We start from the raw sequence: 57,671 nt of genomic DNA on the forward strand, positions 1-57,671 counted from the left end.
AGATCCCGTAGGCGGGCAGGGTGCCATTGAGGAACCCTTCCGGCCCGGTCATCCCATGTGCTGCAGGCTGCGCCATCGCCAGTGCGACATCGCTCAACGCAACCTCACGGTGCACTCCCTCGCCGGTGCGTGCCGTGTGCAGCAGCGCCGCCAGACCGTCTGCGACGGCGCGCTCGGCCCCCGCGAGATCAGCGACCAGGACGGTCGGCATGGCCGGTGGGCTCAAGGTACCGACCGCAGCCTGATAGGTCAGGTCGTGCCCGGCGATCTCGGCGTCTGCGCCGGGGTGGCCGACGATGGAGACCTGACACAACGCGGGCAGCCTGGCATGCACGGTGGTCCAGTCCAGCCCGAGACGGGCCAGCGCTGACGGGCGGCTGGAGGTGACCATCAGGTCGGTCTCCTCCAGCAGCGTCCACAACGGCGCAAGGTCCGCCTTGAGATCGAGCTGTACGACGCGCTGCCCGGCCACCAGTTGTCGGTAATAGGCATCCGCGCCGAACTCCAACGGGTCGCCGCTGGGTGGCTCAACCTTGGTGACCGTGGCCCCGAGGGCGTGCAGCCGTGCTGCGGCGGCCGGACCGGGCAGGTTGACCGCTAGGCTCACCACCCGCACGCCGACCAGCGGCAGCTCGCTCACTGCAGAATCCAGCACTGTCAGAAGCTCGTGCCGGACTCGGCCTTCGCCACCAGCCAGGCGCTCGGTTCGAAGCGGGGGCCGTACGCGGCAGCCAACTCGCGGGCGCGGGTGACGAACCCACCGAGCCCACCGGCATACCCCTGCATGAACTGGACGGTGCCGCCGTACAGAGGCGGGTAACCGATGCCGAAGATCGAGCCGACATTGGCTGCTGCTGCCGACTCGATGACGCCTTCTTCGAAACACGCGGCCGTCTCCAGCGCCATCGCGAACAGGTAACGGTCCTGGATGTCGAGCATCGGCACTGATGCGGCTGCCTTCGTGAAGTGCTCGCGCACACCCGGCCACAACTTCTTAGGACCGTCGGCGGGGTAGTCGTAGAAACCGGCCCCGGCGGCGCGCCCCTTGCGGCCGAACTCGCTGACCATCCGATCGATGACGTCGCTGCCCGGCTGGGCCGGCAACTCGGTGCCTGCCTGCGCGGCGGCCTTCTCCGCTTCGCCCCGGATGTGCTGGGTCAGGCTCAGGGAGACCTCGTCGAGCATCGCGAGCGGCGGCGCGGGGAAGCCGGCCATCGTTGCGCCCCGCTCGATGGTCGCCGGGTCCACACCTTCTCCGACGAGCGCGACGCCTTCGAGGATGAGGGTGCCGAAGACACGGCTCGTGTAGAAACCGCGTGCGTCGTTGACGACGATCGGGATCTTGCCGATCTGCTGCACCAGGTCAACGGCGCGAGCGAGTGCGTCGTCCGAGGTCCGTTTGCCGCGGATGATCTCCACGAGCTTCATCTTGTCGACGGGGGAGAAGAAGTGCAGTCCGACGAAATCGTCGGGGCGCGTGACATTCTCGGCCAGTGAGGTGATCGGCAGCGTGGAGGTGTTGGAGCACAACAGCGCCTTGTCATCCAGCACGGTCAACGCTTCATTGAAGACCTTTACTTTGAGGTCGGCGTCTTCGAAGACGGCCTCGATGACTGCGTCGCACCCCGTCAGGTCGCTCGCCTGGTCGGTCGGGGTGATGCGCGCGAGGATAGCGTCGCGGGCCTCGGGAGTCAGCTGACCCCGCGTCACCTTCTTGGCCAGTAACCGGTCGCTGTACGCCTTACCCTTCTCAGCTCCCACGGCGGACACGTCCTTCAGCACGACGTCGATGCCGCGGGTGGCGCAGGCGTAGGCAATGCCGGCGCCCATCATCCCCGCGCCGAGGATACCGACGCGTGCGACCTTGGAGGTTCTGAAGCCCTGCGGCCGCAACGACCCGGAGGAGATCTCCTGCATGTCGAAGAAGAACGCCTGAATCATGTTCTTTGCCGTTTGACCGGTGGCCAGCGAGGTCAGGTAGCGCGACTCGATGCGGCTCGCGGTGTCGACATCGACCTGCGCACCTTCGACCGCTGCGGACAGGATGGCGCGCGGCGCGGGGTAGGCCGCGCCCTTGAGCTGCTTGCGCAGATTTGCCGGGAATGCGGGCAGGAACTGCGCGAGCTTGGGGCTGCTGGGTGTGCCACCGGGTAGCCGGTATCCGGGGCGGTCCCACGGCTGGCTGGCCGCCTGGGCGTTGTCCTTGTTCGCGAGCACCCAGGCGTGGGCGGCCGGGAGCAACTCGTCGTTGGTCGCGACGATCTCGTCGATGAATCCTTTCTCGGCGGCCTGCGCAGGGCCACGCTGCTGACCCTGCAGCAACCAGTCCATCAACGCACTCTGCAGACCGAGCATTCGTACACTGCGTGTCACACCGCCACCTCCGGGCAGCAGACCGAGGGTGACCTCCGGAAAGCCGAACTTGGCTTTGGGGTTGTCGACCGCAATGCGGTGGTGGGCCGCCAGCGCGATCTCCAGGCCGCCGCCCAGTGCGGTGCCGTTCAACGCAGCCACGACGGGCTTGCCGATCCGTTCCAGGCGCCGCAGCTGGGACTTCATCGTCTCGACCTGCTCGAAGAACTGAGCTGCGTCCTCAGGCTGTACCGACTGCAGTGCCGTCAGGTTGCCGCCGGCGAAGAAGGTCTTCTTCGCACTGGCGAGGATGACCCCAGACAACTCGCCTGCTGTCGCCTCGGCTTCGAGCCGATCGACCGCCGCCGCCATACCTTCGGCGTACCGGTCGTTCATCGTGTTGGCGCTGGACTGCGGGTCGTCGAGCAGCAGGGTCACGACGCCATCGGAGTCCCGGGAGTAGCGAACGGCAGAGGTCTGTTCAGTATCTGTGGTGGTCATCGTCGAGAGTCCTTGATGTCGGTGTGGTGAGGGCAGCGCTGCTGGTCAGATGCGTTCGATGATGGTGGCAATTCCCATGCCGCCGCCGACGCACAGCGATGCCAGGCCCAGGTGCAGGTCGCGGCGTTCGAGCTCGTCGATCAGTGTTCCGAGGATCATCGCGCCGGTCGCGCCCAGCGGGTGCCCCATGGCGATGGCACCACCGTTGACGTTGACCCGGTCGTGACTCACCTTGAGGTCGCGCATGAAGCGCATCGGCACTGCGGCGAAGGCTTCGTTGATCTCGAACAGGTCGATGTCGGAGGCGCTCAGGCCGGCTCTGGCGAGCGCTTTGAGCGCTGCCGGCGTGGGGCCGGTGAGCATGATGGTCGGGTCGGCGCCGCTGACGGCGACGGCGAGCACCCGGGCGCGCGGTCGGAGACCCAACTCGCGGCCTATCGCGTCGGTACCGATCAGCGTCAGTGCGGCGCCGTCGACGATGCCGGAGGAGTTGCCCGCGTGGTGCACGTGGTTGATCTCGTCGACCCAGTGGTACTTCTCGAGGGCGACCGAGTCGAAGCCACCGAGGTCACCGATGTCCTTGAAGGATGGCTTCAGACCGGCAAGAGACTCCACGGAGGTACCGGGACGGATGGTCTCGTCGTGGTCCAGGACTGTCAGGCCGTTGCGGTCGGCGACGGGGATGACCGAGCCCTTGAAATATCCGGACTGCTCGGCGTGGGCCGCGCGGGCGTGCGACTCAGTGGCGTACGCATCGACGTCGGTGCGGGAGAAGCCCTCGATGGTGGCGATGAGGTCGGCGCCGATGCCCTGCGGGACGAAGTCGGTGGTGAGTGCGGTGGCGGGATCCATGGCCCACGCGCCGCCGTCCGAGGCCATCGGCACGCGTGACATCGACTCGACGCCACCAGCAAGGATGAGGTCTTCGAAGCCGGAGCGGACCCGGCCGGCCGCCTGGTTGACGGCCTCCAGCCCGGATGCGCAGAACCTGTTGAGCTGTACCCCGGCGACGGTGTCGGGCAGACCGGCCGCCAGCGCGGCTGTCTTCGCGATATCCGAGCCCTGGTCGCCGACCGGGCTCACGACGCCGAGGACCAGGTCGTCGATGCGGTCCACATCCAGTTCAGGGTTGCGCTTACGCAGCTCGTCGATGAGCCCGACGACGAGGTCGATCGGCTTGACCTCGTACAGCGAACCGGTCTTCTTACCGCGTCCGCGCGGCGTCCGGATGGCGTCGTAGACGATTGCCTGGGGGACTTCTGCCATGGTCAAACTCCTGGTTCTGCTCCGTGGCTGATCGCAATGACGAGCAGCACGGGCGGCGTACATCGACAGTTCTGACCCTAACACTGACAGTGACACTGTCAGTGTTAGGGCGAGGGCGAATATGCAACCATTCCCCTATGTCCGACCTACCCGCATTGGAGCTGACGCTCGATGAACTCGTCACGCGGTCGGGTTTTGCGGCCCGGACCATTCGCTTCTACACCGGCCGCGGAATGCTGCCGCAGCCGCAGCGACGTGGTCGGTCGGCGCTCTACACGGGTGATCATCTGGCGCGGCTGGAGTTGATGCGTGAGCTGCAGGCGCATGGGTTCACCCTCGCGGCGATCGAGAGCTACGTGAGCCGATTGCCGCCGGATGCCACCCCCGAGACGATCGCGCTGCACCGCACGCTACTAGCGCCATGGATGGCGGACCTGCCGGAGACGTTGACGCTCGGGGAGTTGCAGGGCAGGACGGGACGGGCGCTGAGCGCTGAGGATCTGTCGATGCTGCAGACCATGGGGATCGTGGTGCCCGAGGGCAGGACGCGGTACCGGGTCGCTGTCGCCCACCTTTCGATAGGCGTGTCGATGCTCGATCTAGGGATGCCGTTGTCGGCGGCGCTGGCGGCGCAGCAGATCTTCACAGCCCACGGCCGGGCCATTGCGCAGGAGTTGAGCGACGTGCTGCGCGACCAGGTGTGGCCGGCCTACAAAGAAGCGGGTATCCCGCCCGATGAGTTACGGCAGATCGTCGAGCGGTTCAAGCCACTCACGGTCGCCGCGCTGGTGACCTCGTATGAGTCGGCAGTCAACGAAACCAAGCGCGAGGTAGCGGCCCGCCGTACTGACGGCGATCGGCCCTCTCCTCTGTGACGAGCAAGTTCGGATCAGTTCTGAGAAGCCAATCAAACCTTCACCTCCAGCGGGATGTCGCCGATGTTGCCCGTAACGCTGTGGCCCGACAAAAGCCCCTGCCACCACGGGTGCGCCTCGTCGGGTGCATCCAGGATGGCTACTTTCCATCCGTGGAACGCGATGACCGCGAGCCAGCCGAGACGCTTGTCGCTGTTGACCAAAGCGTGGTTGCGAACGATGGACCCTGTGAGAACTGCCACTTTCGGATCGTTCGTCAGATAGATAAGTCCTGACCAGCTCGGTCGATATCTGGTCGTCACTTTCGGAGAGCCTCCGTGTCATGGCCATTAACCAGAGCCGTTACGCCACCAGAGTGCTCGCTGATCTGCAGCGACCCAGGCACAAACATCAGCCAGGTGGTTGCGGTGACCTCGGAATGGTCGGGCCACGGGTGGGCCCGCGGTGTGCGAGCCCACCCGTCAATCGGTCAGGCGGAGTCGCTGAGAGCCTTGAACTCGTCATCGGTGAGTTCGATCGCTGCGGCGGCGGTGTTGCTGTCGAGGTGATCGACGCTGGAGGTGCCGGGGATCGGCAGCATCACGGGGGAGCGCTTCAACAGCCACGCGAGGGCCAGCTGCGACGGGGTGGCACCGTGCTCCTTGGATGCGGCGGCCAGCGGGCCGTCTTCCTTGGAGAGCGCGCCGGTGGCCAGCGGGAACCACGGGATGAAGGCGATCTGCTCTGTGGTGCAGTGGTCCAGCAATTCTTCGGCATCGCGGTTGGCGAGGTTGTAGAGGTTCTGGACAGAGACGATCGTGGCAGTCTTCTGGGCCTCCTTGAGGTCAGCGACGCCGATCTCAGACAGACCGATGTGGCGAATTTTGCCCTCGTCCTGCAACTGCCTCAGCTCGCCGACCTGGTCCGCGACGGGGTAGGCCGGGTCGATGCGGTGCAACTGGAAAAGGTCGATGCGCTCCAGGCCGAGTCGGCGAAGGCTCATCTCGACCTCCTGGCGCAGGTACGCGGGCTGGCCGAGCGGAGTCCACACGCCCGGGCCCTGACGGGTCAGACCGGCCTTGGTGGCAACGACGACATCGTCGGCGTACGGGTGCAGTGCCTCGCGAAGGAGGTCTTCGGCCACATACGGGCCGTACGAGTCGGCGGTGTCGAACAAAGTAATGCCGAGCTCGACGGCGCGGCGCAACACGGCGATGGCCTGGTCGCGGTCCTTCGGCGGCCCCCACACACCTTTCCCAGGCAGTTGCATCGTGCCGTAGCCGAGGCGCACGACGGGCAGGTCGCCACCGAGTTGGAAGGTGCCGGACTGGGAAGCCTGGGGTTTGGTCACAGAAGATCTCCTTAGTGAAGCGATGTGTCTGACGTGTGGTGCAAGACAGTGGGGCGCTCAGACATTCCCGGGCCACTGGTCGATTCGCGGTCGAGCACACGTCCGGGCTATCCTTCCCGACGCCGCACTGAGTCGTTTTGGGTGCGTCCTGGACGTGTAGCTCAGCTGGTTAGAGCGCTCGCCTCACACGCGAGAGGTCAGGGGTTCGAGTCCCTTCACGTCCACCCATAAAAACAGCCTCTGACCTGCGACTCTGCAGGGCAGGGGCTAATAGCATGCGGAGCGTGTCGGATACGTGTCGGATGGCGGACGGAATTGCCTCGACCTGATCGGCTGCTCAGTGCGAGGCCGGTCTTACGACTTCACCATCGTCCGCTAGCGCGGGACGGCCTGGACGATCGGAGAATGCCTGTTCAGGTCTGGTGCGAGCGTCCGAACTGGGTTGATCGTCAGCGTCGTCGAGGTATCGACATCACGACTGTTCATCCGGGCACGGCCAGGGGTCACCCGAGCCGTTGGGACTCGATGGTGGCTGAACAGGGTTGAGCCAGCGGCCCCGTGCGTGATCAACAGCGAAGGTATCTCTCGGTTTCTCCGCTGAGGTGCGAGTGGTGATCGACGGCGAACTGACCGAGGGTGACGTTCATGGTCTCGTCGAGTGGCCAGGGGCGCACACCGCGGCTGAATACGGCATTTCCGGAAGGATTGCCTGCTGGTCACGAGGTCATCCACCGTCAGGATTTTGCTCGGTCACCGCACGGCGGCGGGCTCAAAAGCCCTGTGAGTAGGTCTGATAGCAGTCTGGCCAGTCGCGCTCAAAGTGGCGAGGAAATCTATTTACGCGGTTGGGATCCGAACCATGAGCTTGTCAACGTCTTCGGGTTTGACGCGGAGCACTCGGGGTCCGCATCGGTAGGCGGGAAGATTTCCTGTAGCGATGCGGCGTCGAATGGTTCGGGCGCTGAGGCCGGTGCGTTCGGCTGCTTCGGCGAGGGATTCGTACTGGCGTCGGGTGGTGGCGAGAGTTGTCATAAGAGGTCCTTTTCTGATCTTCGCTGAAGGCATGCTCCCGGTTGTGCGAAAGGGAGACTTGCCGTTGGTGGTCGATGTCGGCTGCCGGTTCACTGTTTTCTTCCAAGTCGACATTTATCAGGTAGTCGGGGTGGGCCTGCTTGTCGCGAGTGTGGTCGCCGTTTGCCGGGGCCGTACGAGGTTCGCCGAGCAGTTCGGACTTGGAACGTTCTCCGTCGCCACGCATCGACGAAGAAGCGCATGACCGCTGTCGGGGTGGCGCAGCCTTCTGAGGTACAGCAAATGCCACGGTGAGCGAGCCGAAGTTACGGCGAGGGTCACCCCACCAATGTGCGCCGTCATCTAGTCTCGAGTCCGAGCACGTCGTCGCGTTTGGTCTCAAGAATGACGATGCTGTCGGTGAGGCTGGCCAGCGATTCAGAATCGGCACCGTCTGACGTGGCTTCACGGAGTTGGGACTTTATGGTGTGGATTACACGGTCTACAACGGCAGACCCCGGTTGCTCCTCGTCGTCAGTCGTTGCAACTCCCTGATGCGTCCGATTGACCTCCGTGGGCAATCACGCTGGTGACCGGGTGACAACCCCATAGCTCTCGCCCGATCAACCTCGAAGGGATTACGTCGTGGTCAACCGGTCTGTCATCCTCGCCCGACGGGACCGCGGTGATAGCGCACGCGGTCAACGTCGGGACCCGGCTGCCGGCTGACCAGGTAGGTCTGACCGGTGCCCTGTCCGGCACGGTGGCCCAGCGCGGGCCTACCCCCACCCACAACCCGAGGCGGGTGTTAGTCAAGTCGCGGTCCTGATCACGAGCTGCGGGGAAGCAACCGCCGACATCAACGTCCTGTGACATCAGCTTGCTGGTGTCGGCCGCGTCGGTGCCGTCAGCGTGGCGGACCTTGGACGAGGTCTACTCCCGCCGTGGCGCAATGAGCCGACAAGGCCCGGGGCAGAGGTCCGCACCCACATCTGGTCTCAGCCGCCCAACGGGATGCCAGCCTCGAAGGACGCGGGCACCGACCTCGGCGAAACCGTCATCTTTGACGTCGATGCCATCCTCGCGACCGCGCACTCGGAGAAGGAAGGGGCAGCGTCCGGGTTCAGGAAGTGCCTCGGCTACCACCCCCATCGGCCGGGGGTGCGAAGAACCACCAGGAGTCGACGTCGCTGGGGTTCAGCTGGATCACTGACGGGGACCATATGACGCCAGAGGCCGATCGGCAACCGAACCGCTTTCGTCCTACTGGGCTCGGTGACTGCGCCGCAGGGTGTTGCTCATTATGGAATGGGCGTAGGGGTCCTGGTGCAGATTTCCGCCTAGGCATTGTCAGTGAGCTCAGTCCTGCCTGATCGTGTTCCGTGCCCTGGCTTGCTGCTGCACGAAGCGCGGCCGCTGGCGGCGAGAAGGTCACTTCGAGATTGCTGCGCGTCCCTGCGTTGCGGAGGTGCCGAGGTTGTTCTTGGGCAGCGGTTTGTGTTCTTGTGCAGCGGTTGTCCAGTCATCGGTGCTGGCCACGGCCGCGAAATTTGAGTGCAGGAGCACCATCAGGGTCTCGTGGAGCTGCTCGGCGGAGACCTTCCCGGCTTCGTTGGCCAGGTGGATGGCGCCGGTGGCGTCAGACAGGACCTCGGCGTGCAGGTCGAGTTCCTCGGCGCCCGCGGCGGAGGCCAGGATGCAGTTGTTGGTCATGTAGCCGACCAGGGTGATCGTGTCGATGCCTTGGTCGGTGAGCCAGGACGCGAGGTCGGTGCCAGCGAAGACGCTGCCCTTGTTCTTGGTGACCCGCTTCCAGGAGTCGGTTGCGCGTGCTTGGACCGCCTCGTGTGTCTCCCAGCCTGGGGTGCCCGCAACGAAGACTCCAGCCGGCGCCTCGTGCTTGACCAGGACAACTGGCATGTCGTGCCGGGCGGCGGTGTCGAGCGCTCGAACGACGGCAGCGAGTGACTGCTCGCGAGGGGGGTATTGAATCTGAAGAGGTCCGTCGAAGTACTCGTTCTGGACGTCTACGACGATGAGTGCGCGGCGCGGGTCGGACATGATTCCTCCTGGGGCGTGGGTCTCGTTTCGTTCTTATCCTGCAATATCGCCTGGGGTACCGTGAGTGGCCAGCAAGCCCACCTGCGATGAGATCAGGCCAAACGTGCGTGTTGCCGTCCATGCCTTTGAAGGCATCACCATGTTTCACCTTGCTGCTCCTCTTCTCGTTTTTGGTGAGCTGGGTCGGATGGACCCGCAGCTGCAGTGGTCAACCACGGTGTGGACTAACGACGGAGCCGGTGTGGGAACTGCTGAAGGTCTTCGCGTGGAGGACGTGAGCGGGCCACGGGCACTGCGCGGCGTTGATCTTCTGGTGTTCCCGTCGTGGCCGCTGGACCTGCCGGCGGCGCAGGAGGCACTGACGACACGCATACGCGCCGCACACGCCGGTGGCGCGCAGGTCGCCGGACTATGCCTGGGAGCCTTCCCGGTCGTGGACAGCGGCCTGCTGGACGGCCGGTCCGCCGTCACGCACTGGGCCATGCTCGGCGAACTCGAGCGCCGAAGCCCCCACGTGAGCGTCGACCACTCTGCCCTGTACCTCGACCACGGCGACGTGTTGACCTCTGCCGGCACCGCGTCCGCGATCGATGCCTGTCTGCACATCGTGCGTAGCCATCTCGGCGCCGCCGTGGCGACGGCCCTATCGCGTCGTCTCGTCGTCGCGCCCCATCGTGATGGCGACCAGGCCCAGTACGTCGAGCGACCGATCGCTGAACCTGGCGGTGTCGGTTCCCTTGGCTCCACGTTGCAGTGGGCCATGACCCATCTCGATGAGGAACTGTCGTTAAGCCACCTTGCCCATCACGCCCGGATGAGCCCCCGCAATTTCACCCGCCGGTTTGCGCAGGCCACCGGCACGACGCCGGCAAAGTGGGTCCTGGCCCGACGGCTGGATGAGTCACGACGGCTGTTGGAGACGACGACATGGCCCTTGACGCGGGTAGCTCACGTATGCGGATTCAACAGCCCTGTCACCTTCCGGCAGAATTTCACCACCGCGTACGCCACTACCCCGACCTCATATCGGCAACGCTTCGCCTGAGCACCACACCTGACCGAACATCGAACTGGTCTCGCGATGGTTGGCTCACCACAAGGGCAGGCGAGCTGAGCCGCCCCGCCGCAGGCCTCTATCCGACGGCGATAGAAAAATCGGGGCCCGGTAGGCCATGCCGAGGACTACCGCACGCTGACCTGCCTACGGCGCCGTTGCCTAAGGTTTCCGTGACGCAGCTGGTCAATTCGTCAGCCGAAAGATGGCGATGTCGATGTCGACTTTCAGTGATGCGACCACTGAATTCGCGGTACTCCTACGGTGGGAACTTATGCTTTGGGGTCAAATATCGTTCGGAGGGTGAGACTTTGGTGGGGCGTCATACCCGGTTCCTGATGCTGGTCCACCTGCCCGACGGTCATGACGCCGTCGCGGTCCGTGACGGCCTGCTGGCTGGTATCGAGGCGCTACCAGCGCGCCCAGCCAGGACCCTCACCTAGGACCAGACACTGAATAGGCCCAGCACTGTTTGATCGAGATGGCCACGAACATGGGCTCTACTGATGATGACCCGTTTGGGAGTACATGACGCGGCTCAGGACTGGTCGCAGCGAGTACCGGGTCGGGCGTCTCGGGCGTCTGCCCGCCCGTTGGCTACTTTCGGTGACGCGAATGAGCAACGGGCCACGCGCGCTGCGGCTGAGGCGACCGCCGGGGTGGAGCGAGCATTGGATATTTGGGTGCACAGGTGCCAGATCACCTGGCCCAGGCGGGCTGGTCGCAGAGCGGGGTATCCCCGGAACAGGGGCCAACTGGCCGTGACGTAGTCACTGCTGGTCTTGACCGGGCAAGGCGCCGCGATCGCCACCACCACCACTGTCTCCGGGGAACTCGTCCTCGGGATCTTCGCTGCCATAGCGGAGTTCGACCGGGCGCTCATCTCCGAGCGGACAAAGGCCGGTCTCGCGTCAGCCCGGGAACAGGGCTGGCTGGGTGGGGCACCGTTCAAGATGACCCCGGCAAATTTTCGCCTCGCTCTGGCGTCGATGGGCCAGGCCGACACCAATGTCCCCGCCCGGTGCGCAGAGCTGGGTAACCCTGTACCGGCACGTGTCATCCACCAGACAGCGACGGGCCGATGGCCAGAAGGTCCTCGCTCACCAACTGCGAGCGGTAGACACGGTGGATCGCGCGCGTTCACCGACTACCTCCGCGGAGGCGCCCGGCAGGGGACACCGTGCGGGTGGCGTTGATGGACCGGTTGGCCCGGTCGGTGACCGGGATGGTCGACCCCACCTGGGATGAGCACGGCCCGGCTGCACGCCCGGTTATTGGGGGTGGTCCCCGGCCGGACCGGGACCGCGTAGCCGGCTGGCTCAAACAACAGCGACCCGGCGTTTATCGCCGGGTTAAGACAAACATCCCTGGACCCGTTCCGTGTGTACGCCAATGCGATCCGCGATGAGCTCCCCGACGCAGTCGCGGTGTTGGACGCGTTCCATGTCGTCAAACTCGGCACCCAAGTCGTGGATGAGGTCCGGCGCCGGGTCCAACGCGCCACCCAGGGGCGACGCGGTCACAAAGACGACCCGTTATACGAGATCCGCGGACTGCTACGCCTCAGGTCCGAACACCTCAGCGACCCGCAAATCGCCACACTCGACGCCTGCCTGTTGGCTGGGGATCCGTCCTGGGAAGTGACGTTGGCGTGGCACTGCTCGCAGCAGGTTCGCTTGATGTATCAAGCCGAGAGGCCCGCGCAGGGCAAAGCATCGCGGCCAAGGCCATCGGATCGTTCCGACGGGCCTCAGCAATGCTGGCACCAAAGGAGTGAACCTCATCATCTAAACGACCCGACGCCTGGCCGACAGCTTCTTCACCTTCGAGCACTAACGCCTCAGGATCGCGCTTGCAGTATCAGGAAAGCCTTCCTACCAAAAAACTCCTGACCACGCCTAGACCCGAACCGCCAAATTAGCGGTAGACGCTGCGGGTGAAAACTGTTGCCCAACCGCAAATGGAAAAACAAGCCAGCAGAAACCCAGCGTGACAATCAAAACAAAAAAAAGGTAAAATTTTGGCAAATACTTTGTCAATTTTTGATCAGATTTTGAGCAAAACCGCTAGGAAAATTCGACGACCAGCATCACCAGTGCTATTCGAGGTTCCTAAAGTCGTTGACTTTGCTGCAGGTGCCATTAAGGGTTGAGCTCAACAAGGCCGCGCCGCGTGCTTTGATTCCTGATAGATAGCCCGCGTGAAAGTCGGTCCACCAGATGGTTACTCCCGTTCGTGTTATCAGCAGCCGACGTCTTCTGGCCAGCCTGGGGGGCGTGATAGTCCTGGTACCGGTGGTGGCAATGACGGGGATAGGCCCTTCGAGTGCGGCGCAAGCAACGGTCGGGTTGGGGACGGCTCAAAGTTTCGCTGTCCTCGGCGGATCAACGGTCACCAACACAGGACCGTCGGTGATCAGTGGTGATGTGGGCGTCAGTCCGGGGAATGCCGTGACTGGATTCCCACCGGGGGTGGTGAACAACGGAACCATCCACCGTGCGGATGCTGTTGCTGCCAAGGCTGAGGCTGACCTGACCACCGGGTACAACGAGGCTGCGGGCCAGCAGGCTACCGCGACCGTCGGTGCCGAACTTGGTGGACAAACTTTTTCACCTGGCGTTTATAAGGGCAACGTCCTGGGACTGACTGGCGCGCTGACACTCAACGCTCAGGGCAACCCCAGCGCAGTCTTCATTTTCCAGTCCGCCTCGACCTTGATCACCGCCTCGGCTAGCAGGGTCGTGCTCATCAACGGCGCCAGCCCCTGCAACATCTACTGGCAAGTTGGTAGCTCTGCGACCCTGGGGACCGGCTCATCCTTCACCGGAAGCGTCCTAGCGCTGACCTCGATCACCGCGCAGACCACAGCCACCATCCAGGGCCGACTTCTTGCACGCAACGGCGCCGTCACCCTGGACACCAACACCATCACCAGGCCGTCCTGCAGCACGGGCCCCACGTCGCCGCCACCGACCAGCACGACCAGCACGACCAGCACTGGTGGCCCCACCACGACGGGTCCTGGCCCCACCACGACCGGTCCTGGCGGCCCCACCACGACGGGTCCTGGCCCCACCACGACCGGTCCTGGCGGCCCCACCACGACCGGTCCTGGCGGCCCCACCACGACCGGTCCTGGCGGCCCCACCACGACGGGTCCTGGCCCCACCACGACCGGTCCTGGCGGCCCCACCACGACGGGTCCTGGCCCCACCACGACGGGTCCTGGCCCCACCACGACCGGTCCTGGCGGCCCCACCACGACGGGTCCGGGTAGCCCCAGCACCACGACCAGCCCTGGCAGTGCCACCACCACGACCAGCCCTGGCAGTGCCACCACCACGACCAGCCCTGGCAGTGCCACCACCACGACCAGCCCTGGCAGTGCCACCACCACGACCAGCCCTGGCAGTGCCACGACGACCGGGCCGGTGGTCGTGACCGATGGGCCGGCTGGCGGCAGCAGCGGTGGTGGCCTGATCGGTTTCGTTCTGCTGGGCGCGGGTGCTGTAGCTCTCGCAGGTGGCGCGTTCTGGCGGATCAGTCGGCGTTAGGCACGGGTCGGTGAACTCCATGGTCAATGGATCGGTCTACGCATCCTGCGCCGTGGTGGCCTGTCTGGTCCTTACAGGTTGCTCATCGGCCGGGGGTACCGCGGCCGACGCCCAGCCCATCGGTGCATCGCCTACGGGTGGTGCACCGGTGGGTGGTGCGCCGATGAGCAGGCCGGGTCAATCCCAGACTGCGACTTCGAGAATGTCTGCTGGTGTCCTGGCGGTAACTACGCAACCAAGGACGTCGCGGCCGTCGGGCGCCGCCATACGCGGCGGATCCACCGGTTCCGGCCCGGCGGTGCGCAGCGTGCCGGATCCGACGGGTGTCAGTACCCCCAGAGCAGCGGGGAACAGCGGGCCAGGTTGCGTGCCTAGTGTGTTGGGGATCCCGTCGATCGGGATCAACGAGGACGTGCGGGCTCTGGGTTTAAACGCGCAGGGGCAGATTTACCCCCCGCAGCGCACCACAATGTGGTACGACGGCTCATCAGTACCTGGCCAGGACGGGATCTCCGTGATCGCCGGGCACGTCACCTACGACGGCCCGGACAACTTTTACAACCTGGTCAAAATCACCACTGGTGGCGCCGTCAATCTGCAATGCACGTCGGGTGGGCCGCTGAGTCTTCGTGTGGTCCGCACAGCATCGGTGCCCAAGACGATCCTGCAGACCGATCAGAGCGTATGGGGAACCTCGACCACACCCGTAGTCGTCCTGATCACCTGCGACCCCTACAGCCGCGTAGTCAACGGACACCACCTCAACAACTTCGTTGTCTGGACCACGCCGACGTGAACTTGTTCTGATTCCTGCCGCATCTTGCACGGGAGGGCTCACTAATTTGAACCACAGGCAACTTCGAGCAGCTTGGTGAAGCTCCCTTTCAGTGTCCCAACGTTAGATTCTGGGACGTTTCACCGCTGGGTGTTGGTGTCGCGTCGTATCTCACGGACCGGGTCCGATGTCTTGCCCCGACGTGGGTCAGGTGGTGGCTAGGAATACCACGGTGGCGGCCAATAGGTCCTGGATTTCGGCGGTCGGGTGGTATCCGGGGCCGACGACCCGGTCCTTGACGATCGCCTCGATGACCCCGACGATGGCCAGACCCCGGTATCGCAGCCGGGTCAGGTCAGGTCAGCTTCGCTGAGATTCGTGCCTGTTCCTGTTCTCGTTCAGAACGAGGGGTCAGGAAGTTCTGAAAGTTCATCCGCTGACACTCCAACACGGGGCTAGCCCTAGACAGGAGGAGGCAAAAATCATCTGATAGACCCGAGGGTCGTCGAGCGTCGGGATGACGCAGGCTAGACATATCGGACTGACGCGTTCGGCGAAGGGTCGGCCCCCGGTTTGGTTGTCGGAAGCCTGGGTACACAAAGCGCCTTACTGGCGCTTAGTGGGCCGTGTTTGAAGTGGCCATGACGGGTGGCCTTCTTCAGGACTTCCTCGGCGGGCTTGTTCCACGCTAACGGGGGATAGCGCTCGTTGCAGCCGTTGACGAAGGCGCGGAGGTTGGCCGTTGAGGTATTTCATGGATCCGGAGTATCCGCGGTGGATTGCTTGTCGCTCGATGATCACGAACCAGACCTCGACCAGGTTCAACCATGACCCGAGGTCGAGGTGAAGTGCACCGTAATTCGTGGGTCCCGCTGGCCAGTCGCGGACCTGCACCGTTTTATGGGTTCTGTAGTTGTCCATCACCAGGTGCAACTCCTTCTCGGGGTAGGCGCGGGCGATCTGCTTCAGGAACGCCAAGAATTCTTCATGGCGATGGCGATGGCGATGGCGATGGCGATGGCGATGGCGATGGCGCGACTTACACGCCCCGGTCCCCGTTCCCGTGGCAATGTCCGATGCGGCGAACAATGTGGTGGTGCCGTGCTGTTTGTAGTCACAAGTACGCCGCTCGGGCAGGCCCGGTTGCATCGGCAACATCGGTGCGGTCCGGTCCAACGCCTGAATCTGGGACTTCTCATCCACACATAACACGATCGCGTTATCTGGCGGAGCCCAATACAACCCGACCACATCGGTCACTTTCGCGACCAGTTGCGCTTCGATAGAGGACTTGAACGTCTCCACCCGCCACGGCGCCACTTCGTAGTTACGCCAAGCCTTGGCGAGCATCGACCCCACCGGAATCACGGTGTCCACATCCCCACCGCCCAGGTTCAGGACCCGCAACCCAGCACCGCGGCTGCGCAGTTGGTCAGCGAACGCGAGCATGTTGTGCGCCGAACGCCCCAGCCCGGTCCAAGGTCGTGACGACCAAAGTGTCCCCGTCAATGCAGCTCCGCCAGGGCAGCCTCTAACTACGGCCACGAAGCCCTGGCGCCGGACACGCCATGGTCGAGGCACAGGTCATCCCTGCGGATCCCCGCAGCGAGCAGATCGGTTTTCCTGCCGATCGGCGTACTGCCTTTGGTGGACACCCGGGCGTACTCAAATCAGGCTGCATGGGGCGGCCGCCACTTCCTCACAGATCCGGGATTTGGTAGGTGGGTGCCGTCGCTCATACGCGGTTGATTTTGGCAACTGGTTAGTTCAAAGATTTTCTGGGGCTATAGTAAACAAATAGTAAAGAAAAGTATTGAACGAGTCTAGAAATCTGGGGAATCCTTCCCTCTGCAGCGACCAGCTTTTACACGCCGTGCCCTGCATCCGGACGACTGAAAGAGCAATCATGCATGTTGTAGAAGCCGATGGAGCTGGGTTCCTGGGGTTGCACCTGGGCGAGCGGCTCACCGCTGAGGGCCACGAAACGGTATGCCACTGGCTGCAACCGTCGAGTGAGGAGAAGCGATGATCAGCAGGATCGGGAAGCTCATAGGAGTACTCCTCACGCTGGTGGCCGGTATGTCACTCGCGTTCGCATCACCGGCCCACGCCAGCATCGAAGGCCCGACGTGGGCGCACACCGCGGGCCACTGGGGCAACGTCAGCGTGGAGGACCACACGAGCGGGGCCTGGCCCGTCAAGACCGCCGTTGCGACCTGGGGGAGTGGGCTTTACTACAGGTCGTGTGGCACTAGCAACCAGTGCGTCAAGGTCTCCGAGAAGAACCAGGGCGACACCGGACAGATCGCCATCACGTCGCAGTCGTGGACTCAAGACGCGAAGGGAAAGACGCACTTCACCCCGCTCACGATCACGATCAACAGCTACTACAACACCCGGACCACCGCCGCCGTGCGGTCGCAGGTCGTCACGCACGAACTCGGCCACGCGCTGGGGCTAGGGCACGACACCTGGAACGACGTCATGAACGCTGACGGCGTGCATTCCTACAACGTGGTCTCGCCGCAAGAACGCGAAGAGTTGCGCAACATCTACGGGGTGGCTGCCTGAAACAGATCACTCAGCACCGTTACGCACGTTGCCGTCCTGCTCGGCCGCAGTGGGCTGGTGTTTCTCATGCCCCAGGTGCTCGGCTATCTCCTCCTCCAGAGCGGCCTGAAGGACAGTGGCCGTGATCATCTTCAGCAGCCCGTCCGGGCCCGTCAGATCATCCCGGCGGGCCCGGGCGGCCTTGACCAACTCCCGCACCGCGGCCCGCTCGGACTCCCCGGGTTTGGCTGTCTTCTTCGCATCCTTGGGCATCGAACTCATGCCCTTGATTGTCTCGGTCATCGGTGACCAGCCTTCCTCGCCGACTCCTTCGGCGTGTTGAGCTAGAAACACAATTCAGCTGACAGTCCCCGTCACCCCAATGTCGCGTTGGCCGCGATTTGCGATACTCCCGTGGTGATACGTCGTAGCGCCGGTGTGGAGGCTGTGGTCGAGCAGTTCTACGACGTGATGCGGGGTGTTGGATCGGCCGAGGAGTTGTTGTCCTCGGATATGACTGTGGCCATCGGTACCGATGAGGAAGAGTGGGACACCGATCACGCTGGTGCTGTGGCTGGGTTTTTCAGCCAGAGTCAAGAGGCTGGCTCCGTCACGGTGCAAGCGGGGTCACCGCGCGGTTTCAGCGATGGCGGGTTCGGGTGGTTCCAGGACCGGGCGCTGGTGACGTTAGCTGATGGGGAATCAGTACCGGTGAGGGTCACTGGGGTCGTCCGATTTGAGGATGGTCGATGGCGACTGGTGCAGGTCCATGTTTCGATCGGGCTGCCTAACGCCGAACTGGGTTTGGACCTGACTACAAACCCGGGCGCTCAACGTGGCGGGTAGCAGGGTAAACCCGGGCCGCGACTGGCCCACGGAGAAATAGATCCCAGAGTCCGTCGTGACAGCGAACGTTCACGAGACACCCTGTATGAAGGGACTGCCCAGAGTTTGGATGCTCCTATTGGTGTCAAGCGGCGTCTGGGAGGGTCAGCGTGCTCAACCATGAGCGGTAGCTCGCGGCGAATTGGTGGTTGGTTCTGATGCCTCGCTCGGTTCGAGAGATGGTCGTCAAGCTGACGCTCAGATGGTCGGCTGCGGCTTGCATCGTGAGGCCGAGGTGTTGACGGGTCGGGCGCAGGTCGCCGACGGTGGGGACGGGTGGTGGCTGGGTCAGGACACGGTAAATGTCGCGGGCTATGTGCCGTTTGAGGCACCGCAGGATGTCGCGGTCTGTCTTTGACTCCCCGCGGCGACGCTGGGCATAGGCCTGGGTTGCGGGATCGGTTTTGAGCCGGATCATGGCGATGCGCCACTGGGCGCTGTTGGCTTGGCGATCGCCCCTCGGTTGAGTCGATGCCGCACGGTGCGCCCGGAAGAGGCTTCAATGGGCGATGCTCCACACAGGGACGCGAACGCGGATTCGCTGTGCATTCGCTCGGGGTTGTCACCTGCGGCCACGAGCAGGGCGCACGCGCTATCGACGCCGATGCCACGGGTTGCCATAAGTTCGGGGTTGGCCGATTCGGCCAGGGTTGTCAGTCCAGCGCGTAGCCGTGCGAGCTCGGTGTCCAGTCCTTGGATGTGGCGGGCCAGGGTCCGTAGTGTTTGTTTCACCGCGACCGCTGGATCGCCCGACGGGCCGGCATCGACCCGCAACCGGGCACACCGAGTGAACAGGACAGTCGGTGTCAATACCTCCAGCTCGTCACGAATATCGGACGGCGCGGTGACCAGTACCGAACGCAGGGTGTTGATCAGCGCGGTGCGACTCTTGCGCAGCGTCGTCAGCATCAGACGGTGAAGACGGATGGATTCCACGATCCCGTCGTGGCTTTTGGGCAGTCCCTGAGCGTTCCCGTTCAACGCTGAGCGGGCTGCTGCTTCGGCGTCAATGGTGTCGGTCTTGCCGTGCCGGCGACGCAGCGCACGGTCAGGGCGATTGACCTCGACTACGGCCAGGCCCCGGCCCGTCAACAGCGCTGCGATTCCGGCCCCGTAGGACCCGGTGCCTTCGATCCCGACAATACTGACCGGGCCGTTGGCCAGGAGCCATTCATGCAGCTGCTCGCACCCTCTGCTGGTCGTCGCAAACGCGGCAGTGGTGATCAATCGACCAATACTGTCGATGACCGCAACGACGTTGGTGTCTTTGTGGGTATCGATACCGGCGTAGTTCAACTCGGCTGATTCTGAAGCCATCTGTTGCCCGTTTCTCCAGGCGCGGATCCGGCGCCGAGACGGGCAGAAGGGCAGAACATCAACGGTGCGAACAAGGCTCCTATCAAGCCACGCCCACCCGAACCCGGCGACAGCAGGATGCTCGAGGGAGCACCTGCACCCCGGAGCCAGGCGGTCGACATATCCAAACGAAGGCACACACAAGGCCAGTAGACATTCGAGTCACACCACCGGACTCCGGGGCACTACCAGTATTGATGTTGGCACCTGACCTGTGAGGATTGCTCCTCGCTGGAAGAATGTCTGTGATGCCCAAGCCCTACCCCAGAGAGTTCCGCAACGACGTCGTGGCCGTCGCCCGTAAGGGCGACGCACCGTTGAATCAGATCGCCAAAGACTTCGGGATCTCCGATAGTTGTTTAGCGAACTGGCTGAAACGGGCCGATGTCGTTGACGGCAACCGCCCCGGTGTCACCGAGAAACAATCGGCGGAGGTGCGCGAGTTGAAGAAGCGCAACCGGTTGCTGGAGCAGGAGAACGAGGTCCTACGCCGCGCAGCGGCGTACTTGTCCCAGGCGAATCTGCCGGGAAAATATTCTTCCCGCTCGTCCGTGAGATGGCCGCGACCGGTGCCCGCATCGGTGGCGTGCAGGGTTCTGGGGTTCTTCACCCAGGGGTACTACAAATGGGTCAGAAACCCGGTGTCGCAACGGGATTGGAACGACGCGCACCTGATCAACACTGCGGTCGATATCCACGGTGATGGCCCAGGGTTCGGGTACCGGTTCATCGCTGATGAGCTGCCCGCCCGTGGGATCACCGCCTCGGAGAACCGGGTATGGCGGCTGTGCTCAGTCCAACGAATTTTCTCCACCCACTCCAAGAAGCGCGGGACCGGGCGTAAACCTGGCCTGTCGGTGCACGATGACCTGCCCGCGATTCCCACCGCCGACCGAAAGGAGGGCGGGCCGGGGCGTGACTTCTCCGTGACCGGGCCGGACCAGAAGTGGTTGACCGATATTCCCCCGCAAGCGGGAGGTGCCCCCTCCGAGCACCCCACCGGTGACGGCAAGCTCTATCTGTGCGCGGTCAAGGACTGCTACTCCGGGCGGATCGTGGGCTACTCCATCGACTCGAGGATGAAATCAGCACTGGTCGCCTCAGCGATCCGCAACGCGATCAGCCTTCGATCACCGCATATGACCATCTTGCACAGCGACCGGGGTAGCCAGGGCCAGTTCCGGTCGAAGAGAGTCGTACGCCTGCTGAAGAAGAACGGGCTACGCGGCTCGATGGGCCGCGTCGGCGCGTGCGGGGACAACGCCGCTATGGAGTCCTTCTTCGCCCTGCTACAAAAAAACGTCCTGAACACCCAGCGCTGGGAAACCCACGAGGAACTGCGCCTGGCGATCGTGACCTGGATCGAAACTAGGCACAACCGACGGCGCCGACAACGACACCTCGGGAAGCTGACACCCGTCGAATTTGAGATGATCTACAAGGCCGCTGACGCGGCCTAAGAACCACCCACCCCTAGTGTCAACCAGACCGGGGGCAGTCCCAAGTGGCCCTCCAGAAGTGCTGTTTGGGGAACCACGAAATGCTTACCGGGCAACCTCATTCGACCTCGGTGCGGCACGGGGCTCAGGCATTCCGTAGCTCAGTTTGACAGTAATCCAGCCGGAACTGGAATGTCGCGGCTGCTCTCAACCCCCATTTCGTCGAGGTGCTGGGATCTGGATACTGGGTACGACGTTGAGGTCAGGGGGCTGCACGACGCTCATAGCCAGTGGCCGCGGGTGTAACGTCAAAGTGCTGAACAGATCAGCTGGTTCGGGAAAGGTCTGGCCGTCCGCTGCCACGCCTTAGGAGTGCTTGCTCCCCGCCCTTTTCGTGATCGCATTCCACTCGTGATGCAGGTTCCCCATGGTGATCCACAAGCTCCCACTCGCTCGGACTGATGTCGATACTGAACCGGCAGCTCGGCTGAATCTTTCGCGCGACCCTCAAACTGGGGTGTCTGACGGCGCATGGTGGCCTCGTAGTTCGTCTCTTCAGGCGGAGCTTCCGAGTCTGGATCTGGCGGTTCACGCGCTGATCGGTTCCCGTGTCGCACGTGTTGCTTATACCCTCGGTCTCTGGTCACCAGCACCTCACAAGTTGTGGACCTCGCTTGGAATAACGAAATTGGGATGGTTCCACGACGGTCGAGGAACCGGCGCGATTGATCTGCAGCTGAGCGACGGCACCACCCTGGTGCTGACCGTGATCCCACCGGACACCGAGCCCTCGCTTGCCCGGCGAATGCTGGGGGACGGTGGTCACACGCTTCTCTCCGCACCCGCGATGACACCGATCGAGCGTGCCCTTGATCGGTGGGACGACGAAGGTGGACACGCCGCGCCGAGGCCGCATCCTGAGATAGCTCACGGGGGATCTAGAGCCGCGCTGATTTGCTCCTGCGGGTGCGGAGAAGTCGAGCAGGCTTATCCCTTTCACGAGGTGTCGGTGCCGTCAGATGAGAGCACAGCGGCAGAGTCGGACAAGCATGCTTTTGCCCAGGCCCTGCTGGCACTTGCGGATCTTGCCGGTGACGTATTCGGTGGTGTCGAGGGGTTGGACCGGGCGTCGTGTTCACCGAATATCAAGTACCTCGCTCAAATCGGCATGGGTGCCGCGGCCCGTGGCTGTTCGCAGGATGGGTGGCGCGCTCAGGTCGCGATCACCCAGGGTCTTGATGCCGCGAGAGAGCTCGATCAAGCCGAGGAATGTATGCGGCATAGCGGTCTGTGGCCGTGGGCCTGATGGTCAATGAAGCGGCCACGAAAAGTCGGCGATGTTGTTCGCGGGGGCGAAGGTCACCCACCTGGGTCTACTACCGCAAGGACAGCCCGAACGGGACTCGCGGGCTTTGTCGATGATCGCCGCTCATGATGCTGAGGGATTCGGTGGGTGCACACAGATCGGGGAATGCACCGCGGTCTGCCCACAGAGCATTCAACTCGACGTCATTTCCCAGTTCAACCACGACGTCCTGCGCGCACTACTACACGGAGAAAACTGAGCCGGGACGAGGACTGGGGGACGAACATGCGCATTATTGTTACGAACGACCGACCGAGGCTCGACACCACTACGCCCAGCACCACGCCAGGCGATCCCACCCTCGACGTGCTTCTCGACAAGATCCCCGCGGGCGGGCGGTTGAGCATCACCCAGGTCAGCATCCCGGTCGGCAGCGGCCTGCGAGAGCATGACCACGGCGATGCCGAAGTGGTCCTGATCCCGATCTTCGGGGAAGTGACCGTACGAAGCAGCAGTCAGCGCGAAACCCTGGTGCCCGGGAGGATCGCATTGCTACCGCGAGGTGAACGCGTCGCACTGGCCAACGAGACCCGCGAACCGGCCACTCTGATCATGGTGCTCACCGATATCGGGGCAGCGGCAGGCGCCCCGGCACCGATAGCGGCGGACAGTTCGAGCACACCCGTCGCACCCACCAGTGTCGCGACCGATGAAACCCATTGGGTGCGGGCCGGTCTTGCCGACGACGTCGAGGACGACAGCGCTGTCCACGTCGACCTGCAAGGGCACGCGCTGTGCATTGCCCGCAGCCGCGGGCTCCTGTACGCGCTACGGGACGAATGCAGCCACGGGCAGGTCCAACTGTCCGAAGGGGAGGTCGACGACGGTTACGTGGAGTGCTGGATGCACGGTTCACGTTTCGACCTGGCCACCGGGATACCCGACTGTCTTCCTGCCACGCAGCCAGTCACGGTCTACCCCGTCCGTGTCATCGATGGCGGCATCGACATCGCTCTGCCATGCTGAATTGTCGCAGCGGCTCAATGGAGTCAGCGCAGTTCGGCAACCGTGAGCAGGGCCGCGAAGCGCTCGAGCTTGAGCAGGCGGTGGCGAGCGTCCGGGATGATCAGCAGGTCACCGGAGCGGGCATCTCGATGTTCTTCTCCAGCACACAACCGGACGTGACCATGCAACACATGCAGCACCCCGCTCATGACCGCCCACCACGGTGCCGGCGGCGTGCGGCTGTGATCGGTGCAGCCTTGGCTGCCTTCCGGCCCCCTGGTGCCCGACTGACCAGCGGGGTGCAGCACTTCGCCGCTGATGCAGTGCTTGCCGCGGTCGCACTGGACGTAAAACCTGGCCTGAGCAAGCAGGGTCATCTCGCGATTGCGACGGCCGGTTTCGCCTTCGGCGCGGCGATCGTGCTCGGGGTACGGCAGCTGGAGAGCCACGGCGCAGCGACCGCTGAGCAGGAAGAGACGGGGACTGCCCACCGCGTTGCTGGTCGCGGTCGGAGTGGACCTGCTGCTGGATGGGATCCTCGTCGGGCTCAGCGTCGCGACCCTCGGACGCACCCAGGGCGTGGTGCTGACGATTGCGCTCACCCTGGTGCTGTTGCCGTTGGCGTTGTCGGTCACCGTGGAGCTGGCCCGTCGTGGCATGAGTGCGGTGCGGGCGGCGCTGCTCCCGCCGCTGATCCCGCAGCTGCTCTCGCTCGCACTGGTCGCTGGCGCGATTGCAGCGGTGCTGCTGCTCGGTTCGGCTCCTGCGGCACTCTTGGCCGCGATCCTCGGCTTCGGTGTGGCCGCACTGTTGTTTCTGGCTTCCGAGGAGTTACTCGTCGAGGCACACGAAACGACCGACACGCCACTGTTAGCGGCGATGTTTTTCATCGGCTTCTTCGCCCTGTACGTCCTGGACGCAAGCCGCTAGCCCCGATCCCTTGATCATCTTCCCCCAGAGTGGCCTCACCGGGCAGAACAGAGAGACATCACATGGGCACCACACCACGAACAGTCGTGATCATCGGGGCCGGGCGGGCCGGTGCAGCGGCGGCTGAGGCACTGCGCGCCCAGGGCTTCGACGGCCAGCTCACGCTCGTCGGGGACGAAGGAGAGCACCCCTACGACCGTCCGCCGCTGTCGAAGGATTATCTGCAGGGATTGTCGGAGAAGGACAAGGTGTTCCTGCAGACGGACGACTGGTACGCCGCGCAGGACATCGATCTGCGCGTGGATACCACCGTCACCGCGATCGACCGGGCCCGGCATCAGGTCAGCACGGCCGATGGCGCGAATCTGCTTTACGACAGGTTGTTACTGGCCACCGGATCCTCTCCCCGCCGGTTGCAGGTGCCTGGCGCCGATCTGGACGGCCTGTTCTATCTACGCACACTCGATGACTGCGAAGCGCTCCGGGCGGCGTTCGCGACGGCCCATCGCGTCGCAATCATCGGGGCAGGGTGGATCGGTCTGGAAACTGCAGCTGCTGCCGTAGCGGCTGGCTGCGAGGTGACGGTGATCGAACGGTCCGACCTGCCACTGCTGCGTGTCCTGGGCCGCGAACTCGCGCAGATCTACACCGCCCTGCACCGGGCGCACGGGGTGCAGTTCCGACTGGCCGCCCCGGTCGCGCAGATCGCCGGTACCGACGGCCGCGCGAGCGGGGTGCAACTGCAGGACGGCACGGTGATCGAAGCTGACGCGATCATCGTCGGTATTGGGATCGCGCCGAATATCGAGCTCGCGCAGGCGGCCGGCCTGGGCATCGACAACGGCGTACTCGTCGACGAATACCTGAGCACCAACGATCCCGACATCTTTGCTGCTGGCGACGTCGCCAATGCGTACTATCCGCATCTAAGGACTCATCTGCGCCTCGAACACTGGCACGCCGCAATCAAGCAGGGCCCGGTCGCGGCGACCAACATGCTCGGCGGCAAGACACCGTACGCGGAGGTGCCCTATTTCTTCTCCGACCAGTACGAGATGGGCATGGAGTACTGCGGTTACGTCGGCCCGGATGGTTACGACGAACTGGTCTTCCGCGGTGAAGTGGCAACAGGTGAGTACCTCGCCTTCTGGCTCGGCAACGGACGTGTACTAGCCGGTATGAACGTCAACATCTGGGACCAGACCGACGCCATCTCAGACCTCGTCCATTCCGGCGCGCAGATCGATCGATCCAAATTGGTCAACCCTGACGTGCCACTCAATGAACTCCACGCAACATCCACCAGAGGAGCACGACAATGACCACACCCTTGCCCACCTCGAAGACCAGCTCTCCGATGAGCACACAGCAACTGCAACTGGCCCGGGACGTCGCCACGCAGCTGCGGGTGGACTCGATCCGGTGCAGCACTCACGCCGGCTCGGGGCACCCCACCTCCTCGCTGTCCGCCGCCGACCTGATGGCGGTGCTGCTTGCCGGCCACCTGCATTACGACTGGGAGCAGCCGGACCTGGCCAACAACGACCATCTGATTTTCTCCAAGGGTCACGCGTCACCGCTGCTCTATTCGATGTTCCGCGCTGTCGGGGCCGTGTCCGAGGAAGAGCTGGTCACGACCTACCGCCAGCTGGGTGCACGCCTGCAAGGCCACCCCACCCCGATCCTGCCGTGGGTGGACGTCGCGACCGGGTCCCTCGGGCAGGGCCTACCCGACGCGGTCGGGGTCGCTCTGGCCGGTAAGTATCTGGATGGCCTCGACTATCACGTATGGGTGCTGTGCGGAGACAGCGAAACCGCTGAGGGTTCGATCTGGGAGGCATTGGACAAGGCCAGCTACTACGGGCTGGGCAACCTGACCGCCATCATCGACATCAACCGTCTCGGCCAACGCGGGCCCACCGAACTGCAATGGGACCTGGACCGTTACGCCGCCCGCATCACTGCCTTCGGCGCCCGCCCGCTGATCGTCGACGGCCATGATCTCGCGGCGATTGATCACGCACTGGCTGAGGCCCGCAACTCCGGCGATCAACCCACCGTGCTGCTGGCCCGCACCATCAAGGCCAAGGGTGTTCCGGAGATCGAGGACAAGAACGGTTGGCACGGCAAGGCCCTGCCTGCGGAGATGGCCGATCGCGCCATCAAGGCTCTCGGCGGCATCACCCACCATCTGATGACGACAATCCACCCCGGGCCCGGTGAATCCGCTGTGGTCGCTGACCCGAGTGCTGCGATCACTCTGCCGACCTGGCAACTCGGGGAGAAAGTCGCGACCAGGGTCGCGTTCGGCGCCGCGGTTGCCGCGCTGGCGGCCCGCCCTGAGGTAGTCGTTGTCGATGGGGAGGTCGGAAACTCTACCCACGCCGAGGAATTTCAGAAGGTCGCTCCGGAGCGCTACTTCGAGATGTACATCTCCGAGTGTCAGCTCGTCGCGACCGCTGTGGGGTTGGCTGTGCGTGGGTACGTGCCATTCGCTGCCACCTTCGCGGTGTTCTTCTCCCGCGCCTACGACTTCATCCGAATGGCCGGCATCTCCGGAGTCAACATCCGCCTTGTCGGTTCGCATGCCGGGGTCGAGATCGGTCAGGACGGGCCCTCACAGATGGCGCTGGAAGACCTGGCCTCGCTGCGCGCCGTGCACGGTTCAGTCGTGCTCTACCCGGCCGACGCACCGAGCACCGCCGCACTGGTCGCCGAGATGGCCGACACCGACGGCATCGTGTATCTACGCACCACCCGCGGCGCATACCCGGTCCTCTACCCGCCGGAAGAAGCGTTCCCGGTCGGTGGGTCCAAGACCCACCGGGCGGAACCGGACGATCAGGTCGCGCTGATCGGTGCCGGGGTCACACTGCACGAATGCCTGGCCGCGGCCGACGAGCTCACCGCCGATGGAATCAGGGTGCGAGTCATCGATGCGTACTCGATCAAACCCATCGACCGGGACGCGCTCATCCAGGCCTGCCGGGTCACCGGTAGTCGCCTGGTCGTAGTCGAGGACCACTACCCCGAGGGCGGCCTCGGCGCCGCCGTCCTGGAAGTACTTGCCGACGCCGCTGTGCCCGCTCTGCACGTCGCGCACCTGGCGGTACGGAGCCTGCCCGGATCCGGCACACCCGCCGAATTATTGAACGAGGCGGGTATCTCAGCCCGGCACATCGCCGACGCCGCCCGCCGTGTGATCACCTCATGACCCATACAGCGAAGGAGACGTCCGGGAGACCGACCCAGTAGATGCATGTGCCGTGCGCCGCTCATCATCGCGGCTTCCAATCAGCTACGGACCAGGTCCACCAGAACGGTAGCTTCGCTGATGTCGGATCGTCTGCTGGCTGTGAGCAGAGTGAGCGGGCGGCGCCGGGCCAGCTGACGTAGATGCTCCAACGCCTCGGCACGCTCTGGCTCGGCCAATTCGATGAGGTATCGACGGGTGAACTCCTCGAACCGTTGCGGGTCGTGGCCGTACCACTTTCGCAGCTCGGTGGACGGCGCGATCTGCTTGCACCACTCGTCCAGGTCAGCCTTCTCTTTACTCAACCCGCGGGGCCAGATGCGGTCGACCAGCACCCGTGCTCCGTCGCCGTAGGAGCGGGGGTCATAGGGGCGCCCGACCTGCACGGTGTGCTTGCTTGCCATCCGGTGGCCTTTCCGCTGTGCCCAAGGGTGTGTCGCTGTGCTCCAAGCTAGTGGGTCAGATCAGTAGAGCAGGGTGGGATGCACTCGATCGAGCAGCTCGTTTCCGGCGAGGTAACGACGTAGATTCTCGGCGAACAGGTCAACGATCCGCTCGTTCTCTCGCACTGAGAGCCCGGCAGTGTGCGGGCTGAGCAGCACGTTGGGCAGGGTCCACAGCGGGCTGTCGTCCGGCAGTGGTTCGGTGGCGAAAACGTCCAGTGCCGCACCGGCCAACTTCCCTTGCTGCAGGGCTTGGACCAGCGCCGCCTCGTCGATAACGCCGCCACGACCGATGTTGACGAGCACGGCTCCCGAATGCATCCGGGCAATCGCCTTCGCATCGATCATTCCGCGTGTCTCGTCGGTCAGCGGCAGAGTGAGGACGACGCCATGCGACACCGGCAACAGATCCCCCAAAAATCGCGACGTGCGGGCCAGGTCCACGTCCGGTGAATCCGTCCGACCAGTGCGATTTACAGCGATGACCCGCATGCCGAACGCCTTGGCCAACCGCGCTACCTGCGCCCCTACCGCCCCGAAACCGACGATCAGCACGGTGCCGCCGGCCAGCTCGGGCACCGGGTAGTGATCCCACCGTTTCGCCTGTTGATCTTGTAGGAGGCGCGGTATGCCCTTGGTGAACGAAAGCAGCCCGAACATCGCGAACTCGGCCAGCGGGACGGCGTGCACCCCAGCGCGGGTGATCAGCACCCGCTCCTGCTCTTCGACGCTCAAGCCGGCGGCTCGCACTTGCTCGCCGGCGCCGCCCGCCGTCGCCTGGACCCACCGCAGCCGCCCGCTGTTTCGCACCGCATCCGTCAGGCCCTGCGGCGAGTCGCCGGGGATACCGAAGAGAACATCGGCCTCAGCGAGCATCGCGCTCCAACGGCCTTCCTGCTGGCGGGTGCGGTCAAATGACGCGATGCCGCGGTGATCACAGATGAACCGTGGTGCCGGGAGCAGATGCGGGTCGTAGCGCACCTGTAGCCGGTCATCGACCGCTGAGATACGCGCGACCAGATCAGCCTCGAGTGGCGTAGCAATCACGACAACTGGACGGGTACCCGGCATCGTCAACTCGTTTCTTGATCGGCGTGGGGATTTCTCGGCAGCGATCTGGTGCGGTCACTCGATTGATCGATGCAGACGTGGTCCGCGCTGATCATGGTGATGGTTCGATGGGTAGCAGCGTTCTAGATGTGCCCATGCCGAGGAATCCAGAGTGCTCGACCACCACGAAACGGACTTTCTGCTCTCGGTCGTCGACCAGTAGATCGGTGACCCTCCCAATTTCAGCGTGGTCCTTCTCTTGCACCATGCGACCGGGGACGGCGCCGACTATGCCGTCGATCGTCCTGCCCCGGCGACCCAGCGAGTGGAAGGTCGCAATCTCGTCGTCGGTCATGGGGGTCATCTCCTGGAAGGTGGTCTCGTCAGCTATCGACGGTTTGCGGCCGTCACAGCATCAGGTAGTGCGCCGGGTGCACCTGGTGGTGAGTGACGGCTCGTCGCGGCGGCCGTGGGGCAGACCGCGAGATCCAGGCTGGCTGCGAAGCAGCTGCTTTTCACCGTACGCGCGCGGGCGGAGCAAGTACACAGCGCGCGTTCGATGGCTGGACCGCTCGCTGGGTGTAGCGTCGAAGTGCTGAGTGATTCAGCCATTTCGGGAAGGGTGCGGCCGTCCGCCGTTGCACCGCAGGAGCAATCGCTTCGGGTCCCTCACAACGGTTCGATGACCGTCTCGTAGGTTCCCATGATTCAGTGCCAGTCGTTTCGACGTGTTCGCCGATTGCCCCGACCATCGCCAAGCTCACGGGTCGACATCAGCATTCAACGGTGCCCGCGAGTGGCATCCCATCAAGCACTGCTGACCGAGCCACGTCAATGGATGATCCATCGCGGCGATGTTCCTGGCTCAGACGCGGTGCAGGGGTAGACCAGGCGATTCGTGTCCCAAGACTGGGTCATTTCCATCCCACCAGCACCCGAGAGGTTTTCATGAGCACCACTGATGTCTCCACCGTTCACACCATTTTGCGAGCAGAGGGCTTTTCGTGTCCTTCCTGCGTATCGAAGATCGAGAAGAAGGTCAGCCGAGTCACGGGCGTCACCGCGGTGAAGGTGGGCTACGCGTCGGCTCGGATAGAGATCGACCATGACCCAGAGGTCGTAAGCGTCGAAGAGCTTGTGGCAGTGGTGGCCAAGGCCGGCTACAAGTCCGTACCCGCCGCGTACTGACGCCCGCGCGATCCGAAAGGAATGGTGCAGATCTGATGTTCGTTCGATTGCGTAGTACAGCGCAGAACGCGTGGTTCACCACCACGGCCGCAGGGCTGGGCATCATCGCGGCCCTTGTCGCCCAGCATGTTCTCAGCCTGGTCACGACAGGTCGGGCCCTGATGGTGGCCGCGGCTCTGATCGGCGGAACACCCATCGCTGTCCGCGCGGGCCGGTTCCTGTTGGACCGCACCGTCGGGATCGAACTTCTCGTCGCGGTCGCGTTCATCGGGGCTATCATCATCGGCCAGTTCTGGGAAGCCGCCGCGGTGACCTTCCTGTTTGCGCTCGGTGGCGCATTGGAGACGGCGACCCTGGCCCGGACCCGGCGGGCGCTGGGGGAGCTGCTGGACATGGCGCCCTCGGTCGCGGTGGTCCTGCGCGGGGGTCAGCAGGTGGAGGTCCCCGTCACCCAGGTCGTCGTGGGTGAGGCGGTCGTGGTCAAGAACGGCGCCAAGGTCCCAGTCGACGGCGAGGTGTGCGAGGGGCACGCAGCGCTGGACGAGTCAACGATCACCGGCGAGTCGATGCCGGTGGAGAAGGGACCGGGAGCGAGGGTCTTCGCCGGCACAGTGAGCATGGGTGGCCTCATCACAGTCCAAGCCGTCGGGATCGGCGCAGACACCACCCTGGCTCGGGTGATCCACCGCGTGGAGGACGCCCAGGACGAGAAGGCACCCACCGAACAGTTCATCGACCGGTTCTCGCGCTGGTACACCCCTGGCATCATCGCGTTGGCACTGATCATGGGTCTGGTCACCCGCGACGTCGTGCTCGCGTTGACGTTGCTGGTGATCGGATGCCCCGGGGCCCTGGTCATCTCCATCCCGGTGTCCATCGTCGCCGGTATCGGGCGCGCGGCGCGCACCGGAATTCTGATCAAGGGTGGGGAATACCTAGAGACCACGGCCAAGATCACCGCCGTGGCCCTGGACAAGACCGGCACCCTGACGGTGGGCCGCCCCCGGCTGACTGACCTGGTTGTCACGGGCGCTCACAGCAAGGACGAGCTCCTTCACTGGGCGGCGGTGGCCGAGATTGGCTCAGAACACCCGTTGGCTGCCTCCGTGCTCGACGCGGCACGCGAGGCCGGCTCGCCCACCCCGCAACTTCCTGTACGAGTCGTCTCCCACCCGGGGAAGGGCATCGAAGCCCACACCGACAGTCACCGGGTGCTGGTCGGGACGCTGGCCCTGCTGGCGGACTTCGACGTCGACCCTGGGTCACGCGCCACCGAGGTGCTCGCCGATCTCGCTGAAGGTGGGCGCACCCCCATGGTGGTGGCGCTTGACTGCGTGACTCTCGGGGTGATTGCCGTCGCTGACCAGCTGCGCCCCGACGCCGCTGCCATGGTTACCGCGCTACACCGCAACGGGGTTGACCGGATCGTGATGTTGACCGGCGACGATGCACGGGTAGCCCGCGCAGTGGGCGGGGCCACCGGCATCGACGACATTCGCGCCGGCCTGCTACCGGAGGCCAAGCTCGATGCAGTACGTGCGCTGCAGGACGAGGGGTATGTCGTCGCGATGGTCGGCGACGGGGTCAACGACTCTCCCGCGCTGGCCACCGCGGACGTCGGGGTCGCTATGGGGGCCGCGGGCAGCGACGTCGCCATGGAAACTGCTGACCTGGCCCTGATGAGCGACAACATGCTGCACCTGCCCGATGCGATCCGGTTGGCCCGCCTGACGGTGCGCAACATGCGCCAGAACCTGGTCATCGCTCTGGTCACTGTTGCCCTGCTGCTCGCCGGTGTTCTCGCCGGCGGGGTCACGATGGCCATCGGAATGTTCGTCCATGAGGCCTCTGTGCTGGTCGTCATCCTGAACGCTATGCGGCTGCTGCGCGTCCCCAGGGCAGATCACGAAACCCCGCCCGATTCCCGCATTCACCGCGACAGCCAACCGCAGTCCCTCACCACAGGAGGAAGAGCATGAGCAACGCCGACAGCTACACCATCAGCGACAACATCAAACACTTCACTATCGCGGCAGTTGCTGCCGACAATCACGACTTTCGTCGTGTGTTGTGGACTGGCGAACACGCCCAGATCGTCGTCATGACGATTCCGCCCGGCGGGCAGATCGGGAACGAGGTCCATCCGCACACCGACCAGGTGCTTACCTTCGTCAGCGGCACTGGCGAGGCAGACCTGGCTGGCGAAACCCATCAGATTGACCAGGGCGACCAGTGCTGTGTGCCGGCCGGCACCGAGCACAACTTTCGCAACACCGGTCAGCAACCACTGGTGCTTTACACGATCTACAGCCCGCCCGAGCACAGCGTTGACGCCGTACACCCCACCAAGGCTGACGCTGACGATGCCGAGGAGACGGGCGGGGAGCCCAGCCGACGACCCGCACCCAAGCTCCACAACACGAGGACAGCGCTCTCATGACCGACACCACAGTCCGAACGGTGGTCTACGGCGATTTCACCTGCTGGAGATGTGCCCTGGCCAACCGGCGGGCTGACCTGCTACGCGGCTCGGGGTACACCGTCGAATGGCGAGCGGTCGAGAATGAGCATGGACTGCCGGTCCGCGGGCGACGCCGCACTGCGCACGAATCGGAACGGGTGCTGGCGGTGCGTAGTGAGTTCAGCCCGCAGCTACGGGCAGGAGAGATATTGCCGCAGGGTTTGCCCGACCTGGTGCCGAAGACCACCGCTGCGGTCTCCGCATACGCCGAAGCAGTGGTCGCAAACGTGGCGGATCAGGTGCGGGGGCTGCTATTTGCCTCCTACTGGAGGGACGGGACCGATATCGGCGACCCGGAGATCCTGCGCACCCTGCTGGCGGCCGAATTCATGAGCAGTGACGCCACCAGCGATCCCATCGCCAGGTTCGGGTACGCCGTCGCGATGACCCGGGAACCCATCACCACTGCAGCGTGGCGACTCATCCGTGAATGGCGCGACGGCTGGGCGCAGTTGCAGCGTGCGCAACTACCCCTCGTCGTCGATTCGTCAGGAACGTACTGCGGCGACGCAGCCCTTCAACGGCTCGCAGAACTCCTGAAGGCGACCCACCCGGCGGTCGACGGCGAGCATCCTCGCGTTGTTTCCACCATGCAGGACTGGGAACCGCTGACGGCCGTAGACCCACCAGAAGCATGGACCTCCCAGGTAGGCGACCCATGGCGGCGCGCAGGAATCATCCGGCGAGCCGGGCTGCGACGCTGACACCCCGTGGACTGGCGCGATCAAGCAGCCTGCCGCGACGAGGACCCCGAACTGTTCTTTCCCATCGGCACCACCGGGCCAGCCGTGCAGCAGGTCGAGGACGCCAAGGCCGTGTGCCGTCGATGCCCAGTGATCGGTCCCTGCCTGGAGTTCGCGATGGAGACTGGTCAGGACGAGGGGATCTGGGGTGCAACCACCAAAGATGAACGACGTGCGCTCAAGAGGCAGCGCGCGGGCTCATCGGGTCAGTCTCTGTCATCGACGGCGCGGGATGGTGTCGACCTTGTCCCAGCCGCGCCGACGTGAGCGGGAGCCTTCATGATCATCACGGCTGCGGTACAGGATGTAGGGCCGGAAGAGGTAGCTCAATGGGGCGGTAAAGACATGCACCAGGCGGGTGAAGGGCCACACGGCGAACAACGAGATGGCCAGGATGCCGTGAAGTTGGAAGCTCAGCGGTGCGCCGACCATCAGTGCGGGGTGCGGGTCGAAGTAGAAGATGCTGCGGAACCAGATGGAGACGCCTTCGCGATAGTTGTATTCCCCGAAGGCGCCTGAGCCAGTGTTGATCAGACCCGTCAGGATCACGGCGGCGAGCATGAGATACATCAACTTGTCCATCTTGGTCGTTGCTCCCAGCACGGCCTTGGTGAACCGGCGCCGATAGAGCAGCCCGATAAATCCCACGATGGTGAAGATGCCGGCCACCGCACCTACGGAGACCGCCATGAAGTGATACATGCCGTTGGAGATGCCGACGGCATCGGTCCAGCTCTTCGGGATGCCCAGACCCATTACATGACCGAGAAACACGGCCAAGATGCCGAAATGGAACATCGGGTTGGCCCACCGCAGAATGCGGTCTTCATACATCTGACTTGAGCGTGAGGTCCACCCGAACTTGTCGTAGCGGTATCGCCCGATGTGGCCCAGGACGAAGATGGTCAGGCAGATGTAGGGGAAGATCAGCCACAGAAACGTGTCCAGTGTGCTGTTCATCATCCGCCCCCGGGCATCGGCGCCAGGTCCGGCATTCCGTAGGGGTTGAGCCCAACTTGTTCATCTTCGGGTCCTTCGGCGATCAACCGTTCTACGGCTTCGTGATCTTTGCCCTTCAACGCCGGCAGGGTTGCGCAGACTGATTCCAGCGCTCCCTTCCACGGTGAGCCGATCTCGACGAGGTGCAGGCGCAGCAGTTCCAGGCCCGCACGGTTGTCCAGAATGATTTTGAGGCCGGCCTGTTGATCGGTTGTAGCAGCGAACTCCAGCACGACGCACAGGTGGTCAGGGAGTTGATCTTCGGTCAGGACGAGCCCGGCTTTGGTGTAAACCTGTTTGATCCGTAGCAGGGCCAGACCTCGCTTGCGCGTTTCGCCGTTGGAGAAATAGGTCAGGAAGAGGCAACCGCGGCGGCGGGTGTCGAAGGTGTCGACATAGTCGCTGCGCGAATCCCACAGTGACTGGCGTCGAAGGTGGTCGATCGTTGACTGCAGGCCTGCGCCGAGTTCGGCCGGCAGGGAGGCTGCGACCTCGCTGAGAAGATCGAGGCGTTCGAAGAGTCGCGCGCCGGGGTAATCCATCAAGAGGGAGGCGGATTGCCAGGCGCGGGCCAACTGGTCCGCCGAATACTTCAGAGCGGGAACGCGCGGTGTCATAGCTGGTCTCCGGATTGGCTCGGCGATCCGGACGCCGTTTCGGAGGTGGGGAAAAGCCCATTGGGGGTGCCCTGCCCGTTCCAGTTGAGCAGATTGATCCGCACCCCTTCGGGTCGTCCGTGACCGTCAGATGTGCTCGCGGTGGGGCTTCCCGTGGCGGGGTCGGTGCCGAACGATCCACCCATCGAGCCGTCCATGCCGCCCATGCCGGGCCCGCCGTCGACGTTCAGTGAGCACTCGGTCGCAACATTCTCCAGCTTGTGGGCATCTTCGTAATGTGCTGGTGGGATGACATAGCGCTCTTCGTATTTAGCGATCGCGAGTAGCCGGTACATGTCTTTGATTTCTTGCCCGGTCATACCCACGGATGCTGGGATGGACTCGTTCGTCTCCCAGCCCATGTTGATGTCGCGCATGTAGGAACGCATCGCGGCCAGTTTGCGCAGCACCTTGTCGACCGGCGCAGTGTCGCCAGCGGTGAAGAGTCCCGCAAGGTATTCGATCGGGATCCTGAGACGGTCGATCGCGTTGAACAGATTGTCCTTACGCTCCCCGTCCTCGCCGGTCTCGCTGACGGCGTCTACGACCGGTGACAGCGGCGGGATGTACCAGACCATCGGCATGGTGCGATATTCCGGATGCAGCGGCAGAGCGACCTTGTACTCGTTGATCAGCGCCCAGATCGGTGAGCGTTGGGCGGCCGTGATCCAGTCTTCGGGGATGCCTGCGAGTCGTGCCTCGCGGATCACCTCTGGGTCTTTGGGGTCCAGGAACACATCTCGCTGCGCTTCGTAGAGACCGTGCTCCTCAGGGGTGGTCGCAGCCTGCATGACACGGTCCTGGTCGTAGAACATCAACCCGAGGTACCGCAACCGTCCCACGCAGGTTTCGGAGCAGATCGTGGGCTGGCCGACCTCGATACGCGGATAGCAGAAGGTGCACTTCTCGACTTTGCCGGTTTTGTGATTGAAGTACATCTTCTTGTACGGGCATCCGCTGACGCACTGTCGCCAACCGCGGCAGCGGTCCTGGTCGACCAGGACGATGCCGTCTTCTTCGCGTTTGTAGATGGCCCCCGTGGGGCACGCGGCTACACATGCCGGGTTCAGGCAATGTTCACAAATCCGCGGCAGGTAGAACATGAATGCCTGCTCATACTCGAACTTGACCTTGTCGCCGATCTTTCCGACTATCGGGTCTTTGTGGCCGTGCTCGACCGAGCCGGCGAGGTCGTCGTCCCAGTTCGAGGACCATTTGATTTTGGTGTTCTGGCCGGTCAAGAGCGATTTAGGACGCGCTACCGGCATGTGTTCCTGAGCCGGGGCCGTTGTGAGGTTTTCGTAGTCGTAGGTCCATGGCTCGTAGTAGTCGTTGATGCCGGGAAGGTTCGGGTTCGCGAAGATGGTGGCGAGGTTCTTCAAGCGACCACCAGCTTTGAGCTTCAGTTTTCCGCGCTTGTTGAGCGTCCATCCACCTTTCCATTTTTCCTGGTTTTCATAGGTTTTCGGGTAACCCTGCCCAGGTCGTGTCTCCACATTGTTGAACCAGACATGTTCGGATCCGGACTTGTTGGTCCACACCTGCTTGCAGGTGACCGAACAGGTATGGCAACCGATGCACTTGTCCAGGTTCATCACCATGGCCATCTGAGCCATGACCTTCATCAGTACCTCACCTCCTGGTCACGGCGCCGGATGACAGTTACTTCATCGCGTTGATTACCGGTCGGGCCCATGTAGTTGAAGGCATACGTCTGTTGGGCATAACCACCGATCATGTGGGTGGGTTTGATCATCAGCCGGGTCAGCGAGTTGTGGTTGCCTCCGCGCTGGCCGGTTGTTTCAGAGATCGGCATGTCGATGAGGCGGTCTTGTGCGTGGTACATGTAGACCGTCCCCTCGGGCATCCGGTGGGAGATGATCGCGCGGGCATTGACCACCCCGTTGCGGTTGGTCGCTTCGATCCACTCGTTGTCCTTCACGCCGATCTTGTCCGCATCCTGCGGGCTCATCCAGATGCCGGGTCCGCCGCGAAAAAGGGACAGCATGAACAGGTTGTCCTGGTACTCCGAGTGGATCGACCACTTGTTGTGTGGCGTGAGGTAGCGCACGGAGATGCCGTTGCTGGGCGTGGCGCCGATGGCGGGTTCATCGAAGAGCGCTGTCATGTCCAGTGGTGGGCGGAACGTCGGCAACCCCTCACCGAGCTCGGTCATCCAGTCGTGATCGAGGTAAAAGTGTTGCCGCCCGGTCAGCGTGTGCCACGGTTTGAGTCGCTCCACATTGATCGTGAAGGGCGAATATCTGCGCCCGCCGCTTTCCGAACCTGACCATTCGGGTGAGGTGATCACTGGAACGGGACCGTGCTGGGTATCAGCGAAGGTGATGCGTTTGCCTTCGTGCTCCGAGGCCAGATCGTGCAACGGCCGACCGGTGCGTTTTTCCAGCGTCTTGAACCCTTGAGTGGCCAGATGCCCGTTTGTGGTTCCAGACAGCGCCAGGATCATCTCGCAAGCCTGGATATCGCGGAGGATATCGGGCCGCCCGTCAGCCGGGCCACCTCGCACGACGCCGTTCTTCGCCTTGAGTTCAGCTATCTCGCGCCCTAACTCGAAGGTGACGCCCTTGGTGGTGGCACCCAACGTGTCCATCAGTGGACCAACGGCGCGCATCATGTCGCCAATGGCCGTGTAGTCGCGCTCGACTTCGACGATCTTAGGCATCGTCACGCCGGGGATCGGCTCACAGTCGCCGTACTTCCAATCGCGCACCCGCCCGTGGGGCGAGGCCATCGCGTCAGGGGTATCGTGCGTCAGCGGTACGGCGACCACGTCTGTCTGTTTTCCGAGATGCCGCACGGCCAATTGGCTGAAAACCTGGGAGATCTGCTGCCATGCATCCCAATCGGTGCGCGATTCCCAGGGCGGCGAAATCGCCGGATTGAACGAGTTGACGAACGGATGCATATCGGTCGTGGACAAGTCATATTTCTCGTACCACGTCGCAGCCGGCAGCACGATGTCTGACAGCAACGTCGAGGTCGTCATCCGGAAATCGAGCGTCGTCAGCAGATCGAGTTTGCCGATCGGTGCCTCGTCATGCCACTTGACTTCTTTGGGGCGGAACCGTTCGGCGGTCTCGGTGGCACTGACGGTGTGAGAGGTCCCGAGTAGATGATTGTAGAAATACTCATTGCCCTTGGCCGATGAACCAAACAGGTTGGTCCGCCACAGTGACAGCACCCGGGGAAAATTCTCCGGCGCGTCGGGGTCTTCGGCGGCAAAGTTCAGTCGCCCGGCCTTCAATTCCTCGACCACATACTCCTTGGTCGTCTTACCTTCTTGGAGGGCCTGGGGGGCAATCAGCAGTGGGTTACGGTCGAAGGTCGGATAGGAGGGCATCCAACCCAGACGGGCCGACTGGGCGATCACGTCAGCGGTCGTCTTACCGGCCAACTGACCCTTCCCGGTCTGGGCTGTGAGCGTGTCAGCGCCGAACTGGTCATACCGGAATTGGTCAGTGTGCAAGTACCAGTAAGCGGTCTGCACCATATTCCGAGGTGGTCGAAGCCAGTCCAGACCGTTGGCCAACTGGTTGTAACCGGTGAGTGGGCGAACTTTCTCTTGACCGACATAGTGGGCCCAGCCGCCACCGTTGACGCCTTGACAGCCGGTGATGGTGGTCATCATCAGAAAGGTGCGGTAGATGGTGTCTGAATGGAACCAGTGATTTGTGCCGGCACCCATCAGGATCATCGACCGGCCCTTGGAGTCCTCGGCGTTCTGCGCGAATTCGCGCCCGATGCGTTCAGCCTGCTCCGCGGTGACGCCGGTGATATTTGCCTGCCAGGCCGGAGTGTAGGGAGACTCCGCGTCGTCGTAACCGCTGGGCCAGACCCCCGGTAGGCCGGGACGGCCGACGCCATATTGCGCCAACATCAGGTCGAATACCGTGGTGACTAGTCGTCCGGCCACCCGGCGTGCTGGCACACCGCGGCGGATGACTCCCACGTTTCCCTGACCGCCAGCATCGAAACGGGGCATGTCAACGGGAACGCACTCATCGGCGTCGTCGATCAGTGAAAGTTTGGGATCGATGTCGCCGAGGTCGAGGTTCCATTTGCCCTCCCCGGTTTGGCCATACCGGTGGCCCAGGGTGCCCGGGGGTATGACCAGTTGGTTGGTGCGTGAGTCGATCAACACCGTTTTGAAGTCGGCGTTCTCCTGCTCGGTCTCTACTTCGACGGTGAGGTCGGATGCGGTCAAGAATTTGCCTGCAGTGAAGGTGGTGTCACCGGCCGCATCGACTGCTTCGTCCAGAGTGACCAGGAACGGTAGGTCGGTGTACTTCTTGACGTAGTCGGTGAAGTAAGGGGTTTGCCGATCGACATAGAACTCCTTGAGGATTACATGACCCATCGCCATCGCAAGCGCGCCGTCGGTGCCCGGCTCGGCAGGTAACCATTCGTCGGCGAACTTGGTGGCGTCGGCGAAGTCGGGGGAGACGACAATGACCTTCTGGCCTCGGTAACGGGCCTCGATCATCCAGTGCGCATCTGGTGTACGGGTCACTGGAACGTTGGTGCCCCAGATCATCAGATAGCTGGCATCCCACCAGTCACCGGATTCGGGTACATCGGTCTGGTCGCCGAATACCTGTGGAGAAGCAACGGGCATATCGGCATACCAGTCGTAGAAGCTCAGCATCGACCCACCGATCAGGTTCACGAACCTCGCCCCAGAAGCGTGCGAAACCATGGACATGGCCGGGATGGGTGAGAATCCTGCAACCCGATCTGGCCCCCACTTGCGGATCGTGTGCACGTGGGCGGCAGCAACGATCTCGATGGCTTCATCCCAGGAGGCGCGCACAAGACCACCCTTGCCGCGGGCGCGTTTGTACCGGGTTGACCGCTCCGGATCTTCGGTGATGTCTGCCCACGCCAGGACCGGGTCCTTCAGACGTTCCTTCGCCTCTTGATACATCTCAAGTAGGACAGCACGGATGTAGGGGTAGCGGGTGCGGGTCGGGGAGTAGGTATACCACGAGAACGAGGCACCCCTGGGGCAGCCCCGTGGCTCATATTCGGGCTTGTCGGGCCCGGTTGTCGGGTAGTCGACGGCTTGGGTCTCCCACGTGATGATGCCGTCCTTGACGTAGACGTTCCATGAGCAGGAGCCGGTGCAGTTCACTCCGTGCGTCGATCGCACGATCTTGTCGTGGCTCCAACGATCGCGGTAGAACGAGTCCCCTGTCCGTCCACCCACCTTCAGGAGGGTGCGCCCGTCGGCAGAGACGGGCTGATTCTTAGTGAAGAAGTGCCGGGTCTTGATGAGAGCATCGGTCAGCGGACTGTTCATTGTGTCGCCCATAAAAACCTCGGTGCGCCAGTGATGAAATGGAAGTTAAGGCAGGTCGACATCGAGTTCGGCCGCCCTGGGCGGAAATCTAGGCCGGTTTCCGTTAGGACAGCACGCTAGCAGGAGTGACGTGGTCGAGCCGGAATTTTTTTATTTTAAGTGTTGGCGCAGTCCTGTACCCGAGGTCACCACACAATGCACGAGCAGAATGTCCCAATACATAAAGGGCAGCCGTAGATAAACCCTGCTCGCTCTACACGTGAAGGGCTCGGTAAGGGCGCGAGAATTAGCTGGCCTTCACCTTTCGCCGTCGAGGAGATTACGAAGTACGTATTGCAGAATTCCTCCATGTTGGAAATATGCAGCCTCCGCTGGCGTGTCGATGCGCACGATGGCGGAAAACTCCCGCACCTGCGCACCGTCTCGGAGGCGAACCGTGACCTTGTCGGGAACACCTTGGGCGTCTGCCATCCCGGTTATCGAATAAAACTCCCGTCCGGTCAGGCCGAGGCTTTGCGCCGACTCGCCGGCCTCGAACTGCAGCGGCAAAACGCCCATGCCGATCAGGTTGGAACGGTGAATCCGCTCGAACGACGTCGCGAGTACGGCTTTGACTCCAAGTAGTAGCGTGCCCTTGGCCGCCCAGTCGCGCGAAGAACCCGAGCCGTAGTCCGCGCCGGCGATCACGATCAGCGGCACGCGGTCAGCCGCGTACGACATCGCAGCGTCAAAGATCGTTGTCTGCTGCCCATCGGCAGGATGACGCGTGAAGCCGCCTTCTACTCCGGGGACGAGTTGGTTGCGCAGCCGGATATTGGCGAAGGTTCCGCGGATCATGACTTCGTGATTTCCACGCCGGGAACCATAGGAATTGAAATCAGCGGGAGCAACACCCTGCTCCATCAGATAGCGGCCCGCCGGCGAGTCCTTCTTGATGGCGCCGGCCGGCGAGATGTGGTCGGTGGTCACCGAGTCGCCCAGCAGCACCAGGACACGAGCGTCGACGATGTCTTCAAGGGGTGCGGGCGCTGCGGGCATGCCGTCGAAGAATGGCGGTGAGCGAACGTAGGTCGAGGTGCCCTGCCAGGCGAACCTGTCGCCTGAGGGAACATCAAGACTGTTCCAATTCTCATCGCCGGCGAAGACGTCGCTGTAACCCTTGGTGAACATCTCTGCCTGTACGAACGCATCGACCACCTCGGATACCTCACCGGTGGTCGGCCAGATGTCACGCAGATAGACCGGCGTGCCGTCCGGGTCCTGCCCGAGCGGATCAGTGGTGAGATTGACATGCATGCTGCCCGCAAGGGCATACGCGACAACCAGTGGCGGCGACATGAGGAAATTCATCTTCACCTCGGCGTGGATTCGGCCCTCGAAGTTTCGGTTGCCGGACAGGACCGAACTGACATTGAGGTCGTTCTCGTTGACGGCGGCGCTGACCTGTGGGATGAGCGGCCCGGAGTTGCCGATGCACGTCGTGCACCCGTAGCCCACCAGGTTGAAACCGAGCTCTTCGAGGTAGGGGGTCAGACCTGACTTGTTGTAGTAGTCGGTGACGACTCGCGACCCGGGCGCCAGCGAGGTCTTCACCCACGGTTTGCTTCGCAGTCCTCGCTCGACGGCCTTCTTGGCAACCAGGCCCGCAGCGATCATCACCGACGGATTCGATGTGTTGGTGCACGAGGTGATCGCCGCGATCACTACTGAACCGTTGTCGATCGTGGCCTGGCTACCGTCCTCGAAAGTGACCGGTGTTGGCCGGGAGGGCCATTGCTGCCCAGCATCGGTGGAGCACGCCGGGCTCGGGAGGTCGATCGTGTGGTCCGCGCTGATCGAGACCGGATCGCTTGCTGGGAACGACTCCGCGGATGCTTCGTCCAGACCGGTAGGCCCTGGCCTTGTCGGTGAGCCTGGCAGGTCCGCTAACAGGCACTCCACCTGCCGGGGTACCGATTTCAGCGCGATGCGATCCTGTGGCCGGGCTGGCCCCGCGATCGACGGCTCAACAGTGCTCAGATCCAGTTCCACGCTCTGGGAGTAGGTTGCCTCGCGCGCAGGGTCATGCCAGAGTCCCTGTTCTTTCGCGTAGGCCTGTACGAGCGCGATCTGCTGTGAGGTGCGTCCGGTGAGGCGCAGGTAGTCCAGGGTGACCTGGTCGATCGGGAAGATCGCACACGTCGAGCCGTACTCAGGGCTCATATTGCCCAACGTGGCTCGGTTGGCCAGTGGAACGTTGGCCACGCCCGGCCCGTAGAACTCCACGAACTTTCCGACCACCCCGGTCTGGCGCAGCACCTGCGCAACCGTAAGCACCAGGTCGGTGGCCGTAGCACCCTCAGGAAGTTCGCCGGTCAGCTTGAACCCGAGCACCGGCGGGATCAGCATGCTCATCGGTTGACCGAGCATTGCGGCCTCCGCCTCGATGCCGCCCACGCCCCAACCGAGGACTCCCAGACCATTGACCATCGGCGTGTGCGAGTCGGTGCCCACGAGCGTGTCCGGATAAGCCATCGTGCTGCCTTCGGACTCTCGGGTGAAGACCACGCGGGCCAGGTATTCCAGGTTGACCTGGTGGCAGATTCCGGTGTCCGGAGGTACTACCAGGAAATCATCGAATGACTGCTGGGACCACCGAAGCAACTGGTAGCGCTCCTGGTTGCGTTCGAACTCCAGGGCCGCGTTGCGCCCGAAGGCGTCCGATCGCCCGAACACGTCGGCGATCACGGAATGGTCGATGACCAGCTCAACCGGCACCAGTGGATTGATTTTCTGCGGGTCCCCGCCGAACGACGTCATCGCATCGCGCATCGCCACGAGGTCAACCGCACACGGCACACCCGTGAAGTCCTGCAGCAGTACGCGCGCCGGTGTGAACTGGACTTCGCTGCCGTGTTCTGCCGCTGGGTCCCACGCTGCGAGCGCGCGTACCTGATCAGCGGTGACCAGGACACCGTCCTCGTTGCGTAGCAAATTCTCCAGCAAAACCTTGAGGCTGTAAGGCAGTCGTTCCGAACCAGCTATTCGATCGAGTCGATAGATGGTGTAGGACATGTCGCCTACCGTCAGTTGGCTCCGTGCATCGAAACTGTTCGCGTGCATAACGACTTCCTTACATTGGGGCTGAGCAGCTTATTCGGTAAAAGCACTGTGGATCACCAGTAGTACGTCCCGCCCATTCGTGGCTCGAAGCCGATCATCGAGGGCGCAAGCCTGAAGTGGGCATTGTTTTTCCCGTGGTGCGACACAGTATTGATCGATTGATGGCAGGAGAAGCGCGCGATTCTACCGGTTCGCATGATTGATCGCTCTGCGCCATCGAATATCGTCTCCGTGAATTAGGTAATACTCTGAGTATTCGCTGCCCTATTTGATGCTTGTTCGTCGCGTCGGCTTGATCAGGCATCGGGTCGATTGCGGGTCGTCCGACGTAGTCCATCTCGGCCGGTCTTGCCGCCGATCAGCAGGAACACGGGAGTGCCCACGGCGTAGCTCAGCTCGGCTCACTGTGCGCTGGATTCTTGCTGCAGCGCCAGGACGCGCGTGCAGGACGTCCCGCCGGTGATGCCTGACCATGAGCGAAAACTCCTCGCGACGGCGATAAGGCAGACCGCGAGTTTCAGGCTGGCTGCGAAGCAACTACCCGTCAACCTACGCCAATCGCCAACGTGCGTACAGAACAGCAGGCCGAAGATGAGACATGGTCACCAGGAGGGGCCAATCGACACCGGTAGGCGGCGCCGTTGATCGAGTCGCAGGGCATTTCTCCGCCATCACAGGATGATGGTGAACCGAGCCCGCGCAGGGGTCGGTGCTGGTAGGTGTGTCAGGAGATATTGATCCCCGCGGTCATCGTTCGAAGCAGTCCCGGCGCGTGGCACCGCCGGTCCATCGTGACCGGGCCGGCCGCTACAGCGCGAGCATCACTGCGATCCGGACCACCACATCTCCAGTTGGATATTGTCCGGGTCCCGGAACACCAGCGCGGTTCCAGATCCTGAGGGTGCATCCGTCACGGGGGAGTGCTGCACCCCACGGTCAGCGAAGTGAGCCTGCCACGAATCCAGATCGACTCGTTGCGCGACAGTGAACCCGATGTGATCCAGCCCTGGGCGGCGCTCATCGAATCGGTCAGCGGTAGGTCGCGCGTGTTGATTCAAACCGATGATCAGCCCGCTGTTCTCGTGTCGAAGGACGACCATGATGCGGTCTTCGAACTCTGCACGGGTAACTCGGTGCAGTCCCAGGACCTGGCAATACCAGGTGGCACTGGCTTCCACATCGGACACTGACAAATCAACGTGTGACGTACTCATGAACTCCGGCATGGTGGCCTTCCCGACGTTGTTGGCGATGCGCGACCACCCGGCCGCGCGGCAGCCGTTCGTACAGCGTGTCACGGCCGGCACTATGTCGTTCGACTACTTTCCTGCGGGAGGGGAGGTGGGCCGGCGAGATGTCCGGTGCAAGGGATGTCTGAGACCGCCCATCTGTTACGAACGACGCGCGGCTGCGGCCGCACCCGCAGCGCTTCAGGTCGTTCTTACGACACCGGAGGTGAGAACGGAATAGTCTGAACGGTCATGGGCCAATCACAGTCCTACACCGCAGAGCCGGCTGCCGCGACAGCCGGCGAGATCATGTCGGCCCCGGTATATACCGTGTCGCCGGACGACACGGTTGGACATGTCGCGAATCTGATGCGATCCAAAGGAATCAGCGGGGTTCCGGTCGTTGATGCTGCCGGGGTACTGCTCGGGCTGGTCAGTGAATTCGACCTGCTGGCCAAGATCGGGTCCGTCGCCGCCGATGTGATGACGACGAACGTCATCAGCGTCAGTACTGGTACACCTATCGCTGATGTGCGGCACCTGCTCGTGGATCGGCGCATCCGCCGGGTGCCTGTCGTCGTCCACGGTGAGCTGGTGGGGGTCGTCAGCCGCGGTGACGTCGTGGCCCTGCTCGCTACCGAGTGGGTGTGTCAGGTCTGCGGCGAGGCAGTCCGCGCAGACCACTCACCGCAGGCCTGCCCGCGCTGCCATGCGGGAGGCGACCGCTTCACCCTGGAGGAGCAGTCTCCCGGTTTTTGAACCAGCAGCTCGCAACGCGCAGCGAGGCCACGTCGGAGTACGGACAGGAGAGAGGCCATGGCTGGTAGCACCGGTAGCCCCGCGACGGGCATTCAGGAGGCGGGGGGCGACGTCGCTGCGGAGACGCTGAAGGACTACTACCGCCAGATGGTCCTGATCCGCTCGTTTGAATTGCGGGCGAGTGAGATGTATCAACGAGCCAAGATCGGCGGCTACTGCCACCTCAATCTTGGCGAGGAAGCGACGGTAGTTGGGCTGATGGCGGCGCTGCGCCGCAGCGACTACCTTTTCACCACATATCGCGACCATGGATATGCCCTGTCGCGGGGCCTGGAGCCGGGACGGGTCATGGCCGAGCTGTTCGGCAAGGTGACCGGCGTCTCGGGCGGACGCGGTGGGTCGATGCACTTGTTCGACCAGAAGGCTCGGATGCTGGGTGGTTACGGAATCGTCGGCGGGCAGATTCCGCCCGCGACCGGTGCCGCGCTGGCGCTGACGTACCGGGGCGAGCCCGGTCCGGATGCCGAAGCCGTGATGTGCCTGATGGGCGATGGCACCACGAATATCGGCGCGTTCCACGAGTCCCTGAACCTGGCGGCACTGTGGCGCCTGCCGATCGTCTACGTCATCATCAACAACCGGCTCGGCATGGGCACCCCTGTGGAGAAGGCCGCGGCCGAACCCGAGCTCTACAAGCGTGGTTGCTCCTACCGGATGCCAGGGGTGCGGGTAGATGGTGACGACGTCGTGGCCGTGCGCGAGGCGGCCGCTGCGGCGCTGGACCAGGCCCGGACGCAGCGCCAGCCGAGCCTGGTCGAGGCGATGAGCTACCGGCTTCGCGGTCACTCTGTCGTTGATCCCGCGAAGTACCGGTCGAAGGAGGACACCCAGCAGGCGCGCGAACTGGACCCGGTGCCGGCCTTGCGGGCTCAGCTCATCGGGTCCGGGGTCCTGGATGACGACGCTGCGACTGCGATCGAAGCCGACGCGGAGGAGCGGGTCGCCGCTGCAGTCGCGTTCGCCGATGTGAGCCCCGATCCCGAGGTGGCCGACCTGTTCGTTCACGCCTACGCCACGCCGGTGGCGGGCACCCCGCACCAGCTACCCGGCGACCCGGTGATCTGCGTCCCGAGTGACGCGTCGGACGACGGGGAGCGGTCATGAGCGAGATGACGTATCGCGAGGCACTGCGCTCCACCTTGCGTGCCGAGTTGGTCCGCGATGACTCGGTGGTTCTGCTCGGTGAGGAGATCGGCATTTTCGAGGGCTCGTACAAGATCACCGCCGGTCTCCTCGCGGAATTCGGTCCGACGCGAGTGAGGGACACCCCGATCGCCGAGGAGGGATTCATCGGCGTCGGGATCGGCATGGCCATGCTCGGCATGCGACCGGTGGTCGAGGTCATGACGATCAACTTCACGTTGCTCGCGATCGACCAGATCGTCAACCATGCCGCCAAGATGCACGCGATGTTCGGTGGTCAGGTGTCGGTGCCGATGGTCATCCGAACCCCCGGTGGCGGCGGTCAGCAGCTGGGCGCTACGCACTCGCAGAACCTGGAGGTCTGGTACGCCCATATCCCTGGTCTCAAGGTCGTGGCTCCGTCGAGCCCCGCCGATGCCAAGGCGCTGCTCACTGCATCGATTCGGGACGACGACCCGGTCCTGTTCCTGGAGAATCTCGCGCTGTACAACACCAAGGGCGAGGTGCCGGACGGTGAGCAGGTCGGCGAGATCGGCAAAGCCGCCGTAGCCAAGATCGGCACCGACATCACCGTCATCAGTTACTCGCGCGCCACCCTCATCGCGCTCCAAGTGGCCCGCCAGTTCCAGGAGCAGGGCGTCTCAGTCGAGGTCATCGATCTGCGCAGCTTGCGACCACTCGACCGGGAAACGGTGTGCGCATCAGTGCGCAAGACCAGTCGCGCCGTCGTGCTCGAAGACGACTGGCTCAGCTACGGCATCGGAGCCGAACTCGCGGCCACGATCCAAGAGGGAGCCTTCGACTACCTCGATGCCCCTGTGCGTCGGGTAGCCGCAGCAGAGATCCCGCTGCCCTACGCCAAACCACTGGAAAACGCAGCCCTGCCCGATGCCAAGGACCTGACCAAAGTGATCAACGAGGTCCTCGACGCCACCCGGTTCACCCGCTAGGAAGCCAGCCATGCCAGACGTCATCATGCCCCGCCTCTCCGACACGATGACCGAGGGGATCCTTTCCAGCTGGCTCAAAAACGAAGGCGACGAGGTCCACCGGGGTGATGTCCTCGCCGAGATCGAAACCGACAAGGCCACGATGGAACTGGAGGCCTACGAGGACGGGATCCTCACCAAGATCGTCGTCCAGGAGGGCGCCACCGTGCCCATCGGTGAGGTGATCGCGACGATTGGCGAACCAGGCGACTCGGTCGGGTCCGCTGCAGCTGAGCCACCTGAGAAGTTCGACGCCGCAGCGCCGGATGTCGCTGGGCACGGGCCTGACTCCTCAACCCCGGTCGCGCCCAGCGACGTCCGGGTGCGGGCGACGCCGCTGGTGCGTTCCCTTGCCCGCGAGCAGGGGATCGACCTGTCCACGGTCCACGGCTCCGGGCCCGGCGGGCGGATCATTCGGGCCGACCTCGCGGACCTGGACACCACAAGCGCCGTGGCCCAGCCGACGTTACCGGCCCCAAAGCATCCTTCAGCCCTGGTGGATAAGTCAGCCCCGGTGGATAAGCCAGCCTCGGCTGCTCAGCAGACCCCCGCAGCGGCGGTCCTGCCAGCGGGAAAGGACGACGAAAAGATCCCCCTCACCGCGATCCGGCGGATCACTGCCGAGCGCCTCACACAGAGTGCGGCCGCACCGCACTTCCACCTCACCGTCGTCGTCGACGTCGCCCCGTTGCTGCGTTTCCGCGCCGAGGTCAACACGCAACTTGCCGCAGACGGCGTCAAGATCACCATTACCGACCTGCTCATCCGGGCGTGCGCCGTGGTCCTGCGGGCGCATCCGGAGGTGAACGCCGCGTGGGGCGGGGATCACATCGTGCGCCGTGGGCACGTCAACATCGGGATCGCCGTGGCCATCGACGATGGTCTGATAGTCCCGGTCGTTCGCGACGCCGACCGCAAGACTGCCCGCGAGATCGGGGTTGAAGCTCGCGAGCTCGCAGGCCGTGCTCGTGCTGGCCGACTCACCCCCGATGAATTCTCGGGTGGCACCTTCACAATCAGCAACCTCGGCATGTTCGGGATCAGTGAGTTCACCGCGGTCATCAATCCGCCAGAGGCGGCGATCCTCGCGGTTGGTTCGTCCGTCGAGACCCCTGTTGTGAGGGACGGGCAGGTGACGGTGACAACGACCATGCGGCTGACCCTGACCGTCGACCATCGCGTCATCGATGGAGCGACCGGGGCACAGTTTCTGCGGGACATGGTCCGAGTCATCGAAGAGCCGCTGCGGATCGTTGTCTGAGGACTTCGAGTACGCAGCAGCCGTGGGGTGTCTGGCCGGGAACGCAGTCGCGAAGTCGGCAAGCCAAGGCAACCAGCCGTGACGGCATCTGAATGTCAGCAGCCCGATTGGCCATGTGAATGGGTTCTGACGCTCACCAGAATGAGCCGTCCGCCTATCGAACGACCGATGGGCTGAGCCGCCCGCGAGTGCCTGTCGTGGCGGGCTTTGGGCTAGCCGGCAGGCACTCAGAGGCGATTCAAACTCTCACGGGGGAGGGGAGCTCAACCTCGATCCACCGGTGAGCTGAGCGGTGCGAGCACGTCGTGAAGTGAGAATGCCCTTGCGTGCTAAGAAAATCGGACGTCCGCAGGGTCCGGATTTCACCACATCACGAAGGGCATCTCGTATCGGGCGCCGAGCTGGTCCCGGTCCTTGCACTGGCCCGATCTGCTGGGCTGCACCAGTTGGCCGGGCGCCACCTGACAGTGCCGACCGATACGGGCGCGAACGCGGGGTTGAAGGTCGCCTCATTGGTCACCTTGATGCGGTCGCCTCCCGGTTCTTGACCGGGCCGGCGCCTCGGGTCCCCGTGATCGGGGTACGGCTATTCCGGGGTCCGCAGACTGAACGCGCTCCAAAACACGTGACCAGCTGCCCACCAGCCACGCGAAGAAGCCGCTCCTGCACGCATATTCAGCGTTCGTGGTGCATTACTGGAATACCCGCCATAACGTCCTCACCGACGGCCCCCACTACATGTTGACCCCGCTCTGATAGCTGTAAACCCGTGACTCAGTCCCCGAAAAGCAGGATCGGCGAACAACGTGTAATCATCGAACGGTGACCGCCGACGACCAAGGAGGCCGCGACAATGCCTACATCTACTACCGGGCATGACCCGCACACGACCCCCCAGCTCGACCGATCCGCGTTGATCGTCATTGACACCCAGGTCGACTTCTGCGACGGTGGAGCCAGTCCGATCCCCGGCACTACCGACGTGCTGCCCGCGATCGGCCAACTCCTCGCGGCATACCGCATCGCGAAGCGGCCCATCATCCACGTAGTCCGCCTCTACGACGGTGACGACGTCGATCTTGCCCGCCGCACTGCGATTGCGTCCGGCGCACCGATAGTGCGACCCCACTCCACCGGCTCTCAAATCGCACCGACACTGCTGGAGAACGACACCCCTCTGGATCCCGCCGCCCTGCTCGCCGGGCACCCCCAGCAACTCGGCGAGCGGGAATGGGTCATGTGGAAACCCCGATGGAACGCCTTCCACCGCACCCCCCTCGAGCACCACCTCCGCACCGAAGGCGTCACCACCGTCGTCCTGACCGGATGCAACTACCCCAACTGCCCCCGCGCCACCCTCTACGGAGCCAGCGAACGCGACTTCCGGGTCCTACTCATCAACGACGCCATTTCCGGGGTAAATCCTCACCACCTCGAAGAAGCCGCCTACCTCGGCGTCGGCCACGCCGCGGCCTCGGAGGCCGCTGCCGCGCTCACTGCGACTCTCAAAGCCAGATAGAACGGACGACACCCGTGGAGCACACACCATCACCGGTAGTGGAGGGCGAGTGCTATCGGTCGTTGGAACACCACAACGGCCTCGTGGTCATCGGCAGACGCGCCCCTCGGCTACCGAAGCGTCGTCCGCGCCGCGCCGTCAGCGCCAGTAGGGTCCCTGAGGATCAGAACACCGCTGCAACGGCGCTCATGACGATCGCCAGGACCACATCGTCATGCTGACACCGATCCACGTCGGCGGCGATGGTTGAAGGTCGCCGATCTGACCTCGACCGTCGGTAATCCGATGGTGAGCTCAATTGGTCGTTGCGACACCCGTTTTGTGTGTGAGGTGTTATGCCGTGTGGTCCAAGAAGGAATTGATTGATAATGAGGCCCGACTGAGCGAGGCCGGCTGCTGGCCATAAACTTTCTGCGCGATGCCTGGCGCGGGGTCAGGGGAGTAGCGGGTCGCATTGCGGCGAATTCTTCGGACTCTCGATCCTGAGCATCCTGGTTCCTGCATCAGCGAGCACTGGCCCACCCCAGCGGGCCACCAGTGGTCGCGCGATGCGACCACCTCTAGTGGCTCTTTACAATCGAGGGTGTCGTTGAGGTCTGAATCCTCCGCTCTCGAGTAGGGATTTGGCGATGGTCGAGATCACCCTGGAGCACGCCACCGCTGTGTATCGGGCATCCAGCCGGATCACGTCGTCGAGTGCCAGGAACTCGCAACCCGCGCTGAGGACGCGCCCACCGCTCGGTGTCGATGCTGTACCCAATACACGCATAACGTCTCCGTCGGCAGCCTGCTTCACGTTGTTAGCACCGCCCCTCTGCGCAGACTTTCCGGCACTACGTACGTCCGTGGGTGCGGCATTGCGGACATCGCGATGCCTTCGTGGTCGGGGACAGCGAACAACAGAGGATTGCTGGTCGGCAATGCCAACCCCGCGCACCGCACACCATTGACCTCGCATTCTGGTCCGCTACGATTCGCGCGAAGCGCAATCATCCTGGCTAATGAGTGGCTAACCAGCGGCGAGCCGGTCGTTTCGGGCATAGGTCGTGGTCGTTCAGGGGATTCTGACCGGGCGGCAGCAGTGTCCATGGTGAAGAGAAGGGGCAACTGCGTGGCGCGCAGCAGTGAGACGGGTGGAGTCCAGTCCGTCAGTCGTGCTTTCATCATTCTGGAAAGCCTGGCTGATTCCGGTGGATTCGCGACCATTTCGCAGCTGGCCGCCACGACCCGGATTCCGCTGGCCACTATCCACCGACTGCTGCAAACTCTGGTGGACGAGGGATACATTCGCCAGGAGCCCTCCCATCGTTACGCACTTGGCTCCCGACTGATCCGAATGGGAGACGCTGCCCGACGGGCCCACAGTGTCTGGGCGCAACCGAGGTTGCAGGACCTGGTGGCCGAGATCGGTGAGACCGCCAATCTCGCCAGTCTCGAGGGAGATGCCGTGGTCTACGTTGCGCAGGCGCCGTCCCCGTACGCGGTTCGTATGTTCACCGAAGTGGGTCGGCGTGTCTCTGCTCATTCCACCGGTGTCGGCAAGGTGCTGTTGGCGCGGCTCGACGACGACGACGTACGCCGACTCGTGCAACGCACCGGCATGCCGGCCAGCACTGAGCACACCATCACAACCACGGCAGGGTTGATCCAGGAGCTGGACCGGATTCGGCAACTGGGCTACGGGGTGGATGAGGACGAGCACGAACTGGGTGTGCGTTGTGTCGCGGTCGCGCTACAGGACGCGCCGGGCAACGTCGCCATCTCGGTGTCCGGACCGTCAGGGCGGCTGACGAGAGAGCGCGTCGCGCAGATCGTTCCAGCCCTTCAACTCGTCGCCGCAGAGCTGGGCAACGAACTGCGCCACGACAGGCCGGCCTGATTGCCGCACTGCGCCGGTAGTGCATGCGCGCTCTTCACCAGGCTCAACTCCAGCGCTGATCCGGTAGTTCTACAGCTCGTACAACTGTGTCCGAAATGGGACTTCAGGCCATTGACGTGACCTACATCACGACCTAATGTTTCGCCTGGCGGGAAAATGTTCCCGCCTAGTGGAAACATTCGAGGAGTTGCTCGATGAGCGTCGATACTCCGGTCGCGCGACCAAAGACCATCACCACCCAGCTTCGTCGCCAGTTCGTCGCTGCGGTCGGGGAATCTGGTGTCATCAGCGAGCCTGCTCAGCTGCGTACCTATGAATGCGACGGCCTGACCGGTTACCGCATGACCCCTGCGCTGGTCGTCCTGCCTCAGTCCACCGAAGAGGTCTCTGCGGCCGTGCGGTTGTGCGCCGCGCACGGTGTGCCGTTCGTGGCGCGGGGTGCCGGAACGGGCCTGTCCGGTGGGGCTCTGCCGGTGGCCGACGGCATCGTGATTGGGCTGTCACGGATGCGTGATGTCATCGGTATCGACCCGGACAACGAGCGGATGACCGTCCAGCCGGGTGTCACCAACTCCGGTATCTCAGTGCTCGCCTCTCCCTACGGTCTCTACTTCGCGCCGGACCCCTCCAGCCAGATCGTCTGCACGGTGGGCGGGAACGTCGCCGAGAACAGTGGTGGCGCGCATTGCCTGAAGTACGGATTCACCTCCAACCACGTCCTGGGGGTCACCCTGGTCACCCCCGACGGCAGCATCATGCACCTCGGCGGCGACACCACCGACTCGATCGGCCCGGACCTACTCGGAGTCGTCGTTGGTTCCGAGGGAACCCTCGGCATCGTCACCGAAGTCACCGTCCGGTTGCTGCGACGACCGGAGTCCGTGCGCACCCTCGTTGCTGATTTTGATTCGGTCGAGGACGCCGGCCAGGCCGTGAGCGGACTCGTCGCTGCCGGGGTCATCCCTGCGGCGGTGGAGATGTTGGACAAGCTGGCCATCGAAGCCTGCGAGCAGGCCACCGGTGCCGGATTCTCCCGCGACGCCGCCGCCGCGCTGATCGTCGAACTGGACGGTTTCGACACCGAGTGCGAAGCCGACTTCGACACGGCACGGAGGCTGTGCGAATCCAACGCAGCCACCGGCATCCGGATACCCACGAGCACAGCCGAGCGTGCCCTGATCTGGCAGGGCCGTAAGTCGGCCTTCGCAGCAATGGGCCGCATCAGCCCGGACTACTTCGTCCAGGATGGCGTCATCCCGCGCAGCAAACTCGGCCCGGTACTGACCCAGATCGCCCAGATGGCCGACGACGCCGGGCTACGGGTGGCCAACGTCTTCCACGCCGGGGACGGCAACCTGCACCCGTTGGTGCTGTACGACGCACGACACGTTGGTGAGGCGGAGCACGCTGAAGAACTGGCGACCGCGATCGTCGAACTCTGCGTCAGCAGCGGTGGGTCGATCAGTGGTGAACATGGCGTCGGAGCGGATAAGGCCTGCTCGATGATGAAGATGTTCACCCCCGATGACCTGGCCGTGATGAAGCGGGTGCGTGATGCGTTCGACCCGGACGGCATCTGCAATCCGGGCAAGCTCTTCCCCACGCCGCGGTTGTGCGGTGAGCTGCCCGGCCCCTACCGGCCGCATCCGCTGGAAACAGCAGGCGTCATAGGGAGAGGGTGACCGCAGGTGAGTGATACAGCGCAGACCGAGCAGATCGCACCCCACGATCTGGACGACGCAAGCAGGGCTCTGGGCGAAGGCCAAGCAACCGGCCGCACGGTTCTCTTCAGCGGGGCCGACACCAAGTCCCAGTGGGGCGGGGTGGTCGATCCGACCGACCTGCGGATCAGCACGGATGGCCTGAACGACCTCATCAGTCACCAGCCCGGTGACATGACTGCGGTCGTCGGCGCTGGAATGCCGCTGCGTACGTTGCAGACCTCGCTGGCCGAGCAGGGCCAGTGGCTGGCCCTGGACCCCGCTACCGAGCAAGCCGGCGCAACCATCGGCGGGCTGCTCGCCACCGGCGACGCCGGTCCGCGGCGGCTGCGCTACGGCACGATGCGCGACCTCGCCATTGGGGCCACCATCGTGCTCGCGGACGGCACGATCGTGCACAGCGGCAGCCATGTCATCAAGAACGTCGCTGGTTACGACCTGACCAAACTGTTCCACGGCTCCCTCGGCAGCCTCGGACTGATCGCCGAGGTCATCCTTCGGCTGCACCCGCTGCCCGCCACCAGCTCAACACTTCGCGCGACCGCAACCGTCAGCGAGGCCACCATCGCCGCGTCAGCGCTGAGTCGCAGCGGAGTGGAGCCGACCGCTATCGAGTGGAGTCAGCCAGGCACCGGCGACGGATCAGGAACGCTGCTGGTCCGGATCGACGGGAGTGCCAGTGGGACCTCAGCGGGGTCGAGTCGCCTCGCGAAGGTCCTGTCCGACCAGGGACTGTCTGCGCATCTGTTGGACCCAGACGTCGCTGACCGACACTGGGCCACGTTCGCGGAAGCCACCCGCGGCTCGACCGAGGAGACCGTCGTACGGGCAGGCGCACTGCCCGATCGGTCACCCCAGGCCATCCAGGCACTACGCACACTTGCTGATGAGCACGGCGTGCAGGCAGCGGTCGCCAGCAGCATCGCACTCGGCCTGCATACCGCCGTCCTCAGCGGCTCGGCCGACGCCCAGATGGAGGTCGCAGATCAGTGGCGGCGCAGGGTCGAGACCCTCGGCGGCAGCTGCTCACTACGCAACCGACCGGCAGTGGTCGCCGACCAGCTGTCTGCCTTCGGTACCCCGCCGTCAAGCGCGCCGCTGCTGAGAGCTGTGAAGCACAAACTCGATCCGTACGAGCGTTGTGCACCCGGTCGTTTCCGGGGTTGGTACTGAACCTCGTAAGCACGGCATCCGACCCTGCCAGCCCATCGTGCTTCGTGCACACCGGCCCTGAACGGAATCTCGCATGACTGAACAGACAACTTCCTCCAACCCCATCGACATGGCTCGCGCCGGGCAGACCCCGGACACCGTCCTGCAGGTGGACGACCACGGCGGCACCGGCGTCTTCGATGCGTTCCACCCCCCGGCCGACGAGTTGATCTCGGACTGTGTGCACTGCGGGTTCTGCCTGCCCGCCTGCCCGACGTACAGCCTGTGGGGAGAGGAGATGGACTCTCCTCGTGGCCGCATCTACCTGATGAAGGCCGGCCGCGAAGGCACCGTGGAGATGGACGAGACATTCGCCGGCCACTTCGACGCGTGCCTGGGCTGTATGGCGTGCGTGACGGCCTGCCCCAGCGGGGTCAAGTACGACCAGTTGTTGGAGGCGGTCCGACCGCAGATCGAGCGAAACTATTCACGCTCCCGCAGCGATCGGTGGTTCCGCGAAGCCATCTTCGCGCTCTTCCCCTTTCCGAACCGGCTACGGGCGGCAGCGGTGTTCGGAACGCTCTACCAGCGCAGCCTGCGCAAGCCGCTGCAAAAGTCCGGACTTCTGCAGAAGCTGCCCGCCCGACTGCAGGCGATGGAGGCGCTACTGCCACCAATGGCATTGCGCGACATCAGGGTCCGCCTGCCCGAGTACACACCGGCGATCGGTCCCGTCCGTCATCGGGTGGCCATGTTGACGGGATGCGCCCAGCAGGTCTTCTTCTCAGACGTCAACGCAGCCACGGCAAGGGTCCTCGCGGCGGAGGGGTGCGATGTCCTTGCGCCGGCGGATCAGAAATGCTGCGGCGCATTGTCCGTGCATGCAGGACGTGAACCGGAAGCGCTTGATCGGGCCCGAGCACTGATCGACCGCTTCCTTGCCCTCGACGTCGACAGCATCGTGGTCAATGTGGCCGGTTGCGGATCGACGATGAAGGACTACGGCCTGCTGCTGCGCGATGACAAGGAGTATGCCGACAAGGCCGTGCAGTTCTCCGCCAAGGTCCGCGATATCAACGAGCTGCTCTACGACCTCGGCCCGGTCGCGCCCCGTCATCCCATCCCTGGCCGGGTGGCGTACCACGATGCATGTCACCTCTCGCACGCCCAGAAGATCCGATCCCAGCCGCGGGCAGTGCTACGCACGATCCCCGACCTGGAGGTCGTCGACATCCCCGAAACCGACCTGTGCTGCGGGTCAGCAGGTATCTACAACCTCGTCCAACCCGAGCCCGCCGAAGAACTCGGCCGGCGCAAGGTTGCCAACATCGTCAGCGTCGCACCCGACATGATCGCCACCGCGAACCCAGGGTGCCTGCTGCAGATCCGCCGGTATCTCGACCCACCCGTCCCGCTGTACCACCCGGTCCAGCTCATCGACTTCTCGCTGCGGGGGATCAACCCACTCGCACCCTGAACCAACCGCACGTAGCACGGCACCCCGTTTTGCCGTTTGTCTCTTCAGCTGGTTCCGAACCCGGAGGTCCACTTATGTATGACCAGATCTATGACCCGATAAGACACTCTCTCGGCCTGTCGACCATCTTCGCTGTCTTGCCGCTGCTGACCGTTTTCGTGCTGCTCGCGGTGTTCAAGGTGCGTGCCCAGTGGGCCGCACTCATCGCCCTGGCCGTCTCGATCATCGTGGCGATCGTCGTCTACTCGATGCCAGTGGGTCAGACCTTCTCCGCCGCCGGGGAGGGAGCAGTCTTCGGCCTCTTCCCGATCATGTGGATTGTGGTCAACGCCATCTGGGTGTACACAATGACGGTGACGACCGGGCACTTCGACGTGCTCCGGCGGTCATTCGGCACGGTGTCGTCGGACCAACGGATTCAGGCCATCATCATCGCGTTCTGTTTCGGTGCGCTGCTGGAGGCCCTGGCCGGCTTCGGCACCCCGGTCGCCATTACCTCGGTGATGCTGCTGGCACTCGGCTTCTCCAAGATCAAGGCAGCCTCCGTGGCCCTGGTGGCGAACACCGCGCCTGTCGCTTATGGAGCAATCGCCGTGCCGATCACCACGCTGGCCAAGATCACCAACCTACCGGAGCACGACATCGCCTCCACGGTGGGACGCCAGACTCCCGTCCTGGCCCTGATCGTGCCGCTCGCGCTGGTGTTCATGGTGGACGGCAAGCGCGGGATCAAGCAGACCTGGCCGGTTGCCCTCCTCGCGGGCGTCGTTTTCGGCCTGCTGCAGTTCCTGTGCTCCAACTACATCTCCATTCCGCTGACCGACATCGTGGCGTCGCTCGGCTCGGCGCTGGCCATCGTGATCTTCCTGCGGGTGTGGCAGCCCAGCGAGGTGCTCCATGTGGATGCACTCTCCGAGGAGGACGTGAAGTCCCACCTGAGCGCTGCGACCGAGTCCG

At 63.7% G+C, this 57,671-nt stretch carries 50 protein-coding genes, 1 tRNA gene and 4 pseudogenes (2 of these 55 cut by a window edge); 34 read left to right on the forward strand and 21 right to left on the reverse strand.

The window, feature by feature from the left end; all coding sequences use genetic code 11:
* The 3 genes in view from V3G39_09680 to V3G39_09690 are tightly spaced (at most 45 nt apart) and all read right to left on the reverse strand, a layout consistent with a single transcriptional unit that may run on beyond the window.
* Positions 1 to 655, reverse strand: the 5' portion of a protein-coding gene (locus V3G39_09680) for a CoA transferase (GenBank protein XAS74944.1). The gene continues 248 nt to the left of window position 1, outside the view; the window shows 655 of its 903 coding nt (coding positions 1–655); its start codon is at positions 653 to 655; the stop codon falls past the left edge of the window.
* Between the two features lie 2 nt (positions 656 to 657).
* The gene (locus tag V3G39_09685; protein XAS74945.1) at positions 658 to 2,853 is read right to left on the reverse strand and encodes a 3-hydroxyacyl-CoA dehydrogenase NAD-binding domain-containing protein; all 2,196 of its coding nucleotides are present in this window, start codon (positions 2,851 to 2,853) and stop codon (positions 658 to 660) included.
* A gap of 45 nt (positions 2,854 to 2,898) precedes the next feature.
* Complete coding sequence (locus tag V3G39_09690) at positions 2,899 to 4,119, reverse strand: acetyl-CoA C-acetyltransferase (protein ID XAS74946.1); 1,221 nt, start codon at positions 4,117 to 4,119, stop codon at positions 2,899 to 2,901.
* Positions 4,120 to 4,256: 137 nt separating this feature from the next.
* On the opposite strand from V3G39_09690, the gene V3G39_09695 reads away from it, so the two are divergent.
* The gene (locus V3G39_09695) at positions 4,257 to 4,994 is read left to right on the forward strand and encodes a MerR family transcriptional regulator (protein XAS74947.1); all 738 of its coding nucleotides are present in this window, start codon (positions 4,257 to 4,259) and stop codon (positions 4,992 to 4,994) included.
* 32 nt (positions 4,995 to 5,026) lie between these two features.
* On the opposite strand, the gene V3G39_09700 is transcribed toward V3G39_09695, so the two are convergent.
* Together V3G39_09700 and V3G39_09705 are read right to left on the reverse strand one after the other, a co-directional pair.
* Entirely contained in the window at positions 5,027 to 5,236 is a 210-nt protein-coding gene (locus V3G39_09700) for a hypothetical protein (protein XAS74948.1), read from the reverse strand.
* A gap of 227 nt (positions 5,237 to 5,463) precedes the next feature.
* Positions 5,464 to 6,324 carry an aldo/keto reductase gene (locus V3G39_09705; protein XAS74949.1) on the reverse strand — a complete coding sequence of 287 codons (861 nt, stop codon included), beginning with the start codon at positions 6,322 to 6,324 and terminating at the stop codon, positions 5,464 to 5,466.
* Positions 6,325 to 6,474: 150 nt separating this feature from the next.
* On the opposite strand from V3G39_09705, the gene V3G39_09710 reads away from it, so the two are divergent.
* Positions 6,475 to 6,548 (forward strand) — tRNA-Val (locus tag V3G39_09710).
* 613 nt (positions 6,549 to 7,161) lie between these two features.
* Here V3G39_09710 and V3G39_09715 read toward each other — a convergent pair.
* Positions 7,162 to 7,470, reverse strand: a complete 309-nt coding sequence (locus V3G39_09715) for a helix-turn-helix domain-containing protein (GenBank protein ID XAS74950.1) — start codon at positions 7,468 to 7,470, stop codon at positions 7,162 to 7,164.
* A gap of 1,296 nt (positions 7,471 to 8,766) precedes the next feature.
* The gene (locus V3G39_09720; GenBank protein XAS74951.1) at positions 8,767 to 9,396 is read right to left on the reverse strand and encodes an isochorismatase family protein; all 630 of its coding nucleotides are present in this window, start codon (positions 9,394 to 9,396) and stop codon (positions 8,767 to 8,769) included.
* A 241-nt stretch (positions 9,397 to 9,637) separates the two neighbouring features.
* Between V3G39_09720 and V3G39_09725 the strand changes: the two genes are divergently transcribed.
* The 6 genes and pseudogenes from V3G39_09725 to V3G39_09750 all read left to right on the forward strand — a co-directional run bounded on the left by V3G39_09725 (position 9,638) and on the right by V3G39_09750 (position 14,800).
* Complete coding sequence (locus V3G39_09725; GenBank protein ID XAS74952.1) at positions 9,638 to 10,441, forward strand: helix-turn-helix domain-containing protein; 804 nt, start codon at positions 9,638 to 9,640, stop codon at positions 10,439 to 10,441.
* Between the two features lie 323 nt (positions 10,442 to 10,764).
* Positions 10,765 to 10,893 (forward strand): hypothetical protein, encoded by a 129-nt coding sequence (locus V3G39_09730; GenBank protein XAS74953.1) that lies wholly within the window; start codon positions 10,765 to 10,767, stop codon positions 10,891 to 10,893.
* Positions 10,894 to 11,223: 330 nt separating this feature from the next.
* Positions 11,224 to 11,506, forward strand: a pseudogene (locus V3G39_09735) (recombinase family protein).
* A 287-nt stretch (positions 11,507 to 11,793) separates the two neighbouring features.
* Complete coding sequence (locus tag V3G39_09740) at positions 11,794 to 12,342, forward strand: transposase (GenBank protein XAS78213.1); 549 nt, start codon at positions 11,794 to 11,796, stop codon at positions 12,340 to 12,342.
* A gap of 411 nt (positions 12,343 to 12,753) precedes the next feature.
* Complete coding sequence (locus V3G39_09745) at positions 12,754 to 14,004, forward strand: ice-binding family protein (protein XAS78214.1); 1,251 nt, start codon at positions 12,754 to 12,756, stop codon at positions 14,002 to 14,004.
* Positions 14,005 to 14,371: 367 nt separating this feature from the next.
* Positions 14,372 to 14,800, forward strand: coding sequence for a class F sortase (locus tag V3G39_09750; protein ID XAS74954.1), 429 nt, complete (start codon positions 14,372 to 14,374; stop codon positions 14,798 to 14,800).
* Between the two features lie 585 nt (positions 14,801 to 15,385).
* Here V3G39_09750 and V3G39_09755 read toward each other — a convergent pair.
* Together V3G39_09755 and V3G39_09760 are read right to left on the reverse strand one after the other, a co-directional pair.
* Positions 15,386 to 16,129 carry an IS630 family transposase gene (locus V3G39_09755; GenBank protein XAS78215.1) on the reverse strand — a complete coding sequence of 248 codons (744 nt, stop codon included), beginning with the start codon at positions 16,127 to 16,129 and terminating at the stop codon, positions 15,386 to 15,388.
* Positions 16,124 to 16,434: pseudogene (locus V3G39_09760) on the reverse strand (recombinase family protein). Before V3G39_09760 ends, V3G39_09755 begins: the two are co-directional and overlap by 6 nt.
* Before the next feature lie 251 nt (positions 16,435 to 16,685).
* Here V3G39_09760 and V3G39_09765 point away from each other — a divergent pair.
* Both V3G39_09765 and V3G39_09770 read left to right on the forward strand, forming a co-directional pair.
* A complete protein-coding gene (locus V3G39_09765; protein XAS74955.1) occupies positions 16,686 to 16,808 on the forward strand; it encodes a hypothetical protein in 123 nt (40 codons plus the stop codon).
* Positions 16,805 to 17,350 (forward strand): matrixin family metalloprotease, encoded by a 546-nt coding sequence (locus tag V3G39_09770; protein ID XAS74956.1) that lies wholly within the window; start codon positions 16,805 to 16,807, stop codon positions 17,348 to 17,350. The genes V3G39_09765 and V3G39_09770 overlap by 4 nt, the downstream gene beginning before the upstream one ends.
* A gap of 15 nt (positions 17,351 to 17,365) precedes the next feature.
* Here V3G39_09770 and V3G39_09775 read toward each other — a convergent pair.
* Positions 17,366 to 17,611, reverse strand: a pseudogene (locus tag V3G39_09775) (transposase).
* Positions 17,612 to 17,743: 132 nt separating this feature from the next.
* Between V3G39_09775 and V3G39_09780 the strand changes: the two are divergent.
* Together V3G39_09780 and V3G39_09785 are read left to right on the forward strand one after the other, a co-directional pair.
* Positions 17,744 to 18,175: a nuclear transport factor 2 family protein gene (locus V3G39_09780; GenBank protein ID XAS74957.1), complete on the forward strand. Its 432-nt coding sequence runs from the start codon at positions 17,744 to 17,746 to the stop codon at positions 18,173 to 18,175.
* Positions 18,176 to 18,416: 241 nt separating this feature from the next.
* Positions 18,417 to 18,572, forward strand: coding sequence for a hypothetical protein (locus V3G39_09785; GenBank protein ID XAS74958.1), 156 nt, complete (start codon positions 18,417 to 18,419; stop codon positions 18,570 to 18,572).
* Between the two features lie 56 nt (positions 18,573 to 18,628).
* Here V3G39_09785 and V3G39_09790 read toward each other — a convergent pair whose 3' ends face one another.
* Positions 18,629 to 19,531 (reverse strand): IS110 family transposase, encoded by a 903-nt coding sequence (locus V3G39_09790; protein ID XAS74959.1) that lies wholly within the window; start codon positions 19,529 to 19,531, stop codon positions 18,629 to 18,631.
* A gap of 287 nt (positions 19,532 to 19,818) precedes the next feature.
* Here V3G39_09790 and V3G39_09795 point away from each other — a divergent pair, with 287 nt between their 5' ends.
* The 4 genes and pseudogenes from V3G39_09795 (at position 19,819) to V3G39_09810 (ending at position 23,341) form a co-directional block, all read left to right on the forward strand.
* On the forward strand, positions 19,819 to 21,030 hold the full coding sequence (locus tag V3G39_09795) for an IS3 family transposase (protein ID XAS74960.1): 1,212 nt from the start codon (positions 19,819 to 19,821) through the stop codon (positions 21,028 to 21,030).
* 406 nt (positions 21,031 to 21,436) lie between these two features.
* Complete coding sequence (locus tag V3G39_09800) at positions 21,437 to 22,315, forward strand: DUF5994 family protein (GenBank protein ID XAS74961.1); 879 nt, start codon at positions 21,437 to 21,439, stop codon at positions 22,313 to 22,315.
* A gap of 25 nt (positions 22,316 to 22,340) precedes the next feature.
* Positions 22,341 to 22,574: pseudogene (locus tag V3G39_09805) on the forward strand (succinate dehydrogenase/fumarate reductase iron-sulfur subunit).
* Between the two features lie 26 nt (positions 22,575 to 22,600).
* A complete protein-coding gene (locus V3G39_09810) occupies positions 22,601 to 23,341 on the forward strand; it encodes a Rieske 2Fe-2S domain-containing protein (GenBank protein XAS74962.1) in 741 nt (246 codons plus the stop codon).
* A 23-nt stretch (positions 23,342 to 23,364) separates the two neighbouring features.
* Here V3G39_09810 and V3G39_09815 read toward each other — a convergent pair whose 3' ends face one another.
* Positions 23,365 to 23,811 (reverse strand): hypothetical protein, encoded by a 447-nt coding sequence (locus tag V3G39_09815; protein ID XAS74963.1) that lies wholly within the window; start codon positions 23,809 to 23,811, stop codon positions 23,365 to 23,367.
* A 4-nt stretch (positions 23,812 to 23,815) separates the two neighbouring features.
* On the opposite strand from V3G39_09815, the gene V3G39_09820 reads away from it, so the two are divergent.
* The 3 genes from V3G39_09820 (at position 23,816) to V3G39_09830 (ending at position 27,464) form a co-directional block, all read left to right on the forward strand.
* On the forward strand, positions 23,816 to 24,250 hold the full coding sequence (locus V3G39_09820) for a hypothetical protein (protein XAS74964.1): 435 nt from the start codon (positions 23,816 to 23,818) through the stop codon (positions 24,248 to 24,250).
* A gap of 62 nt (positions 24,251 to 24,312) precedes the next feature.
* On the forward strand, positions 24,313 to 25,572 hold the full coding sequence (locus tag V3G39_09825) for an FAD-dependent oxidoreductase (GenBank protein XAS74965.1): 1,260 nt from the start codon (positions 24,313 to 24,315) through the stop codon (positions 25,570 to 25,572).
* Complete coding sequence (locus V3G39_09830; protein ID XAS74966.1) at positions 25,569 to 27,464, forward strand: transketolase; 1,896 nt, start codon at positions 25,569 to 25,571, stop codon at positions 27,462 to 27,464. Before V3G39_09825 ends, V3G39_09830 begins: the two co-directional genes overlap by 4 nt.
* A gap of 80 nt (positions 27,465 to 27,544) precedes the next feature.
* On the opposite strand, the gene V3G39_09835 is transcribed toward V3G39_09830, so the two are convergent.
* From V3G39_09835 to V3G39_09845, 3 genes are all read right to left on the reverse strand, one after another.
* A complete protein-coding gene (locus tag V3G39_09835; protein XAS74967.1) occupies positions 27,545 to 27,907 on the reverse strand; it encodes a DUF488 family protein in 363 nt (120 codons plus the stop codon).
* 60 nt (positions 27,908 to 27,967) lie between these two features.
* On the reverse strand, positions 27,968 to 29,017 hold the full coding sequence (locus V3G39_09840; protein ID XAS74968.1) for a D-2-hydroxyacid dehydrogenase: 1,050 nt from the start codon (positions 29,015 to 29,017) through the stop codon (positions 27,968 to 27,970).
* Between the two features lie 91 nt (positions 29,018 to 29,108).
* Positions 29,109 to 29,351, reverse strand: a complete 243-nt coding sequence (locus V3G39_09845; protein ID XAS74969.1) for a PRC-barrel domain-containing protein — start codon at positions 29,349 to 29,351, stop codon at positions 29,109 to 29,111.
* A 593-nt stretch (positions 29,352 to 29,944) separates the two neighbouring features.
* Here V3G39_09845 and V3G39_09850 point away from each other — a divergent pair.
* From V3G39_09850 to V3G39_09870, 5 genes are read left to right on the forward strand one after another with little or no spacing between them, the layout of a single operon-like run.
* Positions 29,945 to 30,184 (forward strand): cation transporter, encoded by a 240-nt coding sequence (locus tag V3G39_09850; protein ID XAS74970.1) that lies wholly within the window; start codon positions 29,945 to 29,947, stop codon positions 30,182 to 30,184.
* A 35-nt stretch (positions 30,185 to 30,219) separates the two neighbouring features.
* Positions 30,220 to 32,163, forward strand: a complete 1,944-nt coding sequence (locus tag V3G39_09855; protein ID XAS74971.1) for a cation-translocating P-type ATPase — start codon at positions 30,220 to 30,222, stop codon at positions 32,161 to 32,163.
* Entirely contained in the window at positions 32,160 to 32,624 is a 465-nt protein-coding gene (locus V3G39_09860) for a cupin domain-containing protein (protein XAS74972.1), read from the forward strand. The genes V3G39_09855 and V3G39_09860 overlap by 4 nt, the downstream gene beginning before the upstream one ends.
* A complete protein-coding gene (locus tag V3G39_09865; protein ID XAS74973.1) occupies positions 32,621 to 33,409 on the forward strand; it encodes a hypothetical protein in 789 nt (262 codons plus the stop codon). Before V3G39_09860 ends, V3G39_09865 begins: the two co-directional genes overlap by 4 nt.
* A gap of 6 nt (positions 33,410 to 33,415) precedes the next feature.
* Positions 33,416 to 33,715 (forward strand): WhiB family transcriptional regulator, encoded by a 300-nt coding sequence (locus V3G39_09870; GenBank protein XAS74974.1) that lies wholly within the window; start codon positions 33,416 to 33,418, stop codon positions 33,713 to 33,715.
* On the opposite strand, the gene narI is transcribed toward V3G39_09870, so the two are convergent.
* From narI to V3G39_09900, 6 genes are all read right to left on the reverse strand, one after another.
* Positions 33,665 to 34,411 carry a respiratory nitrate reductase subunit gamma gene (gene narI, locus V3G39_09875; protein XAS74975.1) on the reverse strand — a complete coding sequence of 249 codons (747 nt, stop codon included), beginning with the start codon at positions 34,409 to 34,411 and terminating at the stop codon, positions 33,665 to 33,667. The genes V3G39_09870 and narI overlap by 51 nt on opposite strands.
* Positions 34,408 to 35,064, reverse strand: a complete 657-nt coding sequence (narJ, locus tag V3G39_09880; protein ID XAS74976.1) for a nitrate reductase molybdenum cofactor assembly chaperone — start codon at positions 35,062 to 35,064, stop codon at positions 34,408 to 34,410. The genes narI and narJ overlap by 4 nt, the downstream gene beginning before the upstream one ends.
* Positions 35,061 to 36,728, reverse strand: coding sequence for a nitrate reductase subunit beta (narH, locus tag V3G39_09885; protein XAS74977.1), 1,668 nt, complete (start codon positions 36,726 to 36,728; stop codon positions 35,061 to 35,063). Before narH ends, narJ begins: the two co-directional genes overlap by 4 nt.
* Positions 36,728 to 40,435 (reverse strand): nitrate reductase subunit alpha, encoded by a 3,708-nt coding sequence (locus V3G39_09890; protein XAS74978.1) that lies wholly within the window; start codon positions 40,433 to 40,435, stop codon positions 36,728 to 36,730. Before V3G39_09890 ends, narH begins: the two co-directional genes overlap by 1 nt.
* Positions 40,436 to 40,720: 285 nt before the next feature.
* Positions 40,721 to 43,525, reverse strand: coding sequence for an aconitate hydratase (locus V3G39_09895; GenBank protein XAS74979.1), 2,805 nt, complete (start codon positions 43,523 to 43,525; stop codon positions 40,721 to 40,723).
* 821 nt (positions 43,526 to 44,346) lie between these two features.
* Positions 44,347 to 44,823, reverse strand: a complete 477-nt coding sequence (locus tag V3G39_09900) for a VOC family protein (GenBank protein ID XAS74980.1) — start codon at positions 44,821 to 44,823, stop codon at positions 44,347 to 44,349.
* Between the two features lie 183 nt (positions 44,824 to 45,006).
* Between V3G39_09900 and V3G39_09905 the strand changes: the two genes are divergently transcribed.
* From V3G39_09905 to V3G39_09950, 10 genes are all read left to right on the forward strand, one after another.
* Positions 45,007 to 45,513, forward strand: a complete 507-nt coding sequence (locus V3G39_09905; protein XAS74981.1) for a CBS domain-containing protein — start codon at positions 45,007 to 45,009, stop codon at positions 45,511 to 45,513.
* A 57-nt stretch (positions 45,514 to 45,570) separates the two neighbouring features.
* Entirely contained in the window at positions 45,571 to 46,677 is a 1,107-nt protein-coding gene (gene pdhA / locus V3G39_09910) for a pyruvate dehydrogenase (acetyl-transferring) E1 component subunit alpha (protein ID XAS74982.1), read from the forward strand.
* Positions 46,674 to 47,666: an alpha-ketoacid dehydrogenase subunit beta gene (locus V3G39_09915; GenBank protein XAS74983.1), complete on the forward strand. Its 993-nt coding sequence runs from the start codon at positions 46,674 to 46,676 to the stop codon at positions 47,664 to 47,666. Before pdhA ends, V3G39_09915 begins: the two co-directional genes overlap by 4 nt.
* A 10-nt stretch (positions 47,667 to 47,676) precedes the next feature.
* Positions 47,677 to 48,966, forward strand: a complete 1,290-nt coding sequence (locus tag V3G39_09920; protein XAS74984.1) for a dihydrolipoamide acetyltransferase family protein — start codon at positions 47,677 to 47,679, stop codon at positions 48,964 to 48,966.
* Between the two features lie 853 nt (positions 48,967 to 49,819).
* Positions 49,820 to 50,485 (forward strand): isochorismatase family cysteine hydrolase, encoded by a 666-nt coding sequence (locus tag V3G39_09925; protein ID XAS74985.1) that lies wholly within the window; start codon positions 49,820 to 49,822, stop codon positions 50,483 to 50,485.
* Between the two features lie 1,111 nt (positions 50,486 to 51,596).
* Complete coding sequence (locus tag V3G39_09930) at positions 51,597 to 52,364, forward strand: IclR family transcriptional regulator (protein XAS74986.1); 768 nt, start codon at positions 51,597 to 51,599, stop codon at positions 52,362 to 52,364.
* Positions 52,365 to 52,558: 194 nt separating this feature from the next.
* Positions 52,559 to 54,046 (forward strand): FAD-linked oxidase C-terminal domain-containing protein, encoded by a 1,488-nt coding sequence (locus V3G39_09935; protein XAS74987.1) that lies wholly within the window; start codon positions 52,559 to 52,561, stop codon positions 54,044 to 54,046.
* Positions 54,047 to 54,052: 6 nt separating this feature from the next.
* Positions 54,053 to 55,258, forward strand: coding sequence for an FAD-binding oxidoreductase (locus V3G39_09940; GenBank protein XAS74988.1), 1,206 nt, complete (start codon positions 54,053 to 54,055; stop codon positions 55,256 to 55,258).
* Positions 55,259 to 55,331: 73 nt separating this feature from the next.
* On the forward strand, positions 55,332 to 56,714 hold the full coding sequence (locus V3G39_09945; GenBank protein XAS74989.1) for a heterodisulfide reductase-related iron-sulfur binding cluster: 1,383 nt from the start codon (positions 55,332 to 55,334) through the stop codon (positions 56,712 to 56,714).
* Positions 56,715 to 56,788: 74 nt separating this feature from the next.
* Positions 56,789 to 57,671, forward strand: the beginning of a protein-coding gene (locus V3G39_09950; GenBank protein ID XAS74990.1) for an L-lactate permease. Its footprint extends 893 nt past the window's final position; the window shows 883 of its 1,776 coding nt (coding positions 1–883); it begins with the start codon at positions 56,789 to 56,791; its stop codon lies off the right edge, out of view.

The sequence above is a fragment of the Dermatophilaceae bacterium Sec6.4 genome, from assembly GCA_039636865.1.
In the GTDB taxonomy this organism is placed as follows: Bacteria; Actinomycetota; Actinomycetes; order Actinomycetales; family Dermatophilaceae; genus Allobranchiibius.

Coding starts and splice junctions, on each gene's coding strand:
- narH (XAS74977.1), bottom strand. CDS start 36,728: ATGAAGGTCATGGCTCAGATGGCCATGGTGATGAACCTGGACAAGTGC.
- V3G39_09840 (XAS74968.1), bottom strand. CDS start 29,017: ATGCCGGGTACCCGTCCAGTTGTCGTGATTGCTACGCCACTCGAGGCT.
- V3G39_09915 (XAS74983.1), top strand. CDS start 46,674: ATGAGCGAGATGACGTATCGCGAGGCACTGCGCTCCACCTTGCGTGCC.
- V3G39_09905 (XAS74981.1), top strand. CDS start 45,007: ATGGGCCAATCACAGTCCTACACCGCAGAGCCGGCTGCCGCGACAGCC.
- V3G39_09865 (XAS74973.1), top strand. CDS start 32,621: ATGACCGACACCACAGTCCGAACGGTGGTCTACGGCGATTTCACCTGC.
- V3G39_09795 (XAS74960.1), top strand. CDS start 19,819: ATGCCCAAGCCCTACCCCAGAGAGTTCCGCAACGACGTCGTGGCCGTC.
- V3G39_09895 (XAS74979.1), bottom strand. CDS start 43,525: ATGCACGCGAACAGTTTCGATGCACGGAGCCAACTGACGGTAGGCGAC.
- V3G39_09945 (XAS74989.1), top strand. CDS start 55,332: ATGACTGAACAGACAACTTCCTCCAACCCCATCGACATGGCTCGCGCC.
- V3G39_09890 (XAS74978.1), bottom strand. CDS start 40,435: ATGGGCGACACAATGAACAGTCCGCTGACCGATGCTCTCATCAAGACC.
- pdhA (XAS74982.1), top strand. CDS start 45,571: ATGGCTGGTAGCACCGGTAGCCCCGCGACGGGCATTCAGGAGGCGGGG.
- V3G39_09830 (XAS74966.1), top strand. CDS start 25,569: ATGACCACACCCTTGCCCACCTCGAAGACCAGCTCTCCGATGAGCACA.
- V3G39_09835 (XAS74967.1), bottom strand. CDS start 27,907: ATGGCAAGCAAGCACACCGTGCAGGTCGGGCGCCCCTATGACCCCCGC.
- V3G39_09785 (XAS74958.1), top strand. CDS start 18,417: ATGGTCGGCTGCGGCTTGCATCGTGAGGCCGAGGTGTTGACGGGTCGG.
- V3G39_09790 (XAS74959.1), bottom strand. CDS start 19,531: ATGGCTTCAGAATCAGCCGAGTTGAACTACGCCGGTATCGATACCCAC.
- V3G39_09685 (XAS74945.1), bottom strand. CDS start 2,853: ATGACCACCACAGATACTGAACAGACCTCTGCCGTTCGCTACTCCCGG.
- V3G39_09920 (XAS74984.1), top strand. CDS start 47,677: ATGCCAGACGTCATCATGCCCCGCCTCTCCGACACGATGACCGAGGGG.
- V3G39_09810 (XAS74962.1), top strand. CDS start 22,601: ATGCGCATTATTGTTACGAACGACCGACCGAGGCTCGACACCACTACG.
- narI (XAS74975.1), bottom strand. CDS start 34,411: ATGATGAACAGCACACTGGACACGTTTCTGTGGCTGATCTTCCCCTAC.
- V3G39_09825 (XAS74965.1), top strand. CDS start 24,313: ATGGGCACCACACCACGAACAGTCGTGATCATCGGGGCCGGGCGGGCC.
- V3G39_09715 (XAS74950.1), bottom strand. CDS start 7,470: ATGTCGACTTGGAAGAAAACAGTGAACCGGCAGCCGACATCGACCACC.
- V3G39_09845 (XAS74969.1), bottom strand. CDS start 29,351: ATGACCGACGACGAGATTGCGACCTTCCACTCGCTGGGTCGCCGGGGC.
- V3G39_09745 (XAS78214.1), top strand. CDS start 12,754: ATGACGGGGATAGGCCCTTCGAGTGCGGCGCAAGCAACGGTCGGGTTG.
- V3G39_09935 (XAS74987.1), top strand. CDS start 52,559: ATGAGCGTCGATACTCCGGTCGCGCGACCAAAGACCATCACCACCCAG.
- V3G39_09925 (XAS74985.1), top strand. CDS start 49,820: ATGCCTACATCTACTACCGGGCATGACCCGCACACGACCCCCCAGCTC.
- V3G39_09720 (XAS74951.1), bottom strand. CDS start 9,396: ATGTCCGACCCGCGCCGCGCACTCATCGTCGTAGACGTCCAGAACGAG.
- V3G39_09755 (XAS78215.1), bottom strand. CDS start 16,129: ATGCTCGCCAAGGCTTGGCGTAACTACGAAGTGGCGCCGTGGCGGGTG.
- V3G39_09860 (XAS74972.1), top strand. CDS start 32,160: ATGAGCAACGCCGACAGCTACACCATCAGCGACAACATCAAACACTTC.
- V3G39_09855 (XAS74971.1), top strand. CDS start 30,220: ATGTTCGTTCGATTGCGTAGTACAGCGCAGAACGCGTGGTTCACCACC.
- V3G39_09690 (XAS74946.1), bottom strand. CDS start 4,119: ATGGCAGAAGTCCCCCAGGCAATCGTCTACGACGCCATCCGGACGCCG.
- V3G39_09695 (XAS74947.1), top strand. CDS start 4,257: ATGTCCGACCTACCCGCATTGGAGCTGACGCTCGATGAACTCGTCACG.
- V3G39_09850 (XAS74970.1), top strand. CDS start 29,945: ATGAGCACCACTGATGTCTCCACCGTTCACACCATTTTGCGAGCAGAG.
- V3G39_09800 (XAS74961.1), top strand. CDS start 21,437: ATGGTGATCCACAAGCTCCCACTCGCTCGGACTGATGTCGATACTGAA.
- narJ (XAS74976.1), bottom strand. CDS start 35,064: ATGACACCGCGCGTTCCCGCTCTGAAGTATTCGGCGGACCAGTTGGCC.
- V3G39_09770 (XAS74956.1), top strand. CDS start 16,805: ATGATCAGCAGGATCGGGAAGCTCATAGGAGTACTCCTCACGCTGGTG.
- V3G39_09765 (XAS74955.1), top strand. CDS start 16,686: ATGCATGTTGTAGAAGCCGATGGAGCTGGGTTCCTGGGGTTGCACCTG.